The following is a 46,025-nucleotide window of genomic DNA, read 5'->3' on the forward strand; positions in this document are numbered from 1 at the left end:
CAGGGACTCCTCGCCATGCATCGCGAACACCTCGGGGGCGAGGAACGCGCACTGCGCATAGCCCTGACAGCGATTGAGATCCACGACGACGTTCAACCCGAGCCACTCCTCCCACCGCCACACCCGTCGTCTCCGTCCTACTAGCGGTGGCGGCGCGGCGCAGAGGATGCTCGGCCGTTCGAGGGTTTACGTGGGGTGAGCGGAAGCGCGGGGCGGGCCCGGGAACTGGGCACGCCCGTGGCCCTGGAACTCCCGTTTTCCAGGCCGGCCACGACATCGAGTCGCCGGCCACGACATCGAGTCCGGCCGATCCGAGTCCCTCCGAAGCCGTCGAGAGCAATAGCTCGCCGTGGAGAGTTCACTTCATACACACAAGTCATCTGTCGTCACAGCCGTATGTCACCGGGTGCCGGAGTCGCGATCCCCTCCCCCGGCGGACGGCTCCCGACACCGATGAGTTGACCGCCGGAAAGCCTCAAAGGAGTGACATGCGGACAGAGTTCAGCTCGCCGATGCACGGCCCACCAGGCTGCGGACGAGTCCCGTATGGCTCATTCACGGCTCATTTCTTGACTGACACAAGACGCTTGCCCTGGTCACGAACTGCCCGTGAGGGTAGGCGGGTTGAGTCGCGAAACCCGCCCCGTACGCCATGTTCCCGACGATAAGGAAGCCCAACACTGGGTTAATTGCCAGGAGAGATGAGTAACATCCAGCCAACCGTAGATCGACCAGGCGATAGAGAGCAGGCTGTGTCATGTCAGACTCGGAATTCGCTGCGCAGGTAGCTGCCAAACTGGAGAGCATCGCGAAGGAGATCGACGAGCTCCAGAAGCTCAAGGTGAAGCTGGAGGACCTCCAGAAGCACCTCGGAAGCGGTGCCCGGAAGGCAGCCGTCGCACCGCAGCCGGCAGAGCCCGAACCCGCGGCGACAAAACCCGCGACGGTCCCCCCGGCACGGCGGGCGCAGGCCACCTCGCCGAAGGCCAAGCCGGCGGCGAAGCCCCCGGCCAAGGCGGCAAAGAGCACGAACGCGAAGAAGAAGCCGCGGAAGGCCAAGGCGGCCCGGTCCACCGCGGGACGGCGGAGCTCCACCCGCGCCGACCGCGTCCTCGGACTCCTTGACGAGCAGCCGCGCACGGTCGCGGAGGTGACGAAGCTGCTGGCGCAGGAGCATCCGGAGCAGGCCGCACCGGAGACCGCCGTACGCAACACCCTGGAGACCTCGCTGGTCGCCAAGGGCCTCGCGCACCGCAGCAAGCAGGGCAGGACCGTCTTCTACTCGCGCCCCGCGGCCGGCGCCGAAGCTCAGGGAACCGAGGCGGCCGCCCCCGAGAAGGAGGCCGCGGCCACCCCTGCCTGACGGGCATGTCGTCCGGTGCCCGGCGACGCCGTCGGCCCCTGCCGTGTGGTGGGCCTCGCCGACGAAGCCGCCGGGCCGGACCCCGTCCCGGGACGAGGTCCCCGGCAGGGCCGGGCCGGCCGTGCCGCGGAGGGGGGCCACCGCAGGCGGAATCACCCGGCAGTCGTGCGATCAACCCCCTCGCCTGTAGAGTCGGGGAGCCCTGGTCCACCATGGCGATCAAGGTCCCGAGCTGCGGAAACGCGGCAGATCGACCCGCACTCGCCGAGCCGGAACGAGCCGCCCGGCGGGCCCGCGCGTGGTCGCGTCCCGAGGGACCGCGGGCATCGCAGCCGCAGTCCGGACGCTGTCGGTGAGGGCAGTCGCAGCGGGTGAATCGGTTCAGTCTTGACGAACCGGCCTCGCCCGATCTTGACTGCCAGGGTCCCACCCGCCAGGGCCCCCACCAGGGGTATTGGCCCACTCACCGAAGGTCACAAACATGACGGTTGACGTCTCCGCCGCCACTGAAGTCGGGCAGTTCCTGCTCGGCGACTCCTTTGCTTGCCTGGCCGGCCGTTCAGCATGGCGACAGGGCGGCATCACCCATCGCCACTACACATGGTTCGGCGATGACACCGCGGCCGAGCAGATGGCGGCGGATCTGGAGTCCTATGTGGCGGCGGTTGACTGGGCCGCCAAACCCTTCACGAGCTTCGTGGCCACCTTCTCGGGCCCGCTGAACGTCTCGGAGATCGAGTTCGAGCAGCTGCTGTGGCAGCAGCTCCAGGCGGTGCACGACCACGACAGCCGTAAGCACTCCTGGGCCGAGGGTTATGACCCCGACCCGTCGTCCGGTGCCTTCGCGTACAGCGTCGCCGGGCACCCGTTCTTCGTGATCGGGCTGCACGAAACGCACAGCCGCGTCGGCCGCCGCCCGCCCTTCCCGATGCTCGCCTTCAACTCTCACCACCAGTTCGACCGGATAAAGGCCGCCGGCCTCTGGGACCGGCTGGCCGAGAAGATCCGCAAGCAGGACATCGAGCTCCAGGGCACCATCAACCCCAATCTCCTGGAGTACGAGAAGCTCTCCGAGGCCCGGCGCTACTCGGGCCGCCCCAAGCCGGCCGACTGGGCCTGCCCCTTCTCCGCCCGGGGCTGAGCCCCGCCGCCCTCAGCCGGGAGCGGCCCGGCTGGGGCGCGTATCCGCCGCCCGCCCGGTTCTGGCACTGGGCGGCGGTGCCGCGAAGACGGAGCGCATCGCCCTCGCCCTCGGCGGGGGCCGAGCATCCTCACCGGCGGCCCGGAGTCCGTCAGGCGGTCCGGGCCTCTGCGGCGTCCAGCCGGGCGAGCCCGCGGTCGTGGAGGCGGCTCAGGAGCAGTAGCGAGAGGATCGCTCCGAGGAGGGCACAGGCCATGTCCCACTGGGTGTCCCACTGGTCGCCCTGGGTGGCGAGGAACGCATCGGCCGCCGAGCCGCCGGCCAGCGCCGCCCACCACTCGATCATCTCGAAGAACGCGCTGAAGGCCAGGCAGGCGCACACGGTCAGCGGGGCCAGCCAGGCGCTGCCGCGCAAGGGCGAGGTCCGGACCAGGAGTTCGCGGACCAGGATGGCCGGCACAAAGCCCTGCATGAGGTGGCCGAAGCGGTCGTAGGGATTGCGGGAGAGATCCAGCGCGTCCTGAAACCAGTGCCCCACCGGGACCTCGGCGTAGGTGTAATGGCCGCCGACGATCAGGACCAGGGCGTGCGCGGCGAGCAGCCAGCACAGGAGCGGGCTGAGCGGAAAGCGCTTCCGCGTCGCGACCAGCAACGGCAGGCCGACGATCACCCAGCAGGTCTCCAGGAGCCAGGTAGCGCGGTCGTGCGGCTGGAGGCCCGAGAGGGCCAGCGCGAGGAGCACCGCGGCGAGCAGCACCGGCGGCAGGATGCGGGGAGCGGTCGTGGCCTTCATGAACCAGCCTCGGAGACGTCGGGTACGGGTTGGCGCGGCACCGTCACGGGGCGGTCGGACGGTCTTCGCGTGAGGCGGCCTGGCCACACCGACCCACCACCGGGTACCGGGACCAGGGTTCGGCCGCGCTCTCATCCGCTCAGCGTCGTGGCCGCCGCGGGACGCTGTCATGAGTAGCTCTACTCAGATCCGGGCCCGTGCGACGCAGCCGCGGGGGCCATCGCGCTGACGGTCGGCCGAAGAGAACAGCACGGTGTGGGCCGGGCTGCTCTTCCGCCCGGCCCACACCGTTGTCAGCTTTCCCGGCTCAGGCCCCGTACTCAGCCGGCCGGCCCATGGACCGCCGGGCCTCTACTCCACCGCGTAGGACAGCTTGTAGTGGGCGTCGTCTCCGGTGAACTCCAGGACGCCGCTGCCGCGCCGGACGGTGTGCGCGCCGAGAAAGTCGTCGTCATCGTCGCCGTAGTCGGCCTCGTAGATCTGGATCAGGGCCTTGCCGGTGAAGTTGACGTACTCGTCGAGGGTGTCCGTGTCGCCCGCATCCATCGAATGAAAGTTGACCACCGAGCCATTGACCTTGATGACGACGTCGTCATGGAAGGTCCAGTCCTCCTGCTCGATGCACTTGATCTTCTTCAGGTGAAGTGTCGGCATGCCGCTCCCCGGTTGTTGTGCTTCTGGCCGATGCGGATCCCACACTCCCGGCACGCCCTAAACGATCACTAAACGCCGGGCGGGGGCGGCTGGGAGCAGGAGGAGGACGGGCCGGAGACGGCTCGGAAGCCGAGGGACGCCGGGCTCGTGCTCACGAGGCCTGGGCGGTCCGCGATGCCGTCTCCGCCCCGTATACCGACAGGCCGGGCCGCCGTGCCCGGTCCCGCTCCGCCCAGCGCACCACCGCGCCCATCCCCAGCGCGGCCAGCAGGAACAGCGCCCCCAGCAGGAGCCAGCCCGGCACCCCCCAGGTGATCAGCAGCGAGGTGAGCAGCAGGGGGCCCAGCGTGCGTGCCAAGGGGACGCCGGTGCCGAAGAAGCCCTGGTACTGGCCGACTTGATGAGCCGGCGCGAGGTCGAAGCTGATCTGCCAGGATCCGGCCGACTGAAGCATCTCGCCGACGAGCTGGAGCACCGCGCCGGCGGCGAGCACCACACCGGCTCCCCAGGGCGCCATGCCCGCGGCCGACAGGGCGAAGACCAGACACGAGGCGAGCATGATCAGGCCGGAGTGCCACACGGCCCGGGTGGCGGTGCGCAGTCCCGTCACCGACCGGGCCGTACGGACCTGGAAGGCCATGACACCAAGGGTGTTGAGGACGAACAGTGCCGAGACCAGCCAGCTCGGCGCGTCCGTACGCGCCACGATCCAGAGCGGGATGGCGAGGCTGAGCAGCGGCATCCGCAGCAGCAGGACCGCGTTGAGGAAGGTCAGCACGGCGTACGGACGGTCCCGCAGCACCGCGAACCGCGGCTCGCCGCCCGTACGGCCCGGGACCGGGGCCACCGCGGGCAGCAGGAGCAGCACCGCCGTGCAGATCAGGAAGCCCACCGCGTCCAGGGCGAAGACCGCCAGGTAGGCCCCTTGGGTGTCGTACTGGAGCGCCAGTCCGCCGAGGGCCGCGCCGAGGGCCAGCCCGGCGTTGAGCGTCGACTGGAGGTGGGCCAGCACGCCGGTACGGGCCGAGCGGTCCACGAGCCCCGCGAGCAGCGCCTGGCGGGCCGCGGCCAGTCCGCACTGCGCGGTGGCGTAGAGACACACCACGAGGAGGAACGGCACGAAGGAGCGGATGAACAGGAACGAGGCGACGGCGATACTGGTGGCGAGGGCGAGCAGCACCGCGGTGCCGCGCGGCCCCCGGCGGTCGGCGAGCGCGCCCAGTGGCACCCCCGCGACCGAACCGACGGCCCACGCCAGGGTCAGCCCCAGGCCGATCTGGGTGGGTGAGAGGCCGATGACCCGGGTGAAGTAGAGCGCCGAGCAGACGTAAAAGGCGCCGTCGCCGACCGAGTTGCTGAGCTGCGCCGCGGCAAGGACGCGTGGTGCGCCGGCCGGCGGCAGGATCCGTAGGGACACAGGTCTCCCGATTACGACGGCCGGACGGTCGGCCTCTTCCATGACGCGTGGACGCAATGACGTTAGACAGCCGGCGGGTTCGGGGGCAGGTCCACTTGCGGCCCGTCGGAGTGGGCCAATTCGGCCGCCCGGCAGCACCACACATCTGCTTCCGGCCCGGGTCGGCCGAACACGCTAGTGACGTGCACATGGCGCGTATACGATCGACTGCCCCCTACGCGAAGGACTCCCCCACATGAAGAAGACATCCGCGAAGGACACCTCCGCCCGCAAGGTCACCTGGCGCATGCTGCTCGCTCTGGGCGGTATGGCGGCGTTAGCCGTGCCGGGCGCGGGCCCCGCCGAGGCCGCACCGCGCACCACGGAGGACGGCGGCCGTGCGGGCCGCTGCGTCATGGTGTATTTCGACCTCGGTGAGACCTTGGTGCACACGGCCGAGGACAAGAGCGTGCGCTACTCGCCGGGAGCCGCCGCGTATCTGCGCGCGCTGCGGGCCCGCCACATTCCCGTCGGCCTGATCACCAACGTGCCGCCCTCCTGGGGCTCCACCGACGCGGAGCGTGCGGCGGAGTTGAAGAAGGTGATCGACCAGGACTGGGTGGGCAGCCGCCCGTTCGCCTGGTCGGACTTCGGCGACCGGATCTTCACCCCGCGGACCGAGGCGGAGCGGAAGCCCGCCCCCGCCCTCTGGAAACGCGCCAAAAAGGCCGCGGGTTCCTGCCGAGTGGTCTACCAGGCGGAGACGACGGACGAGGTGCAGGCGGGCCGCTCCCTCGGATACTTCTCCTACCAGGTGGCCCGGCCCGGGTGGCCCGCGTATCTGCCGGTGCGGCTGATTGCCGCCCTCTCGCATCTGCCGTACGGGAGCGCGGGGGCGAACACGGCTTCTTCCAGGGGGCGTTGAGGGGGCAAGGGCCTGCGTGACGGGGACGGAGACGGGGACACGGGCGGGGACGCGGGCGTCATCCGATGTCCTCCGTCCCCGACTCGGCGCCCCGGTCCCTTCCCCCACCACGGCTACGACCACGTCTTCGTCGACTACAGCTGCCGGCCGTCGGCTTCGCCCGGTACCCACCGCCGGGCCAGGCCGGCGGTCGGCGGTCCGGCGGTCACCCTGCCGTCGTCGGGCTGTAGCCCTCCAGCCGGTCCGCCAGCTCGACCGGGCGGGAGAGCATGGGGAAATGCCCGCCCGCCATCTCATCAGGCACCAGTCCCAGGCGCTCCGCCGCCACCGTGCGCAGGAACGGCGCCGGGAAGAGCCGGTCCTGACGGCACAGCAGAAACCGGGTGTCCACCGGGGGCCAGGCCGCCATCGGCCAGGGCCGCGCGGCAGGGGTCTCGGACTGCCGCCGCCACCGGGCCGCTGCCTCCGCGGCCAGGTCCGGCGGCAGGTCCTGGAAGAACGGGTCGGCGGCGGACCCCGGCACAGCGGCCTCCGGCACCCCCTCCGCACCCGTACCGTCGCCCGCCCGCTGAGCCGCCCGCCCGGCCCGTCTGACCTGAGCGTCCGGGTGCTTCGTCGCCGCCCACCAGTCCCGCGGCGCCTCCCCCGGCAACGGCACCATCGCCGCCAGCAGCACCAGCAGATCCACCGGCACCCGCGCACAGACCAACGGCGCCGTGAACCCGGCGAACGAATGCGCCACGAGCGTCAGCGGGCCACGCCCCGCAACAGCGGCGACCACGGCGTCCGCGTACTCCTCCAGACCCGCCGCGTCGTCCTCGCACGGCAGATCCACACTCACCACCGCATGCCCCCGGGCCCGCAGCTCAGCCGCCAGCAGATGCCAGTGCCAGGAGTCGCACGCCGCACCGGGAATCAGCACAAAGGTCGTCGTCATGGTCCGCCTCCCGTCGGCCACCGGCACCGCCCGGGTACGGGTGGCCGTGCCGGTGGCCCCATCGCTGTCAGGTCCGGTGCGCTCCAGGACTCGCCATCATCGCGTACGGAATCGGGCGACCTCCTGCGCGGGAACGGCTCAGGCCGACTGTGCGCCTCGGCAGATCGCGCACATGATGCGGCGGGCCATCTCCGGCAGCGTGCTCTGGCCGACGCCCTGTACGCGGACCACCGTCTCCGGGGCGGACTGCGCATGCTGGTGGCACAGCGCGGCACCGCAGTTCCGGCAGATCGCCACCGCGGCGGTGGTGGCGTGGTCCGGCACGCAGTCGTAGCAGTTCATTGGCACATTCCGATCTCGTGAGGCGGTCCGGCGCGGGCCCCCACGGCAATGTACGTCGCGGTGCGTGACGGGAGCCGGAAGCACATGCCGGGGCGTGGTGCGCTCACCTGGCCGCGCCAAGGACGACACCTCCTCACCGGGCGACGGAGGGCGACGGGGGGCGGCACCCGTCCGATCGTCGCGGACGAGTGCCGCCGCCCCTCGCTTGCGTCTCCGGTTGCTTGCGTCTCCGGCCGGCCGGTCAGGCGGGCACGCAGGCACGCAGGCACGCTCAGTCGACCGGCTCGTGCGGAACGGGCTGGTCGGTGCGGAAGCCCGCGGCCTTCTGCCCGCCGGTCCGTCCGGTGCCGGCCTGGTCGGTGTCGGGAACCGTCTCGTCGGGCCCGTCGCTCTCGTCCTCCGACAGCTCCGGGTCCCACGGGTCGGGGACCGGGCTGGAAGCATCGGCCTGGTGGCTCGGCAGGTCATGGGGCACTGGAGTGCGGTCCTCGCCGGTCGCATCATGACGGGTCATCAGTTGACGTGCCTCCTCCATGGGTACGGTGACGTGCTGGCCCGGTACCCGGGTTCCGCTGCGCCATGCTCGACGCCGGTGGAGAGCCACACCACCCGCCCTCCGTACGGGGCATGTGAGGACACAGCCAAAGGCCCGCGCCCTCCGCCGGAATTCACGATCTTCGAACGGCCGGAAGGGCGCCGACCAGCCCCGCGCGTGCTCCCCCTCAGCGCCCGCCTCCTTCGGATTTCGCGACATCGTGACATCCGTCATATCGATCGGAGGCAACTACTAAAGCAGATAGTAGAAACCTCCGCGGCGACATAGGAGACTTGTCCGTCTTGAGCGGGGAATTTCTCGCACCGGGTCAGCCGCATCGCGGTGCACTCGGCGCTTTCGCCCACGCCTTGAGTGCATAAGTCAATCTGACGGAGCGGCAGCGATTTCGAATGCGGCGAAATGCGGACCAGCACGCCCGGACAGTCATGACAAGGGCCTTCGGGTACTACGAGGCGCAGTAGTACTGAGGCGCGTTGCCTTGTCCTGAGGCGGCCCCAAGAATGACGACTCGCAAGGCGTCTTCGCAGCTCAGGCGCGGAAATTACAGAGCCGGCCGGGCCGTGGACGCTCCGCAATTACCGAGTGAGGTCACGCATGAGTAAACATCGCAGAACGCGGCGCTATCGGCAGATAACGATTGCTGCTCTCGCCATAGGCGCCGTGGGCGTGCCCTCTGCCGCTATGGCCTGTCTGAACGATGAGGGAAATGCAGGCGGCTGGCACCATGGCCAGTGGAAGCACGCTTCCTTCGAGCACCGTTGGTCGAAATCCCATGGCGGATCGAAGCCGGCCGCGAAGACCTCCCCGGCGCCCACCGCGTCCCCGAGCGCTTCGAAGGCCACCACCACGGCGTCCGGCGCCACGGCCCAGGTGGTGGAACTCGTCAACAGCGAGCGCCGCAAGGCCGGCTGCTCGCCGCTGACCGTGAACGCAAAGCTGACAAAGGCCGCCCAGGATCACAGTCAGGACATGGCGGACCATGCGAATATGTCGCATACCGGCTCCGATGGCTCGTCCCCGGAGGACCGGATCACTCGGGCCGGCTACGACTGGAGCTCCTACGGCGAGAACGTCGCCTACGGTTACTCCTCGCCCGAGAGCGTGATGAAGGGCTGGATGTCCAGCCCCGGCCACAAGCGCAATATCCTCGACTGCTCCTTCAAGGAGATCGGCGTCGGCCACGCCCAGCCCGACGACTACTGGACGCAGGACTTCGGTACGGCGCGCTAAGCGGGCATCGGCACAGAGCGTATGAAGGTCCCCGACCGGTTTTCGGTCGGGGACCTCGCTGTCCGGCCGGGAGACGCCGCGGCCCCGAACCTGCGCCTAGAGCAGATCCGTGGCCGAGTCCGCGAGGCGGCGTCGTGCCGCGCGGGCGGCGGGGACGACCGCGGCCGTCGCGGCGATGAGCACGGCGATGACGATGACCAGCAGCAGGATGCCCGGGGCGGGGCGCTGGGCGATGCCGGTACCCCAGCCGCTGGTGCGGCCCTGGAGGTCGATCAGCCACTGGGAGGCGAGGACGCCCAGGGTCGTGCCGGCCAGCGCGGCGGCCAGCGTGATGAAGGCGGTGGCCGAGACGATGACCGCGGTGATCTGACGCGGCGTGAGGCCGACGGCCCGGAGGGCGAGCAGGTCACGGCTGCGGTCCCGGACACCGGCGCCGACCGTCGTCGCCAGTTCCACCAGCCCGATCAGGGTCAGTACGGCGATCAGCCCGACGCTGACGGCACGGACCGCGGACAACTGGTCGGCGGGGTTGGGGACCTCCCGCACCTCCAGGCGGCCGGCGGAGGCCTTGGACAGAGCCTCCCGTACGGAGTCCGGGTCGGCGCCGGGACGCAGGACCAACTGGTAGAAATCCGGGCGAGGCGAAGCGGACGCTTCAAGTGCCGGGGCGTCGCTGTCGCCTTCGCGCAGCGTGTCCAGAGTGGTGGAGACGACCCGGCCGCCGTCGGCGGTCTCGATACCGCGGCCCACGATATGGAGGACATGCGGGCGGCCGGCGACGGTCATCCGGACCCAGTCGCCGACCCGCGCGTCCAGGAGATCGAGCAGGCCCTGTCCGGCGACCGCTTCATCGGGACCGCGGGCGGCGCGCCCTTCCACGACGGCACCGGGGTACGGCCGGGCGTCCGTACCGAGCCCGCGCAGGGTGATTGTCCCGGTCTGACCCGGTACGAGCGCCTGGACCTCGGCGCCCGGGTAGGCGGTCAACTCCGGCTGGGAGCCGAGGAGTTGGCGTAGCTCCCGGTCACCCAGGGTGTCGGAGCGTGCGGTGAGGGCCGCGGGCAGCCCGACGTTCTCGGGGTGCGAGGTGAAGCGGTCCAGGGTGGTCCAGGCGCCCAGCGCAATGGTGATCAGCAGCAGGGGGACGGCCAGCCGTGCCACGGCCGCCGAGGAGCGCAGCGGACGGTGGAAGGCACCCCGCCAGCCGAGGACCAGCGCCGGCGGGACCCTGAGGCCCAGGGCCCGGCGGGTGAGCGCGGAGGCCCGGCCACCGGCGGCGGTGGCGGCGCGGGCGACGGGTACCGGAGATACCCGCCCGGCCCGCCAAGCCGCCAGGCAGGTCGCCGCGCCGATGAAGGCCACCACACCGCCGGAGATCACCAACGTCAGCCAGGCGTGCCCGGGGAGCTGCCGCCACAGGGCCATCGCCTCCCCGATCCGTCCGGGGACCAGCGTGCCGGCCACTTGCGTGAGCAGCGCTCCGAGGGCGACGCCGAGCAGCGCCAGGCCGAGGTGGAGGGCGACGAACATGCGGACCACCTGGCCGGGCGTGAAGCCGATGGCCTTGAGGATGGAGATGTCCCGCAGATGTCCACGGATCCTGGTGCTGATGGCGCCGCCCACCGCCAGGGCGGCGGCGAGCAGCGCGCCGAGTCCGAACAGCCCGAGCAGCCGCCCGAGCAACTGGTTGTCGCCTTCGGCCTCGGCCTTGGCCTGCCGCCAGGTGGAGACATCGGTGATCTGGTCGGCGCCGAGCAGGGTGACCGCCCGCTGGACGACATAGTCGGTGTCGGCGGCGTCGCCGAGCTGGAGGCCGATGGTGCGTCCGCGCTGGTCGCGGCCCGCGTCGGAGGCGTCGAGGGTGGCGGGGAGCACCCAGGCCACGCCCGGGGTCCCGCCCGCGCGGAAGGTGACCTCGGCGGTGTCGGCGACGCCCACCACGCGCAGATGTGCCGCGAAGCCGCTGAGCACGACGGTGTCGCCCGGCTTGGCCCACATCGCGCGGGCCACCGAGCTCTCCAGCACGATGCCCTGGGTGGCGCCCGCGTCAGTGCCCGCGTCGGTGTCCGCGTCCAGCCAGCGGCCCGCGACGATCTGGGGCGCGGCGGTGGTCGGGCGCTTCGCCGCGCCGCGCAGTTCCAGGGTCGCCCTGGCGTCGCCGGGCTGGAGGCTCGCCGTGGTGCGAACCGTACGGAAGGGGCCGGAGGTGGCCCGTACCTCGTCCAGGCCGGCGAGCGATCCGGCGGGGGCGCCGCCCTGGGTGTGGATCCATACGTGGGCGCCGGAGGACTGGGTGAAGGCCCGCTGCCAGGGGTCGGCCGCATAGGCGAACAGCGCGGTGGCCAGCAGCAGCGAGATGGTGATCCCGGCGGTGGCCAGCGCGGTGAGCACCGCCGCGGGGCGGTGTGCCGTCAGATGCGCCTGCGTCCAGCGCGCCGCTGCTCGCACCGGGTCAGCCCTTGAGCTTGAGTACGTCGGCCACACCGGCCGCGGGGCGCTTCGGGGTGTCGCCGAGGTGGGCGTCGTCGACGACCTGGCCGTCGAAGAAGCTGATCACCCGGTCCGCTGCGCTGGCCATCCTGGCGTCATGGGTGACCAGCAGGATCGTCTGGCCGCGCTGGTGGAAGCGGGCGAGCAGCCGCAGCACCTCCTTGGTGCCCTTGCTGTCGAGGCTGCCGGCGGGTTCGTCGGCGAGCAGCAGGCTGGGAGTGTTGACCAGGGCGCGGGCCAGGGCGACGCGCTGCTGCTCGCCACCGGACAGCTCGCCCGGGGTGCTGTTCTCCTTGCCGGTCAGCCCCAGCTCGTCGAGCAGCTCGGCCCGGTCGGTGCGGGCCTGCCGCGGGGACCGGCCGGCCAGCAGGGCGGGGAGCTCGACATTGTCGGCGACGCTGAGGTTGGAGACGAGGTTGAAGAACTGGAAGACGATGCCGATGTGGTTGCGGCGCAGCACCGCCCAGCGGGCCTCGCTGTAGGCGTCGACCTGGCGGCCACCGAGCCACAGGGAGCCGCTGTCGGGGCGGTCGAGGCCGCCGAGGAGATGCAGCAGGGTGGACTTGCCCGCTCCCGAGGGGCCGGTGAGGGCGACGAACTCTCCGCGTTCGATGCTGAGGTCGACGCCACGTACGGCATGGACCGGGGCAGCGCCTTCGGGCCGGTGGGTCTTCACCAGGCCGGCTGCCCGGACTATCGGGCCCGACGGCTCGTCCCGGTTCATTCCAACTCCTCTTGACAGCGCTCCAGCCAGTCCAGATCCGCCTGGAGATGCAGCATCGCGCCCTCTATCAGCAGCTGTGCCACCCGGTTCTCCCGGTCCTCGCCCGCCGCGAGTTTCGACAGGTCACGCATGGTGTTGAGGTAGTGGCGGCGTTGCTTGTTGATCAGGGCGATCTGGTCTGCGGTCCCGGTGTGGGGGGCCAGGGCGAGCTTCATGAAGAATTCGTCCCGGACCCGTGGCTCGGCGGTGGGTTCCTCGAACCAGGCGTCCACCGTCTCGCGGCCCGCCGCGGTGATCCGGTAGATGCGCTTGTTCGGGCGGTCCGACTGCTCGACGTCCTCTCCCTCGATCAGGCCCGCCTTCTCCAGCCTGCCCAGGGTGACGTAGATCTGGCCGACGTTCGGCTGAGGGTATGCGGCGCCCAGGAGGTTCTCAAGGCCCTGTTTGAGTTCGTAACCGTGCGCGGGGCCGCTGACCAACAATGCCAGGAGTGGCAGCCGCACGCTCTCCCTCTCCCTCCCCGCACCGGGGCGTTCTGTCGGACAGCCCTAGTTGCCGGTCATCTGACCCCATACGGCTGTGAGCCGGGTCGCTGTCACATCTTCCTGCGGGATCTAGTATCCCGCATGGCTAACAGGTATACATGGGGCGGGCTGTCGGTCCAGTGTCCCGTCGACGCCTGGTTCAAGGAGGAGCCCATGCGGTGGAAGCGTGCCGCAAGCCGGGCTCTGCTGGTCTGCGCTCTGCTGTTCGCGGGCAACGCGGGCGCCCGGGCCGGGGAGCCGGCGGGCGGTTCGGACGGGCGGGGCCCGATCACTCTGGTGACGGGCGGGGACCTCACGGGCTATCTGCGGGGTGTCCTCGACGGCTGGAACGCCCGGCATCCGCGCGAGAAGGTGACCCTGGTCGAGCTGCCGGACGCGGCCGACGAGGTGCGGGCGCAGATGGTCACCGAGCTGCGGGCGCACAGCGACCGCTTCGATGTGCTGAACATCGATGTGGCGTGGACGTCGGAGTTCGCTGCCGCGGGGTGGATCAAGCCCGTGGACGGTGCCCAGTTCCCGCTGAAGCGCTTCCTTCCTCCCGTGGTGGACACCGCCACCTTCCGGGGGCGGCTCTACGCGGTCCCGTATGTGACCAATGCCGGGCTGCTCTACTACCGCAAGGACGTGCTCGCCCGGGAGGGTGCGCGGCCGCCGCGCACCTGGGCCGAGTTGGCGCACCTGGCGAAGACCGTCGCGCCCAAATACGGGCTCGATGGTTACGCGGGCCAGTACCTGCCGTACGAGGGGCTGACCGCCAATGTCGTCGAGGCCGTCCAGTCGGCCGGCGGCACGGTGCTCGCGGGCGAGGGCTCGCGGGTGACGGTGGACTCCCCCGCGGCCCGTCGCGGGCTGTCGTTCCTCCTCGACGGGGTGCGCGAGGGCTGGATCCCGCGGCGGGCCCTGACGTACAAGGAAGAGGAGTCCCGTAAGGACTTCCAGGAGGGCCGGCTGCTGTTCCTGCGGAACTGGCCGTACGCCTACGCGCTGGCCAATGCCCAGCCCTCCCAAGTGGCGGGGAAGGTCGGCGCGGTGCCGCTGCCGGGTCCCGACGGGCCGGGCTCCAGCGCGCTGGGCGGCTCCAATCTGGCGGTCAACACCCAGTCGCGGCACCAGAAGACGGCCACCGAGCTGATCTCCTATCTGACGACCGAGTCGGTCCAGCGCCGGGTGCTCACCAAGGGCGCGCTGCCACCGGTCTGGGCCGATCTGTACAAGGACCCGGAACTGGTGCGGCGTTTCCCGTACCTTCCGACGCTCCAGCGGGCCGTGCTGGCGGCCAAGCCGCGGATCAAGAGCCCGCAGTACGACCAGGTGAGCCTGGCGGTGCAGGCGGTCATGCATGACGCGCTGCTCCACCGGCGGAGCACGGATGCCACCGTCGCGCGTCTGACGCGAGAGCTCACGGCCCTCGTCGGCCGCGGCTGACCTCGGAGCTCCTCAGTACCTTCCCCACCCCTGCTCTACCTACTTGTTAAGTACATGCGGGATGGACAATTCCCCGCAAAATCGGGTATCTCTCAGCGAGTTTCGACCATTTCGTTGACACCGAAAAGACATGCCTACTTAACATGCATGCATAACAGCGATTGCAGCCGCACGGCATGCCCAGGCAAGAACGGGATCACGGCAGATGCTCATAGCCACGGCAGGGAACGGCTCCTCCGCCGACTCCGCGCCCTCCCCCTCCCTCCCCGGTCCGGCCACCGGGGCCGCGACCCGGAACACGGCACAGCGCTGGTGGCGGGACGCGGTGATCTACCAGGTCTACGTCCGCAGCTTCCTCGACAGCACCGGCGACGGCATCGGCGATCTGGCCGGTGTGCGGACGGGGTTGCCGTACCTCAAGAAGCTCGGGGTGGACGGCATCTGGCTCAGCCCCTTCTACCCCTCCCCCCAGCACGACCACGGCTACGACGTCGCGGACTACCGCGAGGTGGACCCCGTATACGGCGATCTCGCCGAGTTCGACCGCCTGGTGGCCGACGCCCACCGGCTGGGCCTGAAGGTGCTCCTGGACATCGTCCCCAACCACTGCTCCAGCGAGCACCCGTGGTTCCGCGCCGCCCTGGCGGACGGTCCGGACAGCGCGGCCCGGTCGCTCTTCCACTTCGCCGAAGGGCGCGGGGAGCACGGTGAGCTGCCGCCCAACAACTGGCGGGCGATGTTCGGCGGCCCCGCCTGGTCCCGGGTCACCGAGGCCGAGGGCGGCGCGGGCCAGTGGTACCTGCACATGTTCACGCCCGAGCAGCCCGATCTGAACTGGCGCAACCCCGCCGTGCGCGCCGACTTCGACAGCGTGCTGCGCTTCTGGCTGGACCGTGGGGTCGACGGCTTCCGGATCGACGTGGCCGCCGGGCTGTTCAAGCACCCCGAACTGCCCGACTCCCCCGACCCGGCGGCCGACGAGCGGACCCGCGACTCGGTCAACCCGCTGGCCTGGAACCAGCCCGAGGTGCACCAGGTATGGCGCGAGTGGCGCGCGCTGTGCGAGGAGTACACGGCCCACGACGGCCGCGACCGGCTGCTGGTCGGCGAGGTCTCCGTGCGCACACCGAGCGAGCAGGCCGCCTACGTCCGGCCCGACGAGCTGCACCAGGCGTTCTTCTTCCATCTGCTGACCGCGCGCTGGGACGTCGACACCTTCCGCAAGGTCATCTCCGAGGCGCTCACCGATATCGCGGGCACCGGCTCCACGGTCACCTGGGTGCTCAACAACCACGACCAGGTCCGCACCGTCACCCGGTACGCGGCCGAGTCCGCGGGCGGGCTGGGCCCGGCGCGGGCCCGTGCCGCCGCGCTGCTGATGCTGGCGCTGCCCGGCGCGGCGTACATCTACCAGGGCGAGGAACTGGGCCTGCCGGAGGTCGTCGACCTGCCCGACGAGGTCCTGACCGACCCGATCTACCACCGCACGGGCAGCCGCGAGAAGATCCGCGACGGCTGCCGGGTGCCGCTGCCCTGGTCCGGGCACGCCTCACCGTTCGGCTTCACCAGCGGTACCGACGCGGCACGGCCCTGGCTGCCGCAGCCCGAATGGTTCGCCGACCACGCGACGGACCGGGCGCTGGCCGACACCCGCTCGTTCTGGCACCTGTACCGCGAGGGGCTGGCGCTGCGCCGCAGTCTTCCGCAGCTCGGCGAAGGCACCCTGCGCTGGCTCGACTCCCCGCCCCAGGTCCTGGCGTTCGTCCGGGGCGACGGCCTGGTCTGCGCCGTCAACTTCGGCACCGAGCCGGTGCCGGCCCCGGTCCCGGGTGTCCCGCTGCTGGCGAGCGGCGACTGCCCCGCAGGAACGCTCCCCGGCTCCACCGCCGCCTGGTGGATGGGCACCCCCGAACCCCGATAGCCCCGACAACCCGACCTCCGTACGCCTCCCCACTCTTCCGCAGTTCTCCCGAAGGGAATCCCACGATGAGACGACCCGCAGTACGACACACCCGAGCCGCCCTGTCCGGCGCGGCCGTGCTCGGCCTGGCGCTCTCCGCCACCGCCTGCGGAGGCGGGGCTTCCGCCGGGGGCGGCAAGCAGGAACTGAGCGGTGAGAACATCACCGTCGCCGGTGTCTGGACCGGTGTGGAACAGCAGAACTTCAAGAAGGTCCTGGACGCGTTCTCCGAGAAGACCGGCGCGAAGGTCACCTTCTCCTCCACCGGCGACAATGTCTCCACGGTGATCGGCAGCCAGGTCGAGGGCGGCAACGCCCCCGATGTGGTGATGGTGCCCCAGGTCGGCGTGCTCCAGCAGTTCGCCAAGAAGGGCTGGCTGGCTCCCCTTTCCCCGGAGATCGCCGCCGAGGCCAAGAAGAACTTCGCGCAGGTGTGGAAGGACTACGGCACGGTCGACAAGACCTACTACGGCCTGTACTTCAAGGCCTCGCACAAGTCGACGGTCTGGTACAGCCCAGAGGCGTTCGCACAGGCCGGGGTCAAGCCCGCGAAGACGTACCAGGAGCTGCTGAAGACGGGCCGGACGCTCTCCGACTCGGGTGTGCCGGGCTTCTCCGTCGCGGGCGAGGCCGGCTGGCCGCTCACCGACTGGTTCGAGAACATCTACCTCTCCCAGGCCGGGCAGGAGAACTACGACAAGCTCGCCGCCCACAAGATCCCGTGGACCGACCCCACCGTGGTCAAGGCGCTCACCACGCTGGGCAAGCTCTTCGGCGACAAGAGCCTGGTGGCCGGCGGCGGTTCGGGCGCGCTGCGCACCGACTTCCCCGAGTCCGTCCAGCAGGTCTTCGGCCCGGAGCCGGGCGCGGCCATGGTCTACGAGGGCGACTTCGTCAGCGCCCTGATCACCGACGAGCTGCACAAGCAGGTCGGCAAGGACGCCAAGTTCTTCCCCTTCCCCGCGGTCGACAAGGGCAAGGCGCCGGTGGTCAGCGGTGGTGACGCCGCCGTGGTGCTGAAGGCCGGGAAGCACAAGAAGGCCGCCATGGAACTGGTGAAGTACCTGGCCACGCCCGAGGCGTCCGGCGTGTGGGCCAAGGCCGGCGGCTATATCTCACCCAACAAGAAGGTGGCCGCGGGCGCGTACCACGACGAGGTCACCCGCAAGGCCGCCCAGTCGCTGACCGACGCCGGGAACTCCGTGCGCTTCGACATGTCCGACCAGGCCCCCGCGGCCTTCGGCGGCACCCAGGGCGCGGGCGAGTGGAAGCTGCTCCAGGACTTCCTGCGCGACCCCTCGGACCCCGAGGCCACGGCGCGCAAGCTTGAGGCCGCCGCTGCCAAGGCGTACGGAAAGTAAGGACCAAGGGCCCGATCCCATGCCTGTGACCACTCCCGCGGCGGCGCCCGCTTCGTCGCGCGCCGCCGCGCCCCACCCCCCGGGCGGCACACCCGACGGGGCGAGCGCCCCCGCGCGGCGCGCGGTCCGGCGCCGCCGTCGGATCGCCGCGGTGTTCCTGTTTCCCGCGCTGTTGCTGCTGGGCGCGCTCGTCGCGTACCCCATCGCGTTCTCGGTCATCCGCAGCTTGTACGACGCCTCGGGCGACACCTTCGTCGGCGCCGACAACTACACCGCGATGTTCCAGGACCCCGCCACGCTCCGGGCCATCCGCAACAGTGCGATCTGGGTGGTCTTCGCCCCCGCACTGCTGACCGGACTCGGCCTGGTCCTCGCGGTCCTGACCGAGAAGATCCGCTGGAAGACGGCGTTCAAACTGCTGATGTTCATGCCCATGGCGATCTCCTTCCTCGCCGCCGGCATCATCTTCCGGCTCGCCTACGAGCAGGATCCGCAGCGCGGTGTGCTCAACGCGGTCACCGTCGGCATCCACGACAGTGTCCAGGGGAAGTCCACCTCCTTCCCGACCGCCAAGGTGCGTCTCGGCGACAAGCAGCTGACCAAGGGCCATGACGGCTCCTACCGGACGGCGCACCGCACCGGCCCCGGAAACACCGTCAACCTCGGTCTGGTCGGTGTCGCGCCGAAGGACATGCCGTCCCGGGCGCGGCCCGCCGCACCGGCTGCCAAGTCCACCGCCGCCGACGGTGAACTGCGCGGTGTGGTCTACCTCGACTTCACCCCCGGCGGTGGCGGCAAGCCGGGAAGGGTGGACCGCGGCGAACGCGGGCTGCCCGCGCTCTCGGTCGAGGCGGTCGACTCGCACGGAAAGGTGGTGGCCACGGCGACCACCGCACCGGACGGCTCCTACCGCCTCGCCCATCTGGCCCCGGGTTCGTACGCCGTCCAGCTCCCCGCGAAGGACTTCGCCCCGCCGTACGAGGGCATCTCCTGGCTCGGTCCCGCCCTCATCACGCCCGCCATCATCGGCGCCTACATGTGGATCTGGACCGGCTTCGCGCTCGTCCTCATCGGCGCCGGGCTCTCCTCGATGCCGCGGGACGTCCTGGAGGCGGCCCGGATGGACGGCGCCAATGAATGGCAGGTCTTCCGCCGGATCACCGTGCCGTTGCTCGGGCCGGTCCTGGGCGTGGTGTTCGTGACGATGGTGATCAATGTGATGAAGGTCTTCGACCTCGTCTACATCATCGCCCCCGGTCCCGTACAGCAGGACGCCAATGTCCTGGCCCTACAGATGTGGCTGGTCTCCTTCGGCGGCGGCAACAACCAGGGACTCGGCAGCGCCCTCGGCGTGCTGCTGCTCCTCCTGGTGGTCCCGGCCATGGCCCTCAACATCCGACGTTTCCGCAGGAGCCAGTCATGACCACCGCTCAAGGAACCGCGGCCGCCCGCAAGCGGGTGGCCGCCCGGCCGGCGAAGTGGCTCAGCCGCGGCGTGATCCAGGTGTTCCTGCTCGTCGTCGGTCTGATCTGGCTCACCCCCGCCGCCGGCCTCTTCCTCTCCTCGCTGCGTACGGAGGAGGCGAACGCGAGCAGCGGCTGGTGGACCGCGCTCACCACCCCCGGCCAGCTGTCGCTCGACAACTACACGTCGCTGCTGAAGGATTCCGGCATCGTCCAGGCCTTCTGGAACACGGTGCTGATCTCGGTGCCCACCACCCTGGCCGTCGTGGTGATCGCCGCGCTGGCCGGATACGCCTTCGCCTGGATGGACTTCCCGGGCCGGGACTGGATCTTCCTGGTAGTCGTCGCCATGCTGGTGGTGCCGGTCCAGATCGGACTGCTGCCGGTGGCCAAGTTGTTCGGTGCGCTGGGGCTGTTCGGCTCGATTCCCGGTGTGGTGCTCTTCCACACCGCCTACGGTCTGCCGTTCGCCATCTTCCTGCTGCGTAATTACTTCGCGGAAATCCCCAAGGAGATGCTGGAGGCCGCCCGGATGGACGGCGGCGGCGAATGGCGGATCTTCTCCCAGCTGGTGCTGCCCCTGGGCCGGCCCGCCATCGCCAGCCTGGCCATCTTCCAGTTCCTGTGGGTCTGGAACGACATGCTGGTCGCCCTGCTCTTCGCCGACAACGAGTCACAGCCGCTGACCGTGGCCCTCCAGTCGCAGATGAGGCAGTTCGGCAGCAATATCGGGGTCCTGGCGCCCGGTGCATTTCTGTCCTTGATCGTGCCGCTGATCGTGTTCTTCGTGTTCCAACGGCATTTCGTTCAGGGCATCATGGCCGGTTCGGTCAAATAACCGGTCCGGTTACCTGGCCGGTCGGGTGAGTCGAGGACCGGCCCAGGAGGGGACGGCGCGCGGCACGTGTTCAGCATCGTGTCGCGCGCCGGGCCGTTTCGCCACGGTGCACGGCGAGCCGGCGGGTCCGACCTGGGCGGGCCGTCCGAGGGCGGCGCACTATTCGCTCGTCGACGGGGCCGGCGAGCCGGTTGCGGCCAGGGTCTCCAACCCGGGCGGCAGATCCCCGGTGTGGATCACGCCCAGCCGCTGTGTCGCCCGGGTGAGCGCGACGTACAGATCGCTCGCACCGAGTTCCGCCGGTTCCACCACGATCACGGAGTCGAACTCCAGGCCCTTGGCCTGTCGCGGGCCGAGCAGCACCACCGGACGGGTCAGGTCCGGGGAGGGTCCGGCGGAGGCGTCCGGGAGGGCGGCGGCCAGCGCCTCGTGGTGGGCGGGCGGGGCGATCACCGCGAGGCGGCCGTCCTGGTTGGTCTCCCGTGCGACCGCCTCGGCAGCCACGCGCGCGAGGTCGTCCGTACGGTGCGCCCAGGGGCGTACCCCGGTGGAGCGGATCGAGCGCGGCGGCGCGAAGGACGGGTCGGCGGACCGGGGCACCTGCGCCGCGACCTCCATGATCTCGGTCGGCGTACGGTAGTTGACGCCGAGCCTGACGTGCTCCCAGCGGTCGCCCGCATAGGGCGCGAGGATCGCCTCCCAGGAGCCACAGCCACCGGGCTCGGCGGTCTGCGCCGGATCGCCGACCAGCGTCATCGAACGGGTCGGGCAACGGCGCATCAGCAACCGCCACATCATCACGGACAGCTCCTGTGCCTCGTCCACGATGATGTGGCCGAACGCCCAGGTCCGGTCGGCCGCGGCGCGTTCGGCGGCGCTGCGGTGGTCGGCCTCTTCGTGCCGGTCGGCGAGCAACTCCGCGTCCACCAGGTCGTGCGCCGCCAGCACCTCCGACTCCTCGTCGTCGCGGTCCTCGAACTCCTGGGTGCGGGAGCCGTAGGAGAGGTCGAGCACGCCCTGGGCGTAGTCGATCAGCTCCTGGCGCTCCGCCTCGGCGGCGGCACGGGCCGCCGAGGAGTCCTCGCCGAGGAGTTCGGCCGCCTCGTCCAGCAGCGGCACATCCGCCGGGGTCCACGCCCCGTCCACCCGCCGGATGGCGTCCGCATCGGCGTCCGGGAGGTGGACGGGCTCGGCGAGGAAGTCGGCAACCAGCTGCTCAGGGGTGAGCTCGGGCCACAACGCGTCGATGGCGCCGTGCACTTCGGCACTGGTGGCGATGGCCTTGCCCAGCTGGGCGATGTCGTCCGGGCCGAGGAAATTCGGCCCGCCGAAGGGGTCCGCGCCGATCCGGTCGACCAGTTGGTCGGTGAGCGCGTCGATGACGCGGAAGGCGAAGTGCGGGCGGGCGAGATTGTGCGGCAGCCTGGTCTCCCGTGCCCGGCGCCGCGCCTCGTGTGCCATGTCCGCGTCCAGCCGCAGTTCGCCGTCCTCATGGTCGATCACGATCACGGAGTCGGGCAGGGCCTGCCGGTCGCGGACGGCCGCGGCGAGCGCGTCGGCCATCGCCGCACGGCCCTTGACCTCGGCGGCTGCGGGGGTGTCGGTTCCGGTCGCGGTGACGCCCGGGAAGAGTTCGCCGGGCGTGGCGAGCAGCACGCCGGTCTCGCCGAGCGAGGGCAGCACCTCCGCGATGTAGCTGAGGAACGCCGGGTTCGGCCCGACGATCAGCACGGCACGCCGGGCCAGTTGTTCACGGTGCGCATAGAGCAGATAGGCGGCGCGATGCAGGGCGACGACGGTCTTGCCGGTGCCGGGGCCGCCCTCCACGACGAGGATTCCGTGGTGCGGGGCGCGGATGATGGCGTCCTGCTCGGCCTGGATGGTCTGCACGATGTCGTGCATCCGTCCGGTGCGCGCCGCGTCCAGCGCGGCCAGCAGCACCGTGTCCCCGTCGGTGCCCTCGTGCCCGGTCCGTACGGCGTCGGCGAGGTCCATGATCTCGTCATGGAGCCCGGTCACCCGCCGGCCCTCGGTCGTGATGTGCCGCCGGCGGCGCAGCCCCATCGGTGTGTGACCGGTGGCGAGGTAGAACGGGCGGGCCACCTCGGCCCGCCAGTCGATGACGAGCGGGGTACGGTCCGGGTCGTCGCGCCGGATACCGATCCGGCCGATGCGGTGATCGCGGCCGTCGCGGAATGCCAGCCGACCGAAACACAGGCCATTTTCCCCGGCGTTGAAGGCGGCCAGCAGACCGGACTGTTCGGCCACCAGGACATTGCGCTCCAGCCGCATCTGGGCATGGTTGCCTTCCGGCGCCTGGACGGCGGTGTGCACCGCCGTCTCGGCCAGGTCCCGTAGTTCGGTGAGGCGGTCATAGAGCAGGTCGATGAATTCCTGCTCGTGCTGCCATTCCTCGTTTGACAATTCAGCTCCGCTCGGATAAAGTTCGGTATGCAGGGTGAGTTTTTGGTTTAGATTCCCCAAAACACAGAAGCCCTCAATATACCCAGAGAAATACCCCGGCCGTCAACTCGGTCCGGGGTATTTCTTTTTGTCCGGCAGGAGCTCCCCACGGAGCCGCCGGTCTCAGCTCCCGCTTTTCAGCGCAGCGACACCGGACGGCCCTTGGGGGTGCGCCGGATCACCAGGTGTGGGCGACATCCACGATCAGCTCGTGACCGGACTGCTGCACCCGGAACGGCAGCTTGGCGCGCACGCCCAGGCCGACCTGGGTCTGGCCCTCGAAGCTCGCCCCGAACTTGGTGTCCTTGAAGGTGCGGTAGCCGGCGAGGTTCACCCCCGGCAACGGCTTGCCGGCCGTCCCGGCGTAGGTCTGCTTGCCGGTCGCCGGGTCATGGCTGGGCGCGGACACGAAGACCTCAAGGATGGCGCCGCCCTTGACCGGTATCTTCTCGCCCGAGCCGTCCTGGTGGAACGCGTCGACATATCCGACGTGGTAGCCGACCTTGCCGTCCGCTCCGCCGATGTCGAAGACCATGCGGTCGTAGCAGGCGTTCCGGCTGGTCTTGACGTTCTTCAGCGGCGCCCCGTTCGCGTCCGTGGCCGACTTGTTGCCACTGCCCCAGACGGTCGAACAGGCCTTGGCCGGGGCGGCTTCACCCACCGGGCCGGTCGCGGCCCCGGCCACCCCGGCCGTGCCCGCCACCCCGGCGCCCGCCAGCACGAACGCCGCGGCCACTGTCGCCAACCGTCGCATCACTTACCTCCTGAGAAGAGCCTGTGTACAGATGCGTGCGGTAGGACGGGCGCGCGGGCGAAGTCGTTGTGCGCCGGTCCGTATTTGGCCGACGAAGGAGCCATGTTGTCGCGAAAGTGGAGGTATGCGTACCGGGTGCCCGTCGGTCGGTTTGCGCCGCCGCTACGGAGGTGCCCGCCGGCTGCGGGGGGCCGCCCGCCGTGGAGAGGCGCCCCCGGAGGCACCTCAGTCAGACGTCGACCACGTCAACGGTCACGCCGCTGCGATGCAGTGCGGTCAACTCCTCTGCCGGGGTGCCGCGATCGGTGACGACACGGTCGTAGTCGCCGATGTCGCCGTAGGCGTGCGTCGCGGTCTTGCCGAACTTGCTGTGGTCCACCAGGAGCAGCGACCGCTGCGCGCACTCCAGCATGCCTTCCTTGATCTCGGCGTACTCACGGATCGGGTGGAAGAGGCGGCCGCCGAGCACGGACACCGCCGACATCACCGCGAGGTCGGCGCGGAGCCGGCCGAGGCCGCGCAGTACGTCCGGGCCGACGCAGGAGCCGAATTCGCCGCGGTAGCGACCGCCCAGGAGCGTCACGTCGGTGCCCGGGGTCTCGTCGAACAGCCGGGCCACACCGAGGGAGTTGGTGACCACGGTGACCGCCTCGGTCCGGGCGATCCGGGCCGCGAGCGGGAAGACCGTGGTCGAATCGTCCAGCACGACGGTGCTGCCGGGCCGGATCTCCTCGGCGACGGCGGCGCACAGCGCTTCCTTCACCGGGTGATTGACACCGACGCGGAAGCGGGTGGCGGTCTCCATGGTGAGGCTCGGAAAGGGCGCGGCCCGGCCGCGTTCCTTGCGCAGCAGCCGGCGTTCGGCGAGCTGGTCCAGATCACGGTGCATGGTCGCGAGGCTGACCCCGAAGTGGCCGGCCAGTTCGTCGATGCGGACTTCGCCGTGTGCGACGACATGGGCCAGTACGTCCTGCCGTCGCCGGTCGACCTCGGCCAGCGACGACCGTGTGGAAGCCATCGGGGCCGCCCCTTTCCGGTCGGACAGCGGCAGCGGCTACCGCTGCGGGTAGATGACGGCCTTCACGGCGCTCGCGTCGTGGGTGGCGACGGTCAGTGCGCTCTCGGCCTCGGCAAGACCGTAACCGTGCGAGACCAGGGAGTCGAGCCGGACCGCACCCGACGCCACCAGGGCCGTCGCGGTGGGCCAGGTGTGGGCGTAGCGGAAGGTGCCGGTCAGTTCCAGTTCGTGGTTCTGCACCCGGCTCAGCGGGAGCGGGATCTCGTCCCCGCCCATGCCGACGAGGACCACCCGGCCGGCCCGGCCCACCGTACGGATCGCCTCGCCGCTCACGGCGGGGACGCCGGAGCACTCCAGGAGGACGGTGGGGGTGTAGCCGGCCTCGCGCAGCGGGGTGGCCGAGACGTCCAGGGCGGTGGCGCCGGTGGCGCGGGCGAGGGCGAGGCGGTGCGGGAGGACGTCGGTGACCATGACCTCCCGTGCGCCGAAGGCCCGTGCCGTCTGGGCGGTCACCAGGCCGATGGGTCCCGCGCCGGTGATCAGCACACGGTCGCCGGGTGCGACCCGGGCCTTGCGGCAGGCCCATACGGCCACTGACAGCGGCTCCAGCAGTGCGGCGTCCTCGATCGTCAGGCAGTCGGGGACCTCGTGCGCGAAGTCCTGGCGGACGGCCAGGTATTCGCAGAAGGCGCCGTCCACCGGCGGCGTGGCGAGGAAGCGCATGTCCGGGCAGAGGTTGTAGCGGCCCGGACGGCATTCACCGCAGCTGCCGCAGGGGGTGCCGGGCTCGATGGAGACGCGCCGGCCCATCCGGCGGGTGTCGGCGCCCGGCCCGCAGGCGACGACCGTGCCGGCCGCCTCGTGTCCGAGGACGAGCGGCTCCCGTACGACGAAGTCGCCGATGCGTCCGTGCCGGTAGTAGTGCACATCCGAGCCGCAGGTGCCGACCGCCTCGACACGGACCAGGACCTCTCCCGGGCCGGGCTCGGGGACGGGCCGTTCGGCGAGGCTCAGCTGCCCGGGTCCGTGCAGGACGGCGGCGCGCATGGTGGCGGGAATCCCGGATGTGGCGGTCATGACGGGCTCACGGCTCCCTCGGGGTGTGGCGATATGGAGGGGACGTCGCGCGATCCGGCGCTGGACCGGCGGGCTGCCGCGTCGCCCCTTGGCGTCAGCACCGTACCTCCTCTTTTTCTATCAGAGGAGCCTTGACTTCTCACAAAATACGAGAAGACTTGCGCCGGCCCACCGTCTGCACGGCGCATCGGTGTGCCCTCCCCCGTCCCCTGGTAAAGCTCCGCCCCCTTGGAGAGCCCATGAGCAGCTCCGTCCGCCGCCGGCCGATACGGACACCGCACCCCGGCACCCCGCCGGCCGGCCGCAGGCGCTCCCGCTTCGCCCGCCTGGGCATACCTCCCGCCCTGACCTGGGGTTTCGTCGGCGTCCTGCTGTTCATGACAGGTGACGGGGTGGAGACCGGCTTCTTCTCGAAGTACCTGGCCGACCAAGGTCTGGCCAAGGCCGATGCGGCGGTGGTCATCGCCGTCTACGGGATCACGGTCGCCATCGGCGCCTGGCTCTCGGGAGCGCTGTCCGACCTGTGGGGGCCACGGCGGGTGATGACCGCCGGCTTCGCCATCTGGCTGGTCTTCCAGGTGCTCCTGCTGACGGTGGCACTGCCGACGATGAACTATCCGCTGCTGCTGCTCCTGTACGGGCTGCGGGGCTTCGGTTACCCCTTGTTCGCCTACGGCTTCCTGGTGTGGGTCACCGCGGCGACCCCACCGCAGCGGCTGGGAACGGCGGTCGGCTGGTACTGGTTCGCCTTCACCGGCGGGCTGCCGACCCTCGGCTCGCTGGTCGCCAGCGCCACGATCCCGCTGGCCGGCTCCTACCGGACGTTGTGGCTCGCGCTCGGCCTCGTGACGCTCGGCGGCCTGGTCGCCCTGCTGCTGGTACGGGAGCCCACCGGCCGCTCCGGTCTCGTCCCGGACGGCGGGAATCCGCTGAGGACGCTGGCGGGCAGCGTCTCGATCATGCGGCGGCGCCCGCGGGTGGCCGTCGGCGCCGCGGTGCGGGTCTTCAGCACCGGCTCACAGTTCGGCTTCCTGGTCTGTCTGCCGTTCTTCTTCACCGAGACGGTCGGTTTCAGCACCTCGGCCTGGCTGCGTCTGCTCAGCGTGATGTTCGCCGCGAACATCTTCGCCAACCTGTTCTTCGGAGCCGTCGGCGACCGGCTCGGCTGGCAGCGCACCATGACCTGGTTCGGCGCGGTGGCCTGCGCGGTGACCTGCCTGGCGCTGTATTACGTCCCGGTCCTGGCCGGCCCGCACTTCGTCGCCTGCGCGATGGCCGCCGCCCTCTACGGCATCGCCCTCGCCGGCTACGTCCCGATCTCGGCACTGGTCCCCGCGCTGGCACCGCGCCACAAGGGCCAGGCCATGTCGGCGCTCAATCTGGGGGCCGGTGCGAGCACCTTCGCCGGACCGGCCGTCGTCGCCGTCGCCCTGGGGCCGGTCGGGGTGCAGGGCATCGCCTGGATCTTCGCCCTGCTGCATCTCGCCACCGCGGTCGCGATCCGGTTCCTCGAACCCGACCCGGAGTTCACCGCGCCGCCCACCGAACCGTCCACCGCACCGGCAGCCGACCACACAGGGGTTCCCGCGGGCCGTCACTGACGGACCTCGCCGCTTCGCTCGCCGACCGGCCGGGCACGTACGGGCGGGTCGGGCCGCGGCCCGTACGTCCGGGGGTCGGCGAGCGCCGGGCAATCCGGTCAACTCGCGCTGTCACGCGGGCAGTTCGGCCGGACCGGTGGCACGGCATGCAGACCCGCAGAGCGCAGCGGGCGGAAGTAGTGAGTGAGCGCCCAGGCGCCGATGCGGCTGCCGGTGCGGCATCCGACGGCGTCCGCGGTGCGGAAGTGGATCCCGGCCCAGACACGGGCGTTGATCATGTCCTCGTTGAGCTGGTCGGCCTCGTCATAGTGGCGAGTGGTGCCGGTGATCTCGGAGGGGACGTTGAGGTCGAGGTGGCTGGTGCCGAGGATCCCGGTCAGGGTCCGGGTCACGGCTCCGGTGACCGTGGTGTGGCCGCTGAGGTAGTCGGGGTGCGGTGGTGTGACGAGCAACGGCTGCCACTGCGGGTCGGCGTCGGTCGCGGGGTTGCCGTCGGTGTCGGCCAGCTGGACGGCGGTGATCGGGCGCCAGAATCCGTAGTGGAGTTTGGCGTCCCATGCGGTGACGACGGCATCGGTCGCCGACGCGTTCGCCGCGGCGAACAGCCGTGCCGTGTCCGCGATGTCCAGGTGGTGCCGGGCCGTGTGGTCCCGGAACGCCGTCTGGAGCTGCACCGCCAGATTGCCCCCGAAGAACAGCGCGGTGGCGGTCTGCTGCGCGGTGCGCGCCGAACCGGTCTTCGCCCCCATCGTCTTCACCTCGTTCACGTCCCGGGCATAGCCGGCCGAGGACAGCGCGGGCGGCCCGCCGGGACGGAACTGGGCCGGGGAGGTGAGCAGCAAGGGACGCAGTACGGCGAGCCAGGGGTCGATGAAGGGCTGGTGGGCCGGTGGGGTGGGCCGCCAGACACCGGGCGCGGGTGCCGCGGTGAACTCCACCGGTGCGAACCGGCCGTCGTCCTCGCGCAGCGCGATGAGGTGGCCCGCGGCACGCTCCCCGAAGGCCACGCCCTGCCGCTTCGCCCGGCCGTCGGGGATCTTCGCGAGCGAACCGGCGTACGCGGCATCGAGCGAGGCCCGGGAGGCCGGGAAGTAGGTGACCAGTACGCGGTGGGCGGCGGTCACGGCCGCCGCCTCGGGTGAGGCGGCGGCGGGGCCGCGGGCCCGCCACTTGTACGGGGCGTAGGTGCGCTGGATGCCGACCACGGCGTTGTAGACGGCGGCCGAGACGAACCCGTGCCAGATGACGACCTGTCCGGAGGGGCGGGTGGGGCCGAGGTTGGCGCTGATGGTGTCGGTGGCGATGATGTTCCAGTCACGGATCGCGGCGGGGTCCGCGGCCGGGGTCCGGTAGCTGTCGGCGGTGGCGGTGGGGCCCGGCAGGGCCGTGAGGGCGAGGACCAGCAGTGCGGTGACCGCGCCGATGACTGCTCGTCTGACCGAACGAGAAGTATCCATAACCGACTTAACAGTCGGACGGAGGGCGGGTCACGCCTCGGCACCCCCGGATGCGCGTACGCCCGCGCACCGCCGTACCGCTCCCGGCGCAGGCGGCGCGGGCCCGGATTGTCCAGGGCGCATCGCCGCGCGCGGTGCGCCCGTGGTCGTCCCGCCGCAGCTCAGGTCGCCGCCTGCGCGGCGGCGCGCTCGCGGGCGGCCGCGGCCCGTACCGGGTCGCCGAGCTGCTCCTCCAGCCGGGCCTTGGCGGACCAGTTGTACGGGCAGATGGGGCGCAGTTGGATACGTTCGCTGAGCAGCGTACGGGCCAGCTCCGTACGGCGGGCACGGAGGGCCGCCTCGACGAGGGTCCGCTGGATCGCGTCCCGCTGGGCGTGGCTGCCGCCGAACCGGTGCAGCCGGTGGCGGACGGGCAGCAGCAGATCGGTGGCCCGGCCGTAGTCGTGCTGTCCGTAGGCGATCAGGGCGCGGCAGACGGGCAGTCCGATCTCGGCCGTCATGGCGCGGTTCGACCCGCCGGGCTCCGTCGCCACCCAGTGTTCCCGGTCCTGGACGAGGCGCTGCGCCTGGGCGACACGGCCCGCTCCCACATAGGCCATCACCGCGTGTGCGTCGTTGAAGGCGTAATGGGGGCCGTCGTGGCGGCTCTCCCAGGCATCGGCGAGCCGGACCCACCGCGCGCTCTGCTCGTCCTCCGCCAGATACAGCCGCCACAACAGGGCTGCGGCATCGAGCAGTTCCATCGCCACCCCCGCCGACCCCTCGTGGTGCAGCGCCGCGTCATAGATCTCCAGTACCCGGGCGGTGTCACCGGCCTCCAGTGTGAAGAGGGCGTAGTGCCACCAGTTGTGGACCATGAGCAGGCTGGCCTGTGACCAGTTGTCGGTCCGGGCGTCGAGAAAGCGGATGCCGTCCGTGAAGCGCCCGCGCATTTCGTAGGTGTGCACCACCCCGTGAATGCCCCACACGTCGCCCGGATGCCGCTCCAGGGCCGCCAGGCCGACCTCCTCGGCACGTTCGTAATGGCCCGACTCCTCCAGGCCGAACGCGTACATGCCGAGCAGCGGCCCATGGTGCGGGTCGTCCTCGTCCCAGGCGTCCAGGGCGCCGCCGACGCGGTCCCGCAGGCGCGCGGCGTCCCCGGTGAGGAAGTCGTGCTGATGCCCGGCGAAGAGGGCCAGCGCATCGCGCGGACAGGCGACGGTGAGGTCATCGAGGATCCGGCCGGCGCCGTGCAGATCGCCGTCCAGCCAGGCCGTCGCGGCCGCGAGATGCATCCGCTCCCGAGGCGTCACACCGGCCGGGTCCAGACCGGAGCGGAAGGCGGCGAATCCGTCACGTGCCGCGGCGGCGTCCTTCTCCTCGGTACCCAGTACGCCCAGATACGCGGCCAGCGTCTGCCCCATCACCGACCGCGGTGCGGCGGCCAGTACCGCCTGTGTGGCCTCCGCGACCCGCGGCCGGAAGAACAGCAGGTCGTCCAGGGCCTGTTCGTAAGAGGCCAGGGCCTCCGGGCCGGTGTCACTCATCAGATGTCCGTGGCGGTCCGCTGTCATGGTGGCTCCTGCGGGCTGGGTGCGGGTCTTCATCCTTACCCGCTTCGCGACCGGAGCCACGGCGGAAACGTCCGGTTCATCAGGGAAGTCGCTGCGGGAAACACGTGCTGCCTAATGTCCCTGCCAAGGGACCGGCCGAATGCGCCGTGCACGGCCGCCGTCCTTCGCCCGCCGGCGCGCGTGCGCACGCCGCACCACGCTCCCGCTCCGCCAACGCCGTCGCGCGGGACACGCCCGCCCGCGCCATGGGCGGGACAGGGCACCGCAATTCCCACGCACCTTCAGGAGGTCCGGCATGAGTGTCGCGCCACGTGTGACAGACCCTGACAGCGGCCGGCGGCCCCCGCACGCCGAGGCGCCCGTCGAGGTCCCCGCGTCCGTTGAGGCCGCCGCGCCTACCGACACGGCGGCGAACGAGACCCTGGAGGACTACACCCTCCGCTTCGCCCCGCGCAGTTACCGCCGGTGGACGCCGATGGTGGTGGCGACGACGGCGCTCGGCGGTATCGCGTATATGGCCGACTTCTCGATCGGTGCGGGCATCGGGCTCACCCATGGCACCGGGAACGCGCTGGCCGCGATCCTCGTCGCCGCGGTGGTCATCTTCGTCACCGGCTTCCCGCTCGCCTACTACGGGGCGCGCTACAACATCGACCTGGACCTGATCACGCGAGGCTCCGGCTTCGGCTACTACGGGTCGGTGCTGACGAGCGTCATCTTCGCCAGTTTCACCTTCATCTTCTTCGCCCTCGAAGGCTCGATCATGGCCCAGGGCCTGAAGCTGGGCTTCGGTCTGCCCCTGTGGCTGGGCTATGGGATCTCGACGTTCATGGTGATCCCGCTGGTCATCTACGGGATGAAGGCGCTCAGCAAGCTTCAGGTCTGGACGACCCCGATCTGGCTGCTGCTGATGGTGGGCCCGCTGGTCTACCTGGTCGCCACCGACCCCGGCACGGTGCACACCTTCCTCTCGTATACGGGCGCGCAGGGCGGCGGTGGCGTCAATACGGCCTCGGTGCTGCTGGGTGCGGGCGTGTGTCTGTCGCTGATCGCGCAGATCGGTGAGCAGGTCGACTATCTGCGCTTCATGCCGCCCAAGACCGAGCGGAACAAGCGCGCCTGGTGGACGGCCGTGGTGATGGCCGGCCCCGGGTGGGTGGTGCTCGGCGCCCTCAAGCAGGCCATCGGGGTCTTCCTGGCCGTCTACATCCTCGCCGAGGTGGGCGCGGCGTCGGCCACCGAACCCATTCAGCAGTTCACCGGCGCCTTCGCCGCGATGATGCCGTCCTGGCTGGTCATCCCGCTGGCGGTGGTGCTGGTCGTGATCAGTCAGATAAAGATCAACGTCACCAACGCCTACTCCGGTTCGCTGGCCTGGACGAACTCCTTCACCCGGGTCACCAAGCGCTACCCGGGCCGGACGGTCTTCGTGCTCGCCAACCTGGCCTTCGCGCTGATCCTGATGGAAGCGGACATGTTCAGCTTCCTCAACAGCATCCTCGGGTTCTATTCCAACTGCGCCATCGCCTGGATCGTGACCGTGGCCACCGACATCATCGTCAACAAGTACCTGCTCAAACTCTCCCCGCACGCCCCCGAGTTCCGCCGCGGCATGCTGTACGCGGTCAACCCCGTGGGCGTGGTGGCCTTCGTCGCCGCGTCCGGACTGTCCATCGCCCTGTACTTCCACGCCCTGGGTGACACGCTTCAGCCGTACTCCCCGGTCGCGGCGGCGGTGATCGCCTTCGTCGTCACCCCGCTGATGGCGGTCCTGACCCGGGGGAGGTTCTACCTGCGGCGCACCTGTGACGGGATCGACGCTCCGCTGCTGGACCAGGACGGCAACCCCAGCTCGGCGACGTTCCCGTGCCATGTGTGCCGACAGGACTTCGAACGCCCGGACCTCGCCGCCTGCCACAGCCATGGCGCCATGGTCTGCTCGCTGTGTCTGAGCACCGACCGGACCGGGGCCCACCTGCTGCCCGCGGACCGCACCTGACACGGCGGCGGGCACGGCCGTCGAACGTCAACACAGGAGGCCATATCACCTAAAAGTCTGCTCTTCAGGCCCGGTGCCTCTGGAGCGGGAACCGGTGGGGAACGACAGCCTTGTGCACGGGCGGCTCACAGCCGTGGCGCAGTGTGGTCAACGGGACCGCATCGCCATGAGCCGCAGTTCCTCCACCAGTTAGGAGACCGACCGATGGCTCACCGGATCAAGAGTGCTCTGGTCACCGCGGGCGCCTGCGCCGTCGTTCTCGGCGGGGCGGGTGTCGCCGGCGCCGACAGCGGCGCCGGGGGTGCCGCTCTCGACTCACCCGGGGTGGTGTCCGGCAACAACATCCAGATCCCGGTCCACATTCCGGTCAACGTCTGCGGCAACACCATCAGCGTCATCGGGGTGTTCAACCCCACCTTCGGCACTCCCTGCTGACCGGCTGACACCGGGTCGGCGCACGGCCGTTCCGGACGCGCAACCGGACCGGTCGGCGCCGGCCGAAGTGGCCCTCGGATCTCTCTCCGGGGGCCACTTCCCATGGGCGGAACGCCATGGAGACACGGCGGTCAGACACCGGGGGCGGTGTGCTGTAGCTGCCGCAGAAGCGTCGCGTTGTCTGGCGTACGCCGGACCTTCTCCAGCAGGGACTGCATATGTGCCGGTCCGTCGCCGGTCCGGAGGGCGCGGCGCAGGCGGCGGGTCGCCGTCAACTCGGCGGGGGTGAGCAGCAGTTCCTCCCGGCGGGTGCCGGAGGCGACGGCATTGACGGCCGGATAGACCCGCTTGCCCGCGAGCACCCGGTCCAGCCGCAGCTCCATGTTTCCGGTGCTCTTCAACTCCTCGAAGTAGTAGTCGTCGGCGCGGGAACCGGTCTCCACCAGGGCAGTGGCGAGCAGGGTCAGCGAACCGCCCTCCTCGGCGAGCCGCGCCGCACCGAAGAGCCGCTTGGGGCCGTGCAGCGCGGCGGCGTCGACGCCTCCGCTCAGCGTGCGGCCACCGGCTGTGGCGGCGTTGTTGTGGGCCCGGCACAGCCGGGTGAGGGAGTCGAGCAGGATGACCACGTCCTGTCCCTGCTCGACGAGTCGTTTGGCGCGTTCCACGGCCAGTTCGGCGAGGGCGATATGTTCCTTGGCCGGACGGTCGAAGGTGGAGGCGAGTACCTCGCCGCGCACCGAGCGGCGCATCTCGGTGACTTCTTCCGGCCGTTCGTCGATCAGCACGACCATCAGCCGGCACTCGGGATGGTTCTCGGCGACGGCGGCCGCGAGCTGTTGCAGCAGCACGGTTTTCCCGGTCTTCGGTGGTGCCACGATCAGCCCGCGCTGCCCCTTCCCGATGGGCGTCAGCAGGTCGACGATGCGCGGGGCCGGTCCACCGGTGGCGCTTTCCAGGCGGAGGCGGTGCCGGGGGTGCAGCGGTGTGAGGTCGCGGAAGTGCGGCCGGCCGCGCACGTCGCCCGGCCGGTGTCCGTTGACCGTCTCAACCCGGGCGAGCAATCGCGGCCGGTCACAGACTCCGACGACGAAGTCTCCGGGGCGCAGGCCGGCCGCACGGATCAGCGCGGCGGGCACCCGGACATCGTGGGACGAGGCACGGCAGCCCTCCGCGCGGAGAAATCCGGATTCCTGCCGTCCGTTGACGAGGTCCAGGATCCCGGCCGCTGTGACGACGGGTTTCGTGGGCGCGGCAGCAGGCTGTGCGGGGGTGCGGGAGGTGGCGGTGGTGGGGGACGGGGCAGTGGTAGGGGTGCGGAGTTGAGTGCTCCTGGTCACGGGGGTCCTCTCGGAACGTCGGTACACGGCAGATGGGAGGGAACCGGCAAGGGAAGGGCGGTGAGATCACGCCCCACGGGCGGGCCGGTCGGCCCGCGGCCGGAGAGAGAAGCTGCGGCATCGCTGGACTGCGGGTGCCGAACAGTGGTGCTGGATCGCCGGCCCGGAAGTGACGGGCGCAGAGGCGAGGGAAATACACTCCGCGAGGGAGAAAGAGAGGCGCCGGCGCCGGAAATACGGCGAGCACGAGTGTGTCTCTCCGGCACGGTACCACCACGGGGCGCGGCCGATGCGGTGAAGTGTGTAGCGGATCTATGCTGGGGGCGATGTTCGCACCCCAGGGACCCACCTTCCGTGAACTCGCCGTCCAGGCGCTGTCCTCCGTCGAGCGGGGCTATGACCTGCTCGCCCCGAAGTTCGACCACACTCCGTTCCGGACCCCGGACCGGGTGCTGACGCCGGTGTCACGGGCGCTGCACGAGCTCGGGCCGTTCGGCAGCGGTCTCGATCTGTGCTGCGGAACGGGCGCGGGCATGGATGTGCTGCGGCAGGTCTGCCGGGAGCGGGTCACCGGTGTCGACATCAGCGCGGGGATGCTCTCCGTGGCCCGGACCCGTGAACGGGTGACCGCGACCGCACCCCGGGTCGAGTGGGTGCGCGCGGATGCCCGGGCCCTCCCCTTCGAGCCGGTCTTCGACCTCGCGGTGAGCTTCGGCGCGTTCGGGCACTTCCTGCCCCGGGAACGGCCGGAGCTGTTCGCGCAGGTCCACTCGGTGCTGCGCCCCGGGGGCCGGTTCGTCTTCCCGATCGGGGCGCCTGCCCGGCCGGGGTCGGCCGGCTACTGGACGCTGCTGGCCTTCGACGCGGTGATGCGGGTGCGCAACGCGCTGTGGCGCCCGGAATTCGTCATGTACTACCGCACGTTCCGGCTTGCCGAGGTGCGCGCAGAACTGATCCAGGCCGGCTTCGATGTGCGGCTTCAGGCTCTGCCGGAGCTCGGCCGCCGCCCCGACGGCAGCCCCCGGTGCCGGCTGGTGGTAGCCACCCGGGCCTGGTGAACCGGGGCACCGTACGGGCGGATCGCCGTTCCTGGTGGGTGCGCCCTCTGCGGCCCGCCCACGCCGGGTTCCCCCGGCCCGGGGCCCTTCACCAGCGCAGGGCGGTGAAGTCGACGGGCTGCGGCTGAAGGGTGCGGGTGCGGGCCGTCAGCTGCTCCAGGCGGCGGGTCATCTCCTCGGCCGGGAGCCGCTTGCGGTCGCCGTGGCCGGGCAGCACCCACTCGAAGCGCAGCCGAGGCGCCGTCCGGGCCAGGGAAGCCGCCAGCTCCGTGATCGAGTACCAGGTGACACTGGCGGCCACCTCCAGGTCGGCGGTGGTGCGCGACCAGTAGAAACTGTCGCCGCTGAAGCAGTACCTCCCATCGGCGAGGTAGAGCACGCTGCCGCGGGTATGGCCGGGCAGCGGATAGACGGTGACGCCCGCGCCGACCTCGACCGGGTCGGTGCCCCGGATGACGTGGTCCGCGTCCGGAGCGGCGTCGAGATCGCCCTCGTGGATCCAGAGCCGGGCCCCGAACCGGTCGGCGTAGCGGCGGCCGTGCGCGGCATGGTCCCGGTGGGTGAGCAGTACGTCGGTGACGGGCCCCAACTCCTCGTATCGGGTGGCGAGTTCGTCGCTCCATCGCGGGGTGTCGATCATCATCGTGCTGCCGTCGGGCCGGCGCAGCAGGTAGGCGTTGGCCCCTGCCGTGTGGCGGGAGTTGTGGCCGCAGAGCTGGACGGTGTCGTCGAGGGCGAGGGGGAAGGGGTCGAGGTCGGGGGTGAGGTGGTGCGCGGGGTGGCGGATGGAGCGGGTGTGGCAGGCGAAGGCGGCCGCGTACAACTGCCGCTGCTCGGACTCGTTCTGGGGCTGCCGGATCACTTCCGCCCGCCCGTTCTGTTCCCGGATGACGTCGGGGGCCAGTTGCCGGGCCACGTCACAGTTGGTGCAGCGCGCATCGACGTACCAGCCCTCGCCGGTCCGCTCCGCCGGTACCGCCTCGGGCGACAGGTCGCTACTCATGACAGGTCCGTCCTTCCTGGTCAGGGTGGTGTCGGAATGAGTGGTCAGTGCGCACTGCCCCCAGAAGTACCGCGCCGTGCAGCAAAAGCGGAAGAGGGGACAGACCTTGTGCTTCGCGGCTGGAACGCCTCTTCCGGTGGGGAAGCGGAAGTCGGGGGTTGGGTGATTTGCACCTATTGGCCTACCCGCTGGCGGCACCTCGCCTGGGGGGCGGGTGACCTGCCCCGCCCCCTCCACGCGCCGGGAGGTTCGCCGATTCAGTCGGCCCGTTCGCACGCGGCGCTCAGCCGGCGGAGCGTCGTACGCATACCGGCGCGGTTGTGGGCGGCGCGCCGGGCGGGCGGGGTGCCGGTGAAGACCAGGCCCAGCAGCTCGGCGAGCCGGCGACGCCACCCACTGCGGCGGCGGTCGATCCAGTACTCGGTGACCAGGGTGCCCCGCTCGGTCGGGGTCAGCCGGTAGCCCCAGCGCGCCACGGGCAGACCGAAGGTGGTGTTGTCGAAGGCGAATTCGCGGCCGGGGTCGGCGGTGACGATCCGGCAGGTGGCGAACCAGACCCAGCATGCCTTGCGGTTGACCCCCACGAAACGGTCCCCGCGGGGCCACACCCAGATGACTTCCGGGCTCCACTCCGTCATCCGCCGGACGTCGGCGAGCGCCGCGTAGACGGCCTGTGGCGGGGCCGGGACCTCCAGGGATTCCTCCACGCTCCACACCCGGCCGGTCATCGCAGGCTCCCCCGGGGCGCCGACCCGTGCGTCCGGGCCGTGACGACCGCGGCGGCATCCCGCACATGCCGAGTGAGGTCTGCCGTATCGGTGAGGCTGGTGATGTGCCCGCACCTCGGGCGGACAGTGAGGCGGCCGTCGCGACAGGCGTTGAGGAAGCGGCGTTCATGGCGGCGGAAGTGGTCGCGTTCGCCGTTCACCAGCCAGACCGGGCCGGGGTATGCGGCGAGTGACGCCAGCGGGTTCATCTCCCGCACGGCCTCGACGAGGCCCGGCACGGCCTCGGAGCTCAGCCCGCCCGCGACCATGGCGTCCGCCTGGGGCCGGGGCAGCGCGCGGCGGAACGCGAAGGCGCTGAGGCGGTTGAACTCCTCGGGGTACCTGGCCGCCAGCCGGCCGGCTCCCCGGTAGACGGCGCCGAACGCCCCGCGCGGCAACGCCGTACACCCCATGGCCATCAGGCCGAGGACACGGTCCGGGTGGGCGCCGGCGGTGGCAACGGCCACATAGCCGCCCAGGAACAGCCCCACCAGCAGTGCACGGCCACCGAGTTGGTCCACGGCGTCGCTGACCGCCTCCACGGCGCCGGGCAGGGTGAACGGTTCCCCGCGCCGCGTGCCGTGACCGGGCAGGTCGGGCGCCGCCATGGGATGACGCTCGCCGAGGGCTTGGATCACGGGTCGCCACATCGTGCCGCTCACGCGCATACCGTGCACGAAGACGATGGGCAGCCCGGCTTCATTGGACTCCATGTCCGGCACCGTACCGCAAATGCAACGCAACGTTGCGTTGTTCTTGATGCTAACCTCCCCTCATGAGCGAGGAGCGGCACGGAACACGGCGCAGCGGCGGCCCACGGAAGGCACAGGAGATCTTCGATGCCACGCTGGATCTACTGGCGGAGAAGGGCTATGAGGGGCTGACCATCGAGGGGGTCGCCCAGCGGTCCGGCGTCAACAAGACCACGCTCTACCGCTGGTGGCCGTCCAAGGGAGCACTCCTGGGTGCCGCCCTCATCGGTGCGCGCCAACTCGACTTCACCCCTCCCGACACCGGCGGCCTCACCGGAGATCTGGAGGCCCTGCTGCACACGGTGGTAACCCTCCTCACCACGCGACCGGCCTCCGATATCGCCGTTTCCGTGCTGGGCGCCGCCACCCAGAGTCCCGAACTGGCCGTCCACGTAAAGGACTTCTTCGCCGACCGGATCGCGCTGGAGCGACCCGTCTTCGACCGCGCCGTCGCCCGCGGGGAGCTCCCGGCGGACACCGACATCACGCTGCTGATGGATCTGCTGGCCGGGGCCGCCTGGGTCCGGGTCGTCCTGCGCCAACTCCCGCTGGAGAAGGACTTTGTGGCGCGCACCGTCGACACCGTGCTCAACGGGGCACGCGTACGGACCTGACGCCGCCTCCGTTTCAAGCCCCTTAGAGAGTCTGTTTCGACATCAACTACAACTTTACTAATTCTTGGTGTAGTTGAATCAGATTTCACACCAGTCTCAAACGTAACGCGACGAACGTCACACGCAGACACGTCGCTTACACAAAGCTGGGCGAGAGGTAACAGCACGATGAGAAAAAGCAGAATGACCCGCCACGGCAGCCGGCTGCTGGCGCTGTCCACGGTGTCTCTGGGGCTGGTCGCCGCGATGACCATGCCGGCCGCCGCGGAGGACCAGCCCACCCGGGACCAGCTCATAGCCGACTGCGCTTCCGGTGAAGGGAAGTGCAGCTTCAACGAGCCGACTCTCGGCGAGGCGTACCTCGGCGACTTCCGCCAGGTCTCCAACTCGCTGTACAACTGCAGCACCTCGGACGCCACCCAGTCGATGGGCTGGTCCGACACGGTGGGCTCCACGGACTCGGCGGGGGTCTCCGTCACCGCCGGCGGCAAGATCGCCGGTCTGATCGACCTCAGTGTGACCGCGACCTACAGCCACACCTGGTCGAGCTCGCACACCGAGAACAGCTCGCTGAACATGACGGTGAAGCCCGGCGAGGTGGGCTGGATCTCCCGCGCCCAGGTGATGCAGACCGTCTCCGGCACCTGGCAGACCCACTACGACAGCCCGAAGTGGGGGCACTACTACTGGTTCGTGCCGGACACCGTCACCGGGCCCGCGCCCAACGGGACGGACGGCCAGAGCAACGCGGTGACCGTCAAGACCCGCAAGATGACCGCCGCGGAGAAGAGCTCCTGCTCGTCCGAGGCGAAGAAGGGCCAGGCGTTCGTGGTCAAGCGCTGACCACGGCGACGTCGCGCAGCTGAACGGGGGCGCGGTCCCTGCCTTCCCGTAAGGAACCGCATCACGGCCGCCGACCACAGTGCCTCTCGGATCCCGCAGACCGGGAGGCACCTTCGGGCCCGGCCGGCGACCGCACGCCGGCCGTACGCACGTTTCGCGCATAAGCTCCGCCCGTGCACTCTTTACGCTCCCGCGCCGCCGGCGCCCTCGCCCTGATCATGGCGCTCGGCACGGCATGCTCCGCCGAACCTCCCCCGCACTCCGCCGGATCCGGGACCTCGGCGTCCGCCCCCGCCGCCCCCACCGCGGTACGGCCACCGGCTGCGAACGCCGTCTTCGACTATCAGCTCGGCGGCGCATATCCGCCGCCCGACGAAGTCCGGGCCGTTTCCCGCGACCGCACGGCCAAGCCGGCGCCCGGCCGCTACAACGTCTGCTACGTGAACGCCTTCCAGGCACAGCCCGACGACACCGGCTCCTGGGAGGACGACCACCCCGACCTGCTGCTGCGGGACGAGCACGGAGACCCGGTCATCGACGCGGACTGGGACGAGCCGCTGCTCGACATCTCGACCAGCGCCAAGCGGGCGGCCCTCATGGAGATCGTCGGCCCGTGGATCGACGGCTGCGCCAAGGCCGGTTATGACGCCGTGGAACCCGACAACCTCGACTCCTACGAGCGCTCCGACGGCAGGCTCACCGCCGGGCACGCCGCGGCCTTCGCCCGGCTCCTGGCCCGCCGCGCCCACCAGCGGCATCTGGCCATCGCCCAGAAGAACACCACCGACCTGCTGCCACAACGCGGCCGTATCGGCTTCGACTTCGCCGTTGTCGAGGAGTGCACCCGCTACCAGGAATGCACCGACTTCGCGGCGGCCTACGCCCACCGGGTCTTCGTCATCGAATACCGGAAGCAGGACTTCACCGCCGCCTGCCGCGCCTGGGGCAAGAAGCTCTCCCTCACCTTGCGCGACCGCGAGGTCCGCCCCGCCGGTGCCAAGGGCTCGCTCCGCCGGTACTGCTGACGCCTGCCCGGTGCCGCCCGGAGGGGAGCGGTGGGGCGGAACAGCATTCCGGGGAGCCGGAGCGCCACCGCGGTCCGCGACCGGCGGCCGGTGGCACCGTGGTCAGTTCAGCTCGGTCGGATCGTCGCGAGCCGGTTCGGTGCGGCGCAGGTCGGTGTCGGAGAGCGGTTCGAGTTCGCCGTGGGTGTCCAGCCAGTACAGGAAGGCCACGGCCGGGCAGACGAGCACCACGGCGACGAGGGTGACCAGGCCGGTCCAGCGCAGGCTGCCTGGGTCGCCGGCCCCCTCGGCCACGGTCAGCGACGTGGGGATGAGGTAGGGGCGCTGGGCGGCTCCCCAGGCGATGACCGCCGCCGCGACCACGCCGACGGCGGTGACCCGGGACCAGACGCCGGACCGGCGCAGCAGCAGCCATCCGGTGGCGAGGGAACAGACTCCGGCCAGGATGACGAGGCCGAGGCCGACGCCGTGAGTGAGCCCGTGCCAGACATGCGGGGCATCGCTGCGGGTGACGGTCAGCATGACGGCCGCGAGGACGGCGAGGGCGACGACGCTCCCCAGCGCCCGCCGTCGGAAGTAGCCGACCAGGTCGGGCGCGCCGTAACGGGCGGCGTCGCCGGCCAGGAACACGGCGCCGAGGAAGGCCGTCGCCACGATGGCGATCAGGCCGAAGAGGATGGAGGTCGGGTTGGCCCAGGCGTGGGCCGAGGCCACCGTGCCCGGTACCGCCCGGCCCGAGGCGATCCCGCCGACGGCCGCGCCGAGGAAGAACGGCGTGAGCAGCGAGGAGACGGCGAAGACGGCGCCGTAGAGGCGTCGCCCGGCGATCCGGCGGATGGGTTTGCGCAGCGCGAAGCCGGCGCCGCGCAGCACGAGGCCGATGGCGGCCAGGGCGAGCGGCAGCCACATGGCCGAGAACACCGTCTGGAACAGCGTCGGAAAGCCCGTCCACATGATGACGAAGACGAAGACGAGCCAGACGTTGTTGACCTCCCATACGGGGGCCATGGCGTGGTCGATCAGCCACCTGGGGCGCGCGCCGCGCCTGGTGCCACCGGCCGTCAGGTCCCAGAACCCGGCTCCGTAGTCGGTGCCTCCGGCGCAGGCGTAGGCGGCGACGGCGAGCAGCAGCACCACGGCGATGACATCGGCGATCACGGCCGGCCGTCCCCGTCCGGTCCGGGCCCGGTGCCGCCGTCGGGTGACGGGTCACCGGCCGGTACCCGCGCGCGGGGCCCGTACGGGGTGTCGGCCTCCGGTTCCTCGGTCCGCTCCCCCGCCGCCCGGCGCGCGTCGTCGAGCCGCCAGTTCGTCCGCATCTTGAGCAGCACGGCGAGCAGCGAGCCGAAGATGAACACATACACCACGAGGACCAGGCCCAGCATGATCCAGAGGCTGGTGGAGCGGGTCGCGGTCACCGCCTCGGCAACGCGCATGTGCCGGTAGACGATCCAGGGCTGGCGCCCCACTTCGGCGGTGATCCACCCGCATTCGACGGCGATGACGGAGGCGACGCCCGCGCAGGCCGCGCCGCGGAAGAACCACGGTGAGGTGGGCAGCCGGTGTCGCCGCAGCCGGCACCAGCCGTACCAGAGGGCGAGGAGGATCAGCAGGGAGCCGATCACCACCATGAGGTCGAAGGCCCAGTGGGCGATGGTGGCCTGGGTGACCGTCGGCCGGTCGTCCGCCGGGACGGAGGTCAGTCCGGTCACCTTGGTGCCGGGGGTGAACCCGGCCAGGATGGAGTCGAATTGGGGGATCTTGATGCCGCCGGAGATGCTGCCGTCCGGATGCAGCCGGCCGAAGATGTACTCGGGTACATGGGTGTCGGTCCGCCAGACGAGTTCCGTCGCGGCGAACTTCACCGGCTGCTTGTGGAAGACGGACCGGGCGATCGAGTCCCCCAGCACGAACTGCACCGGGGTGAAGACCGCGGCGAGGGTGAACGGCACGGTGAAGCCGAGCCGGTGGTAGCGGTCGCGGCGGCCGCGCAGCCAGCCGACGGCGTAGACCCCGGCGACGGTGTAGCCCGCGGTGATCAGCATCGCCACGACGAAGTGCCAGTACTGGGGGCCGAACATCGGGGTGAAGATCGCCGACCAGATGTGCACGTCCTCGGGGTTGCCGTCGGCGTCGAGGGTGAACCCTTGGGGTGTGTTCATCCATGCGTTGGCCGCCAGGATGCCGAACGCGCCGAGCAGGGCGGCGGCCGGCAGTGGCAGGCCGAGCAGGAAGTGGGTGCGGGGCTTCAGCCTCCGCCAGCCGTAGAGGTAGATGGCGATGAGGACCGCTTCGAGGAAGAAGGCCCAGGCCTCCACCCCGAAACCGATACCGAAGACGCCGCCCCACTTGCCCATCAGGCCCGGCCAGAGCAGTCCGAACTCGAAGGACAGCACGGTGCCGGTGACCACTCCGACGGCGAACTGCACCGCCATCACCGCCGACCAGCGCCGGGCGAGGAGCAGTGCGACGGGATCGTTCCGGCGCAGACCGCGGTGGTGCATCACCAGGGTGATCAGTGGGAGTGCCACCCCGAGCGGTACCAGAATGATGTGGGAGGCCAGGGTGAAGGCCATCAGCTCCCGGGCCGGGAGCAGTTGGGCCGGGACGCCCGCCAGCAGGGTGACCGTGGTGTGCATGCCTTACGTGCCTTCGCTGCTCGGGACGTTCAGGAGAGCGCCGGCCTCGGCGTCCACGCTTGCCTGCCTCCTCGGTGCACGGCCCGGCCCTGCGGGGCCCAGCGACGGTCGCGCCGGCTCGTCACCCAACCACCGGTGGGCGCGGGGCAGCACGCACCGTGCTCCCGGGTTGAGCCGTTGGGCCGACGCACTTCGCCCGGTCGGCCCAGCCGGCGGCCCCGCGCTGCTCGGAGCGGCCCCGCGGCCGGCCGTCGAGCGGGCCGCGGGTCCCCGGGCGCGCTTGAGGGGCCCGGCGGCCCCACACCACCGAACCCCTCCGCGAGGGGGACCCGCCGGGCCCCCTCGTGCTCTCAGCCCTGCGTCGCGCTACGCCGTCTCATGACCGTGGGAGCCGTTGATCTTCTCGATCGCCTGCCGGGCCTGCTCCTGTGGGGAGCGGGCGGGCAGCGGCGACACGGTCGTGGAGGCCACGGCGGGCTGGGCCCGCTCCTGCGGCATGGCCTTGGCGTGGGCGGCGGACGACCGGATACGCAGGCGATGACCGGCGGCCTCGTCGAGGGTCACCGGGCGTTTGAAGCGGGCAGCCAGCCGGGCGGCGTCCTGACCGAGGGCGGCGACGTCCTCCCACTGCAAGCGCACCACCAGCGAGAGTTCGGCGTCTCCGTCCGGCAATGCCTGAAGCTGCGGGATACCCGGGTCAGTCATGCTGCCTCCTCACATCGTGTACCGGTGCCTCGGGGACACGGATATGGAGAGATACGCACGGGCTCCCGCCACCGTTCACTCCCGCCGACGGGAATGGGGAGCCGGGGCGGACCCGGCCGGCGGAGGTGCGGATTCCGTAGGGCACGATGGTGGGTGGAACGGTGAGCGGGTGATGCCAGTGATGAGCCTTCAGCGGCTTCTCAGCTCCATCGGGCCGGCCGTGCTGTCGGGGGTGTGCGCCCCCGGAGGCACCGCGGTCCCGGTGGGAGATGTGGTGATCGCCGAGCCGGACGGCGGTTTCGATCTGCGTCCGGGCGATGTCGTCCTCGGAGTGAATCTCACGGACCGGGCGCAGGCTCTGCGGCTGCTGTCGTTGTGCGCCGGGCGGTCGGCGGGCGCTCTGCTGCTCAAGGCCCCGGTCGCGGTCGACGAAACGGTGGTCACGGCCGCGAGCGCGGCGGGACTCCCGCTGGTGCAGGTCGAGCAGCAGGCGGGCTGGGCGCAGGTCGTGTCGCTGCTGCGGGCGGTGCTCGACAGCGAGGGGTACGCGGACTCCGGCAGCGGGACGGCCGGTGCCGAGGCGGGGGACCTCTTCGGTCTGGCCGATGCGATCGCCGCCGTGATCGACGCGCCGGTCACCATCGAGGACCGCAGCTCCCGGGTCCTGGCGTACTCCGCGCGGCAGGAGCGCGGTGACGAGGCGCGGGTGGCCACGATCATGGGCCGGCACGTCCCCGACGAGGTCAACGCCCATTTCCGGCGCTACGGCGTCTTTCACCGGATCGCCCAGGACACCGGCCCCATCTACGTCCCCGCTGTGGTCGAGGGGACCAAGCCGCGGCTGGTCGTGCCGGTGCATGCCGGCGGGGAGATGCTCGGCTCGATCTGGGCCATCGTGCCGGGGCCGGTGCCCGCCGAGCGGGCCGAGGCGTTCGCGGACACGGCCGCGACGGCGGCGCTGCATCTGCTGCGCCGGCGTGCCGGTGCGGATGTGGAGCGCCTGGTGCTGACCGACATGGTCGCCACGGTGCTGCACGGCCAGGAGGGAGCGGCGGACGCGGCGCGGCGGCTGGGGCTCACGACCGGTCCCTGGCGGGTGATCGCGGTCGGGGTGCGCTGCGAGGACGAGGAGGAGGCGGAGCGACAGCGGCTGACCGTATGGGAGCGTATGTCCCGGTTCCGCGGCAGTCGCCTGCGGTCACCCGCGGCGGTCGTCGGCGGGGTGGTCTACGGGATCGTCCCGGCGGAAATGATCAGCCCTGGCCCCGACGACGGACCCCGATGGCTGGAGACGCTCCGTGGCACCACCGGAGAGCCCGCACCGCTGCTCGCGGTCGGTGGGCTCGCGGCGTCGGTCCCCGGGCTGGCGCGCTCGCGTGAGCAGGCCGATGACACGCTCGATCTGCTCCGGACCGGCCTGATCGCGCGCCGCCAGGCCGTGCACGACGAGGTGTGGGCGACGGTCGTGCTGCGCCATGTCGCGCGATCCGCCGCGGCGGCCCGGATCGCGGGCGTCGGACCGCTGCAACAGCTGGTGGACCACGACCGGACGCACGGGACGAACTGTGTGCCGACGCTGTACGCCTGGCTCCAGGAGCGGGGCGATCCACGGGCCGCCGCCGCCCGGCTGCACATCCACCCCAACACGCTCCGGCACCGGATGCGCCGGCTTCAGGAGGTGGTGGCGCTGCCGCTGGACGACCCGGAGGTCCGTACCGCTCTGCTGCTCCAGCTCACCGCCCGCCGATACGGCGCGGAAGGCGGCCCGGACGACGCCGTGGGTACTTCCGGGTGAGGGAACCCGGGCCGCCGCCCGGTATGTCGCTGTGACGGTCCGGTGTCTCCGTATGGCGGGATTTCCGTATGCCGTCCTCCCGTACGCAGCCGCCTGCCCCGCCACCGCCTCCCGTTGTCGCGGCCCCACTGCCGAGTGGCCCGAGACAGTGCCGAGCGAACGATGACGGGCCGTCCCCCCCACCGAAACCATGGCTCCACCCGCAGCTCACCGGGCAGCAATGGATTTCATGGAAGGACGGTGGCATGTCGTTCGGCATGGCCCGCGAGGCCGAGAACGTCGCAGCCGGATACGGAGCGGCGGTGACAACGGTCGTGGACCGGCACCCTCCGGGGGTGCCCGCCGAGCCGGTCCCGGCCGCGGGCCCGGCGCCCTCCGCCGTACCGGCACCGACAACCGGATCGGTGGCAGGGCCGGCGGCCGGAGCGCACCACCAGGACGGGCAGTACGGGCAGCACGGGCCGCATGGGCAGTACGGCCAGGACGGACAGCAGGCCGGAGCCCCGCACGCGCAGGCCCATATCGATCTCACGGCGATCCGCGCCAACGTCAGCCGGTTGTGTGACACGGCGGGGTCCGCCGAGGTGATGGCGGTGGTCAAGGCCGACGCCTACGGGCACGGCACGGTCCCCGTCGCCCGCGCGGCGCTCGCGGGCGGTGCCACCTGGCTCGGCGTCGCCGGGATGCGGGAGGCACTGGCGCTGCGCGCGGCCGGTGTCCCCGGCCGGCTGCTGGCGTGGCTGCTGACCCCCGGTGACGACTGGAATGCCGCGGTGGCCGCGGGTGTCGAGCTGTCGGCCGGTGCCCCGTGGGCGGTGCGGGCAGCGGTCCGGGCGGCGCGGGCCGTGGACCGTCCCGCGCTGCTCCACCTCGAAGCGGAGACCGGGCTCGGGCGTGGAGGGGAGAGCGCGGGAGAATTAGAGGAGGGGGTGGTAGGGGGGGAGGGGCGCCGCAGCAGCGAGCACCCCCCCGTCTATTTGTGGC

41 protein-coding genes (1 of these 41 running past the window's edge) are annotated in these 46,025 nt (G+C 70.9%); 18 read left to right on the forward strand and 23 right to left on the reverse strand.

The annotated features are described in order from the left end of the window. Positions 1-96 carry the 5' portion of a ferredoxin gene (locus ACZ4XD_RS24635; protein WP_468045381.1) on the reverse strand. 114 nt of this gene lie to the left of the window's left edge, so only the first 96 of its 210 coding nucleotides appear in the window; the start codon lies at positions 94-96; its stop codon lies off the left edge, out of view. A 661-nt stretch (positions 97-757) separates the two neighbouring features. Between ACZ4XD_RS24635 and ACZ4XD_RS24640 the strand changes: the two genes are divergently transcribed. Further along, positions 758-1,363 carry a hypothetical protein gene (locus ACZ4XD_RS24640; RefSeq protein WP_468045383.1) on the forward strand — a complete coding sequence of 202 codons (606 nt, stop codon included), beginning with the start codon at positions 758-760 and terminating at the stop codon, positions 1,361-1,363. 481 nt (positions 1,364-1,844) lie between these two features. Next, positions 1,845-2,504: a guanitoxin biosynthesis heme-dependent pre-guanitoxin N-hydroxylase GntA gene (gene gntA, locus ACZ4XD_RS24645; RefSeq protein ID WP_388195425.1), complete on the forward strand. Its 660-nt coding sequence runs from the start codon at positions 1,845-1,847 to the stop codon at positions 2,502-2,504. Between the two features lie 151 nt (positions 2,505-2,655). On the opposite strand, the gene ACZ4XD_RS24650 is transcribed toward gntA, so the two are convergent. The 3 genes from ACZ4XD_RS24650 to ACZ4XD_RS24660 all read right to left on the reverse strand — a co-directional run bounded on the left by ACZ4XD_RS24650 (position 2,656) and on the right by ACZ4XD_RS24660 (position 5,368). Further along, the gene (locus ACZ4XD_RS24650; protein ID WP_468045386.1) at positions 2,656-3,297 is read right to left on the reverse strand and encodes a DUF2238 domain-containing protein; all 642 of its coding nucleotides are present in this window, start codon (positions 3,295-3,297) and stop codon (positions 2,656-2,658) included. Positions 3,298-3,648: 351 nt separating this feature from the next. Continuing rightward, the gene (locus ACZ4XD_RS24655; protein ID WP_468045388.1) at positions 3,649-3,951 is read right to left on the reverse strand and encodes a hypothetical protein; all 303 of its coding nucleotides are present in this window, start codon (positions 3,949-3,951) and stop codon (positions 3,649-3,651) included. Between the two features lie 151 nt (positions 3,952-4,102). Then, the gene (locus ACZ4XD_RS24660) at positions 4,103-5,368 is read right to left on the reverse strand and encodes an MFS transporter (RefSeq protein ID WP_468045390.1); all 1,266 of its coding nucleotides are present in this window, start codon (positions 5,366-5,368) and stop codon (positions 4,103-4,105) included. Between the two features lie 235 nt (positions 5,369-5,603). Here ACZ4XD_RS24660 and ACZ4XD_RS24665 point away from each other — a divergent pair, with 235 nt between their 5' ends. Next, positions 5,604-6,272 (forward strand): hypothetical protein, encoded by a 669-nt coding sequence (locus ACZ4XD_RS24665; RefSeq protein WP_468045392.1) that lies wholly within the window; start codon positions 5,604-5,606, stop codon positions 6,270-6,272. Positions 6,273-6,477: 205 nt separating this feature from the next. On the opposite strand, the gene ACZ4XD_RS24670 is transcribed toward ACZ4XD_RS24665, so the two are convergent. The 3 genes from ACZ4XD_RS24670 to ACZ4XD_RS24680 all read right to left on the reverse strand — a co-directional run bounded on the left by ACZ4XD_RS24670 (position 6,478) and on the right by ACZ4XD_RS24680 (position 8,065). Continuing rightward, positions 6,478-7,209 (reverse strand): alpha/beta hydrolase, encoded by a 732-nt coding sequence (locus tag ACZ4XD_RS24670; protein ID WP_468045394.1) that lies wholly within the window; start codon positions 7,207-7,209, stop codon positions 6,478-6,480. 138 nt (positions 7,210-7,347) lie between these two features. Continuing rightward, positions 7,348-7,551: a DUF2180 family protein gene (locus ACZ4XD_RS24675; protein ID WP_468045396.1), complete on the reverse strand. Its 204-nt coding sequence runs from the start codon at positions 7,549-7,551 to the stop codon at positions 7,348-7,350. A 271-nt stretch (positions 7,552-7,822) separates the two neighbouring features. Next, positions 7,823-8,065, reverse strand: a complete 243-nt coding sequence (locus ACZ4XD_RS24680) for a hypothetical protein (protein ID WP_468045398.1) — start codon at positions 8,063-8,065, stop codon at positions 7,823-7,825. A gap of 636 nt (positions 8,066-8,701) precedes the next feature. Here ACZ4XD_RS24680 and ACZ4XD_RS24685 point away from each other — a divergent pair. Further along, a complete protein-coding gene (locus ACZ4XD_RS24685) occupies positions 8,702-9,337 on the forward strand; it encodes a CAP domain-containing protein (protein WP_468045400.1) in 636 nt (211 codons plus the stop codon). Positions 9,338-9,433: 96 nt separating this feature from the next. On the opposite strand, the gene ACZ4XD_RS24690 is transcribed toward ACZ4XD_RS24685, so the two are convergent. The 3 genes from ACZ4XD_RS24690 to ACZ4XD_RS24700 are packed head-to-tail and all read right to left on the reverse strand — an operon-like array spanning position 9,434 to position 13,054. Next, positions 9,434-11,785 carry an ABC transporter permease gene (locus ACZ4XD_RS24690; protein WP_468045402.1) on the reverse strand — a complete coding sequence of 784 codons (2,352 nt, stop codon included), beginning with the start codon at positions 11,783-11,785 and terminating at the stop codon, positions 9,434-9,436. A 4-nt stretch (positions 11,786-11,789) separates the two neighbouring features. Further along, positions 11,790-12,551, reverse strand: a complete 762-nt coding sequence (locus ACZ4XD_RS24695) for an ABC transporter ATP-binding protein (RefSeq protein WP_468045404.1) — start codon at positions 12,549-12,551, stop codon at positions 11,790-11,792. Then, positions 12,548-13,054 carry a PadR family transcriptional regulator gene (locus tag ACZ4XD_RS24700; protein ID WP_042153336.1) on the reverse strand — a complete coding sequence of 169 codons (507 nt, stop codon included), beginning with the start codon at positions 13,052-13,054 and terminating at the stop codon, positions 12,548-12,550. The genes ACZ4XD_RS24695 and ACZ4XD_RS24700 overlap by 4 nt, the downstream gene beginning before the upstream one ends. 195 nt (positions 13,055-13,249) lie before the next feature. Between ACZ4XD_RS24700 and ACZ4XD_RS24705 the strand changes: the two genes are divergently transcribed. The 5 genes from ACZ4XD_RS24705 to ACZ4XD_RS24725 all read left to right on the forward strand — a co-directional run bounded on the left by ACZ4XD_RS24705 (position 13,250) and on the right by ACZ4XD_RS24725 (position 20,143). Next, positions 13,250-14,521, forward strand: a complete 1,272-nt coding sequence (locus ACZ4XD_RS24705) for an ABC transporter substrate-binding protein (protein WP_468045464.1) — start codon at positions 13,250-13,252, stop codon at positions 14,519-14,521. Between the two features lie 205 nt (positions 14,522-14,726). Further along, complete coding sequence (locus tag ACZ4XD_RS24710; protein ID WP_468045406.1) at positions 14,727-16,442, forward strand: glycoside hydrolase family 13 protein; 1,716 nt, start codon at positions 14,727-14,729, stop codon at positions 16,440-16,442. 65 nt (positions 16,443-16,507) lie between these two features. After that, a complete protein-coding gene (locus tag ACZ4XD_RS24715) occupies positions 16,508-17,842 on the forward strand; it encodes an ABC transporter substrate-binding protein (protein WP_468045408.1) in 1,335 nt (444 codons plus the stop codon). 19 nt (positions 17,843-17,861) lie between these two features. Continuing rightward, positions 17,862-19,265, forward strand: coding sequence for an ABC transporter permease (locus tag ACZ4XD_RS24720; protein ID WP_468045410.1), 1,404 nt, complete (start codon positions 17,862-17,864; stop codon positions 19,263-19,265). Beyond that, the gene (locus ACZ4XD_RS24725) at positions 19,262-20,143 is read left to right on the forward strand and encodes a carbohydrate ABC transporter permease (protein WP_468045412.1); all 882 of its coding nucleotides are present in this window, start codon (positions 19,262-19,264) and stop codon (positions 20,141-20,143) included. Before ACZ4XD_RS24720 ends, ACZ4XD_RS24725 begins: the two co-directional genes overlap by 4 nt. Positions 20,144-20,302: 159 nt before the next feature. Here the strand turns inward: ACZ4XD_RS24725 and ACZ4XD_RS24730 are convergent, their stop codons facing one another. From ACZ4XD_RS24730 to ACZ4XD_RS24745, 4 genes are all read right to left on the reverse strand, one after another. Then, the gene (locus ACZ4XD_RS24730) at positions 20,303-22,567 is read right to left on the reverse strand and encodes a HelD family protein (protein ID WP_468045414.1); all 2,265 of its coding nucleotides are present in this window, start codon (positions 22,565-22,567) and stop codon (positions 20,303-20,305) included. A gap of 217 nt (positions 22,568-22,784) precedes the next feature. Then, positions 22,785-23,360, reverse strand: a complete 576-nt coding sequence (locus tag ACZ4XD_RS24735; protein WP_468045416.1) for an AMIN-like domain-containing (lipo)protein — start codon at positions 23,358-23,360, stop codon at positions 22,785-22,787. Positions 23,361-23,589: 229 nt separating this feature from the next. Then, on the reverse strand, positions 23,590-24,378 hold the full coding sequence (locus ACZ4XD_RS24740; RefSeq protein WP_468045418.1) for a DeoR/GlpR family DNA-binding transcription regulator: 789 nt from the start codon (positions 24,376-24,378) through the stop codon (positions 23,590-23,592). Between the two features lie 36 nt (positions 24,379-24,414). After that, positions 24,415-25,455 carry an NAD(P)-dependent alcohol dehydrogenase gene (locus tag ACZ4XD_RS24745; protein WP_468045420.1) on the reverse strand — a complete coding sequence of 347 codons (1,041 nt, stop codon included), beginning with the start codon at positions 25,453-25,455 and terminating at the stop codon, positions 24,415-24,417. A gap of 239 nt (positions 25,456-25,694) precedes the next feature. Here ACZ4XD_RS24745 and ACZ4XD_RS24750 point away from each other — a divergent pair, with 239 nt between their 5' ends. Further along, on the forward strand, positions 25,695-27,056 hold the full coding sequence (locus ACZ4XD_RS24750; RefSeq protein ID WP_468045422.1) for an MFS transporter: 1,362 nt from the start codon (positions 25,695-25,697) through the stop codon (positions 27,054-27,056). 98 nt (positions 27,057-27,154) lie between these two features. On the opposite strand, the gene ACZ4XD_RS24755 is transcribed toward ACZ4XD_RS24750, so the two are convergent. Then, entirely contained in the window at positions 27,155-28,513 is a 1,359-nt protein-coding gene (locus ACZ4XD_RS24755) for a vanadium-dependent haloperoxidase (RefSeq protein ID WP_468045424.1), read from the reverse strand. Between the two features lie 161 nt (positions 28,514-28,674). Next, the gene (locus ACZ4XD_RS24760; protein ID WP_468045426.1) at positions 28,675-30,069 is read right to left on the reverse strand and encodes a tetratricopeptide repeat protein; all 1,395 of its coding nucleotides are present in this window, start codon (positions 30,067-30,069) and stop codon (positions 28,675-28,677) included. Between the two features lie 295 nt (positions 30,070-30,364). Here ACZ4XD_RS24760 and ACZ4XD_RS24765 point away from each other — a divergent pair, with 295 nt between their 5' ends. Both ACZ4XD_RS24765 and ACZ4XD_RS24770 read left to right on the forward strand, forming a co-directional pair. Next, the gene (locus tag ACZ4XD_RS24765) at positions 30,365-32,068 is read left to right on the forward strand and encodes a purine-cytosine permease family protein (RefSeq protein WP_468045428.1); all 1,704 of its coding nucleotides are present in this window, start codon (positions 30,365-30,367) and stop codon (positions 32,066-32,068) included. Positions 32,069-32,272: 204 nt separating this feature from the next. Then, entirely contained in the window at positions 32,273-32,503 is a 231-nt protein-coding gene (locus ACZ4XD_RS24770; protein ID WP_468045430.1) for a chaplin, read from the forward strand. A 131-nt stretch (positions 32,504-32,634) separates the two neighbouring features. Here the strand turns inward: ACZ4XD_RS24770 and rho are convergent, their stop codons facing one another. Then, positions 32,635-33,840, reverse strand: a complete 1,206-nt coding sequence (rho, locus tag ACZ4XD_RS24775; protein ID WP_468045432.1) for a transcription termination factor Rho — start codon at positions 33,838-33,840, stop codon at positions 32,635-32,637. A gap of 326 nt (positions 33,841-34,166) precedes the next feature. On the opposite strand from rho, the gene ACZ4XD_RS24780 reads away from it, so the two are divergent. Beyond that, positions 34,167-34,898, forward strand: a complete 732-nt coding sequence (locus ACZ4XD_RS24780) for a class I SAM-dependent methyltransferase (RefSeq protein WP_468045434.1) — start codon at positions 34,167-34,169, stop codon at positions 34,896-34,898. 88 nt (positions 34,899-34,986) lie between these two features. Here ACZ4XD_RS24780 and ACZ4XD_RS24785 read toward each other — a convergent pair whose 3' ends face one another. The 3 genes from ACZ4XD_RS24785 to ACZ4XD_RS24795 all read right to left on the reverse strand — a co-directional run bounded on the left by ACZ4XD_RS24785 (position 34,987) and on the right by ACZ4XD_RS24795 (position 37,381). Continuing rightward, complete coding sequence (locus ACZ4XD_RS24785) at positions 34,987-35,901, reverse strand: MBL fold metallo-hydrolase (RefSeq protein WP_468045436.1); 915 nt, start codon at positions 35,899-35,901, stop codon at positions 34,987-34,989. 257 nt (positions 35,902-36,158) lie between these two features. Then, positions 36,159-36,629 (reverse strand): SRPBCC family protein, encoded by a 471-nt coding sequence (locus tag ACZ4XD_RS24790; protein ID WP_468045438.1) that lies wholly within the window; start codon positions 36,627-36,629, stop codon positions 36,159-36,161. Then, on the reverse strand, positions 36,626-37,381 hold the full coding sequence (locus ACZ4XD_RS24795; protein WP_468045440.1) for an alpha/beta fold hydrolase: 756 nt from the start codon (positions 37,379-37,381) through the stop codon (positions 36,626-36,628). The genes ACZ4XD_RS24790 and ACZ4XD_RS24795 overlap by 4 nt, the downstream gene beginning before the upstream one ends. Before the next feature lie 62 nt (positions 37,382-37,443). Here ACZ4XD_RS24795 and ACZ4XD_RS24800 point away from each other — a divergent pair, with 62 nt between their 5' ends. From ACZ4XD_RS24800 to ACZ4XD_RS24810, 3 genes are all read left to right on the forward strand, one after another. Then, positions 37,444-38,034, forward strand: a complete 591-nt coding sequence (locus ACZ4XD_RS24800; protein WP_468045442.1) for a TetR/AcrR family transcriptional regulator — start codon at positions 37,444-37,446, stop codon at positions 38,032-38,034. A gap of 168 nt (positions 38,035-38,202) precedes the next feature. Further along, complete coding sequence (locus ACZ4XD_RS24805; RefSeq protein WP_468045444.1) at positions 38,203-38,877, forward strand: hypothetical protein; 675 nt, start codon at positions 38,203-38,205, stop codon at positions 38,875-38,877. Positions 38,878-39,095: 218 nt separating this feature from the next. Then, positions 39,096-39,902: an endo alpha-1,4 polygalactosaminidase gene (locus ACZ4XD_RS24810; protein ID WP_468045466.1), complete on the forward strand. Its 807-nt coding sequence runs from the start codon at positions 39,096-39,098 to the stop codon at positions 39,900-39,902. Positions 39,903-40,004: 102 nt separating this feature from the next. Here the strand turns inward: ACZ4XD_RS24810 and ACZ4XD_RS24815 are convergent, their stop codons facing one another. The 3 genes from ACZ4XD_RS24815 to ACZ4XD_RS24825 form a co-directional block, all read right to left on the reverse strand. Then, the gene (locus ACZ4XD_RS24815) at positions 40,005-41,060 is read right to left on the reverse strand and encodes a cytochrome d ubiquinol oxidase subunit II (protein WP_468045446.1); all 1,056 of its coding nucleotides are present in this window, start codon (positions 41,058-41,060) and stop codon (positions 40,005-40,007) included. Next, entirely contained in the window at positions 41,057-42,541 is a 1,485-nt protein-coding gene (locus tag ACZ4XD_RS24820; protein WP_468045448.1) for a cytochrome ubiquinol oxidase subunit I, read from the reverse strand. The genes ACZ4XD_RS24815 and ACZ4XD_RS24820 overlap by 4 nt, the downstream gene beginning before the upstream one ends. Positions 42,542-42,907: 366 nt before the next feature. Then, positions 42,908-43,246 carry a hypothetical protein gene (locus ACZ4XD_RS24825; protein WP_468045450.1) on the reverse strand — a complete coding sequence of 113 codons (339 nt, stop codon included), beginning with the start codon at positions 43,244-43,246 and terminating at the stop codon, positions 42,908-42,910. A 172-nt stretch (positions 43,247-43,418) separates the two neighbouring features. Between ACZ4XD_RS24825 and ACZ4XD_RS24830 the strand changes: the two genes are divergently transcribed. Beyond that, positions 43,419-45,041, forward strand: a complete 1,623-nt coding sequence (locus ACZ4XD_RS24830) for a PucR family transcriptional regulator (protein WP_468045452.1) — start codon at positions 43,419-43,421, stop codon at positions 45,039-45,041. Positions 45,042-45,286: 245 nt separating this feature from the next. After that, positions 45,287-46,025: alanine racemase (locus tag ACZ4XD_RS24835; RefSeq protein ID WP_468045454.1), on the forward strand; the 739-nt coding region annotated here is incomplete at its 3' end.

The organism is Streptomyces sp. NPDC029466 (genome assembly GCF_055574515.1).

What these genes read in the sequence shown, in the direction of transcription:
- ACZ4XD_RS24790 (WP_468045438.1), bottom strand. Translation starts at nt 36,629, where the DNA reads ATGACCGGCCGGGTGTGGAGCGTGGAGGAATCCCTGGAGGTCCCGGCC.
- ACZ4XD_RS24650 (WP_468045386.1), bottom strand. Translation starts at nt 3,297, where the DNA reads ATGAAGGCCACGACCGCTCCCCGCATCCTGCCGCCGGTGCTGCTCGCC.
- ACZ4XD_RS24740 (WP_468045418.1), bottom strand. Translation starts at nt 24,378, where the DNA reads ATGGCTTCCACACGGTCGTCGCTGGCCGAGGTCGACCGGCGACGGCAG.
- gntA (WP_388195425.1), top strand. Translation starts at nt 1,845, where the DNA reads ATGACGGTTGACGTCTCCGCCGCCACTGAAGTCGGGCAGTTCCTGCTC.
- ACZ4XD_RS24810 (WP_468045466.1), top strand. Translation starts at nt 39,096, where the DNA reads ATGGCGCTCGGCACGGCATGCTCCGCCGAACCTCCCCCGCACTCCGCC.
- ACZ4XD_RS24785 (WP_468045436.1), bottom strand. Translation starts at nt 35,901, where the DNA reads ATGAGTAGCGACCTGTCGCCCGAGGCGGTACCGGCGGAGCGGACCGGC.
- ACZ4XD_RS24710 (WP_468045406.1), top strand. Translation starts at nt 14,727, where the DNA reads ATGCTCATAGCCACGGCAGGGAACGGCTCCTCCGCCGACTCCGCGCCC.
- ACZ4XD_RS24800 (WP_468045442.1), top strand. Translation starts at nt 37,444, where the DNA reads ATGAGCGAGGAGCGGCACGGAACACGGCGCAGCGGCGGCCCACGGAAG.
- ACZ4XD_RS24705 (WP_468045464.1), top strand. Translation starts at nt 13,250, where the DNA reads ATGCGGTGGAAGCGTGCCGCAAGCCGGGCTCTGCTGGTCTGCGCTCTG.
- ACZ4XD_RS24770 (WP_468045430.1), top strand. Translation starts at nt 32,273, where the DNA reads ATGGCTCACCGGATCAAGAGTGCTCTGGTCACCGCGGGCGCCTGCGCC.
- ACZ4XD_RS24670 (WP_468045394.1), bottom strand. Translation starts at nt 7,209, where the DNA reads ATGACGACGACCTTTGTGCTGATTCCCGGTGCGGCGTGCGACTCCTGG.
- ACZ4XD_RS24715 (WP_468045408.1), top strand. Translation starts at nt 16,508, where the DNA reads ATGAGACGACCCGCAGTACGACACACCCGAGCCGCCCTGTCCGGCGCG.
- ACZ4XD_RS24725 (WP_468045412.1), top strand. Translation starts at nt 19,262, where the DNA reads ATGACCACCGCTCAAGGAACCGCGGCCGCCCGCAAGCGGGTGGCCGCC.
- ACZ4XD_RS24780 (WP_468045434.1), top strand. Translation starts at nt 34,167, where the DNA reads ATGTTCGCACCCCAGGGACCCACCTTCCGTGAACTCGCCGTCCAGGCG.
- ACZ4XD_RS24720 (WP_468045410.1), top strand. Translation starts at nt 17,862, where the DNA reads ATGCCTGTGACCACTCCCGCGGCGGCGCCCGCTTCGTCGCGCGCCGCC.
- ACZ4XD_RS24665 (WP_468045392.1), top strand. Translation starts at nt 5,604, where the DNA reads ATGAAGAAGACATCCGCGAAGGACACCTCCGCCCGCAAGGTCACCTGG.
- ACZ4XD_RS24795 (WP_468045440.1), bottom strand. Translation starts at nt 37,381, where the DNA reads ATGGAGTCCAATGAAGCCGGGCTGCCCATCGTCTTCGTGCACGGTATG.
- ACZ4XD_RS24830 (WP_468045452.1), top strand. Translation starts at nt 43,419, where the DNA reads ATGCCAGTGATGAGCCTTCAGCGGCTTCTCAGCTCCATCGGGCCGGCC.
- ACZ4XD_RS24685 (WP_468045400.1), top strand. Translation starts at nt 8,702, where the DNA reads ATGAGTAAACATCGCAGAACGCGGCGCTATCGGCAGATAACGATTGCT.
- ACZ4XD_RS24655 (WP_468045388.1), bottom strand. Translation starts at nt 3,951, where the DNA reads ATGCCGACACTTCACCTGAAGAAGATCAAGTGCATCGAGCAGGAGGAC.
- ACZ4XD_RS24760 (WP_468045426.1), bottom strand. Translation starts at nt 30,069, where the DNA reads ATGACAGCGGACCGCCACGGACATCTGATGAGTGACACCGGCCCGGAG.
- ACZ4XD_RS24825 (WP_468045450.1), bottom strand. Translation starts at nt 43,246, where the DNA reads ATGACTGACCCGGGTATCCCGCAGCTTCAGGCATTGCCGGACGGAGAC.
- ACZ4XD_RS24755 (WP_468045424.1), bottom strand. Translation starts at nt 28,513, where the DNA reads ATGGATACTTCTCGTTCGGTCAGACGAGCAGTCATCGGCGCGGTCACC.
- ACZ4XD_RS24745 (WP_468045420.1), bottom strand. Translation starts at nt 25,455, where the DNA reads ATGACCGCCACATCCGGGATTCCCGCCACCATGCGCGCCGCCGTCCTG.
- ACZ4XD_RS24820 (WP_468045448.1), bottom strand. Translation starts at nt 42,541, where the DNA reads ATGCACACCACGGTCACCCTGCTGGCGGGCGTCCCGGCCCAACTGCTC.
- ACZ4XD_RS24750 (WP_468045422.1), top strand. Translation starts at nt 25,695, where the DNA reads ATGAGCAGCTCCGTCCGCCGCCGGCCGATACGGACACCGCACCCCGGC.
- ACZ4XD_RS24695 (WP_468045404.1), bottom strand. Translation starts at nt 12,551, where the DNA reads ATGAACCGGGACGAGCCGTCGGGCCCGATAGTCCGGGCAGCCGGCCTG.
- ACZ4XD_RS24805 (WP_468045444.1), top strand. Translation starts at nt 38,203, where the DNA reads ATGAGAAAAAGCAGAATGACCCGCCACGGCAGCCGGCTGCTGGCGCTG.
- ACZ4XD_RS24765 (WP_468045428.1), top strand. Translation starts at nt 30,365, where the DNA reads ATGAGTGTCGCGCCACGTGTGACAGACCCTGACAGCGGCCGGCGGCCC.
- ACZ4XD_RS24735 (WP_468045416.1), bottom strand. Translation starts at nt 23,360, where the DNA reads ATGCGACGGTTGGCGACAGTGGCCGCGGCGTTCGTGCTGGCGGGCGCC.
- ACZ4XD_RS24680 (WP_468045398.1), bottom strand. Translation starts at nt 8,065, where the DNA reads ATGACCCGTCATGATGCGACCGGCGAGGACCGCACTCCAGTGCCCCAT.
- ACZ4XD_RS24640 (WP_468045383.1), top strand. Translation starts at nt 758, where the DNA reads ATGTCAGACTCGGAATTCGCTGCGCAGGTAGCTGCCAAACTGGAGAGC.
- ACZ4XD_RS24675 (WP_468045396.1), bottom strand. Translation starts at nt 7,551, where the DNA reads ATGAACTGCTACGACTGCGTGCCGGACCACGCCACCACCGCCGCGGTG.